Raw genomic sequence first — 57,671 nt, forward strand, 5'->3', positions numbered from 1 at the left:
GGGTTCGAGCGGCTCGCGCCAGATCGCGCCGAGGAGCTCCTTGTACTGGTACGGCACCTCGGGAAGGTGGTCGTACAGCGGGTGCTCGACGGTGACCGACGCGACCTCCCCGAGAAGGATCACGCGGCACTCATCGCGCAGAAACGGGTCGGAGTCTCGCAGTCCCTGGACCCAGGAGGTGACGGCGGGGGCGGCGAGGGTGCGTTCGGTGGGCAGGCCGCGCCAGACGAGGGTGTTGAGGATGGACAGCGGCAGTTTGACGGTGTGGCGGTCTGCTCGGTCCAGGTTCACGAAGGTGCGGATGGACTGCTGAGGCAGGCGGAGGTCACCGTCGGTGGGGAGCGGGACGATGTCCCCCCGTGCGACAGCGGGGGCGTAGAGGGGAAGAAGTACTTCGTCCCACTGCCACGGGTGCACCGGGAGAAAGAGAAAGGTGGCCGGGTCGAGGCCTCTGGCGCGCAGCGTGTCCGCGAACGTTGCGCGCACGGATGCGTCCAGCTCACGGCTGTATAGATCATCCGGGCCCGCGAGGTGTGCGACTCCTCGGTAGGCGGCAAGGGTGGAGCTGACAGCGATCCACGGGAGCCGAGTCGGCCTGCGCGCTTCGGGCGACCATCGGGCGGTGTCCGTGACGGAGAAGCCGATGCGGCCTTTGTTGAGAACGATCCAGGGGTGGCCGGTCTGGTGGCCTTCGAGTTCGGCATAGCCCAGGTCGGCGAGCTCGGGCGCGGTCAGCGCGTCGTGCACGAAGCCGGTGTCGGAGACGAGGGTGGTGGTCAGTTCGCGGAGGAGGTGGCCAAGGGTGGCGCCGTCGACGGCGAGCCGGCGGCGGGCACGCACGAGGAAGGCGAGCGGGTCGGCGAGCCGGTGGCCGTCCTCTTCCTCGACTGAGTCCGGATCGACGAACCAGCTTCCGTACGCCCCGCGCCGGGCTTGGAAGGACAGGGTGCGACCGTCGTCGAGGGTGAGGGTGTAGTGCCCGCTGTTCCTGGTCCGAGGGGCATCGCCCGCCTGGCTGGGGGCGGGGGCAGGGGCGAGGACCGGCTCGATGATCCCTTCGTAGGCGAACTCGCCGATCATCTTGGCGAGGAGGCGGCCCGCCGCCCGGTTCCAGGACTGTGGGTTCAGCCCCGGCGGGGTGAATGGGACCGCGTGCGGCTGTTCGGAGTCGTGAGCGGCAGGGGACTTCGGCACGGGGACTCCTCGGGTGGAACCGATGCGGCTCAAGCGGTGTATGTCAGGCGGCGGGTTGTTCACAGCAGGTTGCGAAGCGCGCGATCGCGGACCATGAGGGCAGCTCGCTTGTCGGGGAGGTCGACTTCGGCGGAGAAGCGGAAGCCGGCACTCAGAAAGGCGGACACGGAGGGGGTGTTGCGCAGGTCGGGTTCCGCGATGACGCGGGCGCACCGGGGGCGGTTGCCGAGCACGAGGTCGGCGACGGCTCGCAGGAGGGCCGAGCCGACACCGCGGCCGCGGTCGGCGACGCCGCCGATGAGGAGGTGAATTCCGATGTCATGAGGACGGGCCGGATAGTGCCGGGCGAGCGGGTCGAGGTCGGCGCGGTAGAGCTCGAAGTAGCTCATGGGGATGCCGTCGAGGACACCGAGGCAGGGCACGCTGCGGCCGTCTCCGTCGAGTTGGGCGCGCAGATGGGCGGCGGTGACAAGGTCGGGGCCCGCCAGCTTCCAGAAGGCGGCCACGGCAGGGTCGTTCATCCAGCGGCTGATGAGCGCCAGGTCGCGCTCGATACGTACGGGGACAAGGTGGAGTGCGCCGGCAGGGCTGGTGGCGGGCCCCCAGTCGGCGGGAGCACCCAGCAGATCACCGACGGCTGTGTCCGCGTCCGCGGGGCCGTCCGAGGGCTCGTCCTCGCGGAAGAGGGCGAGGAGTTCTTCGGGGAGCCGCAGATCCAGGGTGTCCTCGACGCTTCCGGCGAGCTGGTGTGTGGGACCGGCTCCGGTGTCGGTACTCGCGTCGGTGGGAGGCACAGTGGCGTTCTCCTCTCACAGGTCGGTCGTGTGTGCCGTCTCTCGGGAGTGGCGTCTCAGGGACGAAGGGGGTTGGTGATGGTGACGTAGACGGACTGGGTGTCGACCGGGCCGACGAGCTCGTCGAGGCCGCGCAGCCGGGTGAGGAGATTTGCCTTGGAGCGCAGTGTGGGAGCGTCGAGGAGTTGCGCGGGCAGGGGCGAGCCGAGGTCTGCGGTTGCGGAGAGGAACTGCCGGAAGGCGGCGATGAGTACGCGTTCGTCGGCGAGGCGTTGTGCGCCGAAGGCTCCGATCAGCCCGAAGACGTTGTTGATGGCGAGGTAGTAGGCGAAGCGCTCGTCGGTGACGTCGTCGGAGACGAAGGTGTCGCTGGCGGAGCCGATGCCGGGCAGGCGGCGCTCCAACTCGGCGCGACGGGACTCGCGGAAGTAGTAGCCCTGGTTGTCGCGGTATCGGCCGCCGACGGGCCAGCCCTGGGGATCGAGGATCACCAGAGTGTTCTGCTGGTGGGCTTCGAGTGCGATACCTGCCGTGGCGTCCAGCCAGAGCACCGGTCGTACGACGTGGTCGAGGTAGCGCAGGAACCACTCGGCCGCGACCGCGCCGGTCGGACGGCCGGTGCGCGCCGAGAGCCGGGCCACGATGTCGGCAAGGCGCGAGTGCATGCCGGTGCGACGCGGCCAGGGGCGGGGAGCAGTCAGTCCCGCGATGCAGACGGCGTCGTCCCCGAGGCCGAAGGGGTTGTGCCGGAGCATGACGTCGAGTCCCGGCAGGGGTTCGCCGTCAGCGGCGTCGACAGCGAGCCAGGCGGGGTCGCGCACGATGTCGAATCCAGGGTGTGCGGACTGCCACTGCTCGGCGAGTCCGGTGCGGAGGAGCCTGTGCACCTCCACGCCGCGGTGGAGTTCCTTGCGGAGGTTTTCGCGACGCGAGTTGGTGATGCGTACGCCGAGCGAGAGCTTGAGCATGGCCGGGGCGCCGGGCCGGTGCACGGTACGGACCGAGGAGGTGGGGTACCAGAGGTCGCCGTAGGGACCGAGGTCATGGAGAAGGCCTGCGTCGAGGAGTGCGGCCACGACCGGACGGTGACCCAGATCGCGTGCCTGCCACGGGTGCAGCGGCAGCGGGACGGTGTGCTCGGGAAGGCGGAGGCCGTCGCAGAGGCGGGCGGTGAGCTTCTCGGCCGGCACGGTGCGCCCTTGCTCGGTCCAGGCCGAATCGGTGGCGAGCACGGACCGGTCGACGGCCATCCAGTGGAGAGGGAAGGCTCCGTACAACTCCGGTGAATAGAGTTGGACTTCGGCGTCGGAGAGCCCTTCGCGACTCTTGGGTGTGGGATGCAGCGGGTGGCCGAGCAGAAGCGACTGCTCGGCGGTGAGGAAGAGGTCGGCCTCGGGATCGGGCTCGGGGCGTGCGCGGCGTTCGCTGATGAATTCGGCGGTGCGGCGTACGGAGTCGGCGATCCGGCCGACCAGATCTGCGCCCTCCCTCTGGCCCGCCTCCCGGACGAGGAGGGCCCCGACGGTGACCGCGTCGGCCGCGGGAGCGTCGGGCAGCCCTCCCTCCAGCGCGGGCGGGCCGAAGCGGTGCCAGCCGCAGGCCGACCAGTAGCGGACGGGGACGAGCAGGGCTGTGCCGCTGGCGTGCAGCGGGATCCGCAGGACGGGGTGGTCGGGCTGGGCGAGATTGTTCTCCCGTACCCAGCAGCGGAGCAGGCTCTCGACGGCTGCGGCGGCCGCGGCGCGCTGCGGATCCGGGTGGTCGAGGAGTTCGGCCGCGCCGATTGCCACGGACGGGATCGCGGCGGGGATGTGCTGTTCGCCCTGGCCCCCGGTCTGTTGGCGCGGCACCGTCGTCGCCCCGCCCGCGAGGGGGCCGCGCAGACCGCCCTGTCCTCGGTGGTCAGCGGTGGAACGGCCGTCGGCCTCGGGCGCATCGGGTGCGGGAGTGGAGTTCACGGGGACTTCCTTGTGATGTGTCCGGGTCAGTGGGACTGCCCGCTGTCGGTGCGGCGGTGCATGGAGAGTTCGGCGGCGGCGAGCGCGTCGGCGAAGCGGTCGAGGACGGCCACGGCCTGTTCGTCGGTGAGGGTGAGGGGAGGAAGCAGTCGTACGACACCGGAGTGCCGGCCACCGAGCTCGACGATGAGCCCGCGGGCGAGGCACTCCTGCTGGACGGCGGCGGCGAGAGCGGCGGCCGGAGGCGGGACGAGGGCGTCCGGCGACGCGGCGTCGAGGTCGACCAGTTCGACGCCGATCATGAGGCCGCGCCCACGTACGTCCCCGATGCTGGAGTGGGCCGCGGCCAGCCCCTGGAGGTGTCCCAGCATGCGTGCGCCAAGTGTCGCGGCGCGGTCGGCGAGCCGGTTCTCCCGTACGAAGGCAAGGGTGGCCGCGCCGGCCGCCATCGCGAGCTGGTTGCCGCGGAAGGTCCCGGCATGGGCACCCGGCTGCCAGAGGTCGAGCCCCGACCGGTAGACGATCACCGCCAGGGGAAGGGAACCGCCGATCGCCTTGGAAAGGACCATCACATCGGGCACGACTCCGCTGTGCTCGACCGCCCAGAAGGTGCCGGTCCGTCCGACGCCCGTCTGGACCTCGTCGGCGATCAGAGGAATGGAGCGGGCAGCGGTGATCTCGCGCATCCGGCGCATCCAGAGGTCGGGGGCCGGGATCACTCCGCCCTCTCCCTGCACCGGTTCAATGATCATGCCGCCCGGTGTGGGTACGCCGCTCTTGACGTCGTCGAGCAGACTCTCGGTCCAGCGGGCGCCGAGTTCTGCTCCCCGGTCGCCGCCGATCCCGAAGGGGCAGCGGTAGTCGTGCGGATAGGGCAGCCGGGTCACTCGGACGTCGGTGGCGCCGCCGGACGCGGCGAGCGCTCCGGCCGTCATGCCATGGTACGCGCCGGTGAAGGCGAGGAGGCCGGTGCGACCGGTCGCCGCGCGGACGAGTTTGAGGGCGGCTTCGACGGCATCGGTACCGGCCGGCCCGCAGAACTGGATCCGGGCGTCGTCGGCCAACTGCCGTGGCAGTGTGGCGAACAGCTCCGTGGTGAACGCGTCCTTGACGGGTGTGGCGAGGTCGAGGACATGCAGCGGCGCGCCTGAGTCGATCACCTTCCTGATCGCTTCGAGCACCACGGGATGGTTGTGCCCGAGGGCCAGAGTCCCGGCTCCCGAAAGGCAGTCGAGGTAGCGACGGCCGTCCGCTCCCTCGATCGTGAGCCCGCGCGCGCGTACGGGAACGATGGGCAGCGAGCGCGCGTAGGTACGGGCCGCGGACTCGCGCAGTGACTGCCGACGCAGGATCCCTTCGTACGCGGACGGCGGAGCCACCGGCGCAGGTTCGGTCACGGCCACGGCTGTTGGTCCTCCCGCTGTAACAGTTGCGTTGCACATCGGTACAGCATCGGCAGGCCGTCCGGCCGGGCTGAACACTGACCTTGCGTATCCCGTACGTACCAACGACGCCGGGCGCCGGGGATCACGGGCAATCGGAGGATCCTTGCGCCGGGCGAACCGCGGATCTGGTGCGAGCCGTCCCCATCGGCACCGGCATGGTGGGGCCGCGCTCCGGCTCGAACTCCACCGCCGGGCGAGCAACGTCTTTGTAGGTTTCCTGCAGTTCTTGCAGTTTTGACGGATCAGAAGGACAGAAGTTCCAGGGGGATCACGACATGCGACTTATTCGCCCGAGGCTGGCAGCGGCTTCCATAGCCGCCGCGCTGGCGCTGGCTGCCACCGCCTGCGGTCTGAGCAAAGACAACACGGGCGACAAACCGAGCGCTGCTGCCAGCGAGTCCGCCGATCAGAAGATCACTATCCCGGACGATCTCAAGGAACGGCTCAAAGAGCACGGGATCGACATGGACAAGTGGAAGAACGGCGAGTGGAAGAACTGGGACAAGGACAAGTGGCTGCGGGAGGCCCGGGACTTCGTCAACCCGATCATCGAGGGCCTGTGGAACCCGGACCGGATGCGCGACGCCAAGAAGCCTCCGAAGAAGCCTGTCGACCATGACATATCGGGCGACAAGGGTAGGACGGACCCGACGCCCGCACCGGTCAACGCCCAGGCCGTGAACGCTCCGTACCACTCGAACGCTGCCGAGGCCGGGAGGCTCCTCTTCGACGGCCCCTCGGGCACGATGACTTGCTCGGCCACGGTCGTGAAGGACCCGGCCCACCCCGGCAAGTCCAACCTCGTGTGGACCGCCGGCCACTGCGTTCACGCGGGCAAGAAGGGCGGCTGGTACCGCAACATCGTCTTCGTGCCCTCGTACAACGACGGTGCCAGGTCCAAATCCGAGCTGAATAACGCGCCCAGGGAAGAGGTGATGCCCTACGGCGTGTGGTGGGGCGACTGGGCCAGGACCTCGGAGCAGTGGATCTCCCAGGGCTTGGCGACCGGTGGCCAGGGCAGCCCGTACGACTTCGCGGTGGTCCATGTCACCCCCGAGAAGGGCGGCACTGGCAAGTCCCTTGAGGAGACAGTCGGTTCGGCGCTACCGGTCGACTTCAACGCCCCGGCCGTGCCGCAGATCGCCAGGATGACCGCCACCGGCTATCCGGCGGCGGCGCCGTACGCCGGCGAGAAGCTGTTCCAGTGCGCCGACAAGCCGGGCCGTCTGTCCATCGAGACCAACCAGCCGACCATGTACCGCATCGGCTGCACCATGACCGCCGGTTCCTCCGGCGGCGGCTGGGTGGCCAAGGGCCAGGACGGCAAGCCGGCTCTGGTCTCCAACACCTCCATCGGCCCCTCCACGGCCGGCTGGCTGGCCGGACCCCGCCTCGGCGAAGAGGCCAAGGGTGTCTACGACGCGGTCAGCAAGAGGTTCGCCAACCAGTGATCCGGTCGTGGTATTCCGGCAGGGCGCTCACGGCCCGCTGGGAACCCACTCGGTCGAGGGTGAAGGACACAGGGGCTCACGGCTGCGGACCCGTGTATTTCTTCCTCGTGATGGACGGTGGCATCAGTGACAAGTTCGCGGGCCGGTAAGCCGCCCGTACGACGCCGGCGGCCCGCCCCCTCACGAGGAGGGGCCGGGCCGTTGCCCTTGCGGTACGTGCGCGATCAGCGAGTCACCGGAACATAGGGCGCAAGCGCCGCGGCCAGTTCCTCGTGCACCCGGGCTTTGAGCAGCGTGCCCTCGGTGGTGTGCTCCTCGGAGAGAACCTCACCCTCGGCATGCACCCGCGAGACCAGCCCGCCCTGGGTGTACGGCACGAGGACCTCGATCTCGACCTCGGGCCTCGGCAGTTCGACATCGATCAGGGTGAGCAGCTCGTCGATGCCCTGGCCTGTCCGCGCCGATACCGCGATCGCGTGGCGCTCGATCCGCAGCAGCCGCTGCAGGACGAGCGGATCGGCCGCGTCCGCCTTGTTGATCACGACGATCTCGGGGACGTTCGTCGCGCCGACGTCACGGATCACCTCGCGCACGGCGGCCAGCTGCTCCTCCGGCGCGGGGTGCGCCCCGTCCACGACATGCAGGATCAGGTCGGAGTGCCCGACCTCCTCCATGGTGGAACGGAACGCCTCGACGAGGTGGTGCGGCAGATGCCGTACGAATCCGACGGTGTCGGCGAGGGTGTAGAGCCGGCCGCTGGGCGTCTCGGCCCGGCGGACGGTGGGGTCCAGGGTGGCGAACAGTGCGTTCTCCACCAGAACACCGGCGCCGGTGAGGCGGTTGAGCAACGAGGACTTGCCCGCGTTGGTGTAGCCGGCGATGGCGACCGAGGGCACCTTGTTGCGCCGGCGCTCCTGGCGCTTGATCTCGCGGCCCGTCTTCATCTCCGCGATCTCCCGGCGCATCTTCGCCATCTTCTCGCGGATCCTGCGACGGTCCGTCTCGATCTTGGTCTCACCGGGACCACGGGTGGCCATGCCGCCACCGCCGCCGCCACCCATCTGCCGGGACAGGGACTGACCCCAGCCACGGAGCCTGGGCAGCATGTACTGCATCTGCGCCAGCGCGACCTGCGCCTTGCCCTCTCGGGACTTGGCGTGCTGGGCGAAGATGTCGAGAATCAGGGCGGTCCGGTCGACCACCTTGACCTTGACGACGTCTTCGAGGTGGATGAGCTGGCCGGGGCTGAGCTCACCGTCGCAGACGACGGTGTCGGCTCCGGTCTCGAGGACGATGTCCCGCAGCTCCTGAGCCTTGCCCGAGCCGATGTACGTGGCCGGGTCGGGCTTGTCGCGGCGCTGAATCACGCCGTCGAGCACCAGCGCGCCCGCCGTCTCGGCGAGGGCGGCCAGCTCCGCGAGGGAGTTCTCCGAGTCCTGCACCGTCCCCGAGGTCCATACGCCCACCAGCACCACACGCTCCAGGCGCAGCTGCCGGTACTCGACCTCGGTGACGTCCTCGAGCTCGGTGGAGAGGCCCGCCACGCGTCGCAGCGCGGCACGCTCGGAGCGGTCGAACTGATCGCCGTCCCGCTCTCCGTCGATCTCGTGGCTCCAGGCGACGTCCTCTTCCATCAGGGCATCGGCCCGAAGGCTCTCGGTGCGCGTCTCCGCGAAGCTCTGCTCGTCCTGGGAAGGGGATGAAGAGGAGGTCATTGGATCCTTACGTAGATCGGAAGTGGGAAAACGAGTGCCGGCGGAAATCCGGCGACACCAGTCACAACGTGTAACAGCCCCGGATGATTCCCGTTCGGGTCCGGTCCCGGCCACGTCGCCGACCTGTTGATGGTCGCATGCTCCCGCCAGGGCCGTCATCCGGGTTTCAGCGGGCCGCGGGGGCCTTGGCTGCGGTGCTGCGCCAGTCCGGGTGGCCCGGCATCGGCGGTGTCTTGGCCGCGTACAGCCACTCCTGGAAGAACTCCGACAGATTGTGCCCCGAGATCCGCGAGGCGAGCGCCGCGAAGTCATCGGTGCCGGCCGTGGAGTCCCGGTACTCCCGCACCCAGGCCCGCTCCAGCTGCCCGAAGGCGTCCGCCCCGATCGTCTGCCGCAGTGCGTAGAGCACCAGGGCGCTGCCGTCGTACACGACCGGCCTGAAGAGGCTGATCTTCTTCCCCGGTGCCGGCGGCTGCGGGGCTGCGGGCGGACCGCCGGCCGCGCGCCACTGGTCGGAGCGCTTATAGGCCTCGCGCATCCGCGTCTCGAGCGGCTGCTTGGCCATCTCCTCGGCGTACATTGCTTCGTACCAGGTGGCATGCCCTTCGTTCAGCCACAGATCGGACCAGGTGCGGGGCGTGACGCTGTCGCCGAACCACTGGTGGGACAGCTCGTGCACCATGACCGAGTCGATGTACCACTCGGGGAAGACCGCACTGGTGAAGATGTGCTTCTCGAAGAGGGACAGCGTCTGGGTCTCCAGCTCGTAGCCTGTGCTGGCGTCGGCGATCAGCACCCCGTACGTCTCGAAGGGGAAGCGGCCGACCTTCTGCTCCATCCACTCCAGGTGCGCAGGCGTCTTCTTCAGCCAGGGCTCCAGTTTCTTCCGGTCCGCCGTCGGCACCACATCGCGCACGGGCAGTCCGCCCGGCCCCTCGCGCCGGAGGACGGACGAGCGGCCGATCGAGACCTGGGCGAGCTCGGTGGCCATGGGGTGCTTGGTCCGGTACACCCAGGTGGAGGTCGCGCCGACCGTGGCCCTGGCCGTCCGCACACCGTTGGCGACCGCCGTGTACTGCTTCGGCGCTGTGATCCGGAAGGTGAAGTACGCCTTGTCGGCGGGGTGGTCGTTGGACGGGAAGACCCGGTGTGCGGCGTCGGCCTGGTTCGCCATGGCGAGCCCGTCCCGGGTGCGCACCCAGCCCCCGGCGTCGGCGGGGCCGTTCGGGTCGCTGGTGTGGGTGACCGTGATCCTCATCCCCGTCCCCGGTGCGACGACGGTCTCCGGATCCACCACCAGATCCTCGCCTACGGTCGTGAACTGGGCGGGCCGGCCGTTGACCACCACCGTACGGACGGTGCCGTGCGTGAAATCGAGGTTGATCCGGTCCAGTGCTTCCGTCGCCACGGCGTCGATTTTGGTGACGGAGTCGAGGGGTTTGGTGTTGGTGCCGCCGTAGGTGAGGGCGATGTCGTAGCCCTGGACGTCGTAGCCGGGGTTGCCCAGGTGGGGGAAGAGGGAGTCACCGATGCCGAGTGCGGTGGGCGGGGGCAGGGCCGCGGCGACGAGTGAGGCCGAGGCGGCGGCCAACAGGGCGGCACGCAGGCGCCGAGAGGTGAGCAGCATGCCTTACCGCTACCAGCGCGCCCGGCGAGGACCGTGACGGCGCGCGTCACGCCCACTCGAACGGGTTCAGGCAGTGGCCGCCGGATGCTGCGTGCGGCTCACGTCGTACACCCCCGGCACATCGCGCATGGCACGCATCAGTGCGGGAAGCCCTGCGGAGTCCGGGAGTTGAAGGGTGTACGTATGCCGTACGCGCTGCTGGGTCGGCGGCTCGACGGTCGCCGATACGATGGCGGCGCCCTCGGCGGCGATGGCCTCCGTGAGATCGGCGAGCAGCCGGGGGCGTCCGAAGGATTCGGCGATCAGGGTGACGCGGCATTCGGCGGCGTCACCCCAGGTCACCGGGATGGGCTCACGGTCGAGCGCCTTCATTCGGGCCACGGCGGGGCACTCTTCTCGGTGGACCGTCACGGTGCCGCCCCGGACCGCGAAGCCGGTGACGGCGTCGGGCGGCACGGGCGTACAGCAGCCGGCGAGGCGCACCGTGACGTCCGGCAGGTCGACGACGGCATTGGCGGCGGCCGGCCGGTCGGCGGTGACGGGCACGGGTCTGCGGGGGGCGACCGCGGGAGCTTTCACACCTTCGGGATGCGCGGCGAGCCAGGAGGTGATGGCGATGCGGGCGGCGGGGGTGCGGGCGCGGTCGAGCCAATCGGGCGACGGACCCGACGTGGCGTCCTGGGCCAGCAGCAGGTGCACGGTGTCGCCGTCGCTCAGGACCGTACTCAGCGTCGCCAGGCGGCCGTTGACGCGGGCGCCGATGCAGGAGTGCGCTTCTTCGCCGTACTGAGCGTAGGCGGCGTCCACACAGCTCGCCCCGGCCGGAAGGCCGAGCGTGCCGCCGTCGGCGCGGAAGACGGTGATCTCCCGGTCCTGGGCCAGGTCGGCGCGCAGGGACGTCCAGAACGTGTCGGGGTCGGGCGTGGACTGCTGCCACTCCAGAAGGCGGGAGAGCCAGCCGGGCCGGGTGGGGTCCTCACGCTCGCCGTCGGGCGACTCGGTCCCCTCGACCGGTACGTACGGGTTGCCCAGGGCGATCACTCCGGCCTCGGCGACCTTGTGCATCTGGTGGGTGCGGATGAGCACTTCGGCGACCGCGCCGTCCGGGCCCGCCACGGCGGTGTGCAGCGACTGGTAAAGGTTGAACTTGGGCGCGGCGATGAAGTCCTTGAACTCGGAGATCACCGGGGTGAAGCAGGTGTGCAGCTCGCCCAGCACGCCATAGCAGTCGGCGTCCTCGCCGACGAGTACGAGCAGCCGCCCGAAGTCGGTGCCGCGCATCTCGCCCCGCTTGACGCGGACCCGGTGGACCGAGACGAAGTGCCGTGGCCTGATAAGGACTTCGGCGGTGATGTCCGCGTCCTTCAGCACCGCTCTGAAGTGCTCGGCGATGGTGTCGAGGGTGTCCCAGGCGGTCGGGTTGTCCGCGATGACGGAGCGGGTGCGTTCGTACTCCTCCGGGTGGAGGATCGCGAAGACGAGGTCTTCCAGTTCGGTCTTGAGGGCCTGTACGCCGAGGCGTTCGGCCAGGGGGATGAGCACGTCTCGGGTGACCTTGGCGATGCGGGCCTGTTTCTCGGGCCGCATCACCCCCAGCGTGCGCATGTTGTGCAGCCGGTCGGCGAGTTTGATCGACATCACCCGGACGTCGTTGCCGGTGGCCACGAGCATCTTGCGGAAGGTCTCGGGCTCGGCCGCGGCGCCGTAGTCGACTTTCTCCAGTTTGGTCACACCGTCGACCAGATAGGCGACTTCGGCGCCGAATTCCGCCTTCACCTGATCCAGCGTCACCTCGGTGTCCTCGACGGTGTCGTGGAGGAGGGAGGCGGTCAAGGTCGTGGTCTCCGCGCCCAGTTCGGCGAGGATCAGTGTGACGGCGAGCGGGTGCGTGATGTACGGCTCGCCGCTCTTGCGGAACTGCCCGCGGTGGGAGGACTCGGCCAGGACGTACGCCTTGTGCAGGATGGCGAGCTCGGCGTCCGGGTGGTGTGCGCGGTGCGCTTCGGCGACATGACCGATGGCGTCGGGCAGCCGGTCTCGGGCCGGGGGCCCAAGGAGCACGGTGCGCCCCAGCCTGCGGAGGTCGATCCTGGGGCGGCCGCGTCTGCGGCTTTGGGCACCAGGGTTGGCGGCCTCTGCGCTCATGGGGCACCTCCGGCGGTTTCGACCGGCGGTGGAAAGGGCAGGTGTGCCCTCCGGGCCGGTGCTTGATGCTACCGAGCCCACCACGTGGCGCAGTCCGTCTCTCGCTCAGCGTGAAACGGATCACCCATTCGAGCGAAGCTCTATACGAGCACGGTTTCGGTCCCTGCGAGTTCGCTACGCGAAAAAGGCCGGGTCGATGTGACCCTCGGCGACAATCACGGCAGGGCCCGTCATCTCGATCTCGCCGTCCGGGCGCTCGGTGATCACCAGCCGCCCGCCGGGCAGGTCCACGGTGTACGTGACGGGTACGCCGGTGACCGCGGGGTCGGCACCGTCCCTGCGGGCCGCCGCGACCGCGACCGCGCACGCGCCCGTGCCGCAGGAGCGGGTCTCGCCGGAGCCGCGTTCGTGGACGCGCATGGCGACATGGCGCTCTCCGCGGTCGACCACGAATTCGATGTTCACCCCGTCGGGATAGACGGACGCCGGGCTGAAGGGCGGCACCGTGAGCAGATCCCCCGCCTGGTCGAGGTCCTCGACGAAGGCGACCGCGTGGGGGTTGCCCATGCTCACATTCAGCGCGGGCCAGCTTCGGGCGCCCACGGAGACCGTGACACCGTCCTCGGGGAGCACCGCCCGGCCCATGGAGACCGTGATGTCACCTGCGGACGAGCCGCTGTCGGGCGCGGCCTTGGCGAGGTGCGCCTTCTTGACGCCGCCGCGGGTGGCAACCGCCAGGTCGCCCGCTTCGACGAGGCCCGCGCGCTCCAGATAGCGGGCGAAGACCCGTACGCCGTTGCCGCACATCTCGGCGATGGAGCCGTCTGCGTTGCGGTAGTCCATGAACCACTCGGCCTCGGCGGCCATCGCGCGCGCTTCGGGATGGGCCGCGGACCGCACCACATGCAGCAGCCCGTCGCCTCCGATACCGGCGCGGCGGTCGCACAGCCTGGCGACGAAGGAGGCGGGCAGGTCGATGGCGTTGTCCGGGTCGGGGACGATCACGAAGTCGTTCTCGGTCCCGTGGCCCTTGAGGAAGAGGATCGGCGAGGTCTGGGAGGTGCTCACGCGGTCCATCGTACGAGGAGCCTCGGACATGTGCTCCGTGGGCCCGGCCCGCAGGGGCTGTGCGGCGGAAGGGCCTACGAGCAGGTCCCGCGGGCGTCAGCGCAGGCGCGCCACGCGCCACACGGCGAGTGCGACGATCATCGCGCCCACACCGACGTACAGGGCGATGACCCGCCAGTCGGGGCGCTCGCCTGAGCCGCGGGACGGAAGTCCGGGCCAGATGTGACCGACCCGGCGGGCCGCCATCACGCCCCAGCCCGCTGCACAGCAACTGATCAGCAGTCCGAGCATGGCGACGACCGCTCCGCCGTCACCGGTGCCGAAGGCGAGAGGGAAGGCGAACATCAGGGAGCCGACCGCGGCAAGCATCACGATGGGCGCGAGCTGCCAGATCCGCAGTCTGCGCGGCGGTCGCAGTTCGACCTCGACCTCGTCCGCGATCACGTCCTGCTCATCGGGCCCGTCAGGACTGAGACGGGACCCACTGTCCGCTGCGTCCCGTGCGTCCTGTTCTCTGTCGCGAGGGCCGGCCTCCATCGCCACGCGCCCTCCCAACTCGGACTTCACGTCGATCGATGCTCGATGATGGCACGCTCCGGCGTGCCGAAATGACGGGCGGAGCGTCCCGATGCCATCACGTGATCAGGCTGTGACCGCTCGTTCGACCAACGTCAGCGCGAGGTGCGGAAGTTCCTGCCGGTCGGCAGCCGCGCCGCTCAGCCAGTGCACGCGCGGGTCCCGGCGGAACCACGAGTCCTGACGGCGGGCGAAGCGTTTTGTTGCGCGCACGGTCTCCTCGCGCGCCTGAAGTTCCGTGCACTCCCCCGCGAGCGCCGTGAGCACCTGCTGATAGCCGAGCGCGCGCGAGGCCGTGCGCCCCTCGCGCAACCCCTGCGCCTCCAATGCCCGTACCTCGTCGACGAGACCCGCCTGCCACATCCGGTCCACACGCTGCGCGATGCGCTCGTCGAGCTCGGGCCTCGCGACATCGACGCCGATCTGGACCGTGTCGTACACGGCGTCGTGGCCGGGGAGGTTGGCGGTGAAGGGCTTGCCGGTGATCTCGATGACTTCGAGTGCCCGCACGATGCGACGGCCGTTGCTGGGCAGGATCGCCCTTCCGGCCCCCGGGTCGGCAGCGGCCAGGCGGGCATGGAGAGGCCCGGGGCCGTGCGCCGCCAGCTCCTCCTCCAGCCGGGCCCGCACCACGGGATCGGTACCGGGGAACTCAAGTGCGTCGATGGCGCCCCGGACGTACAGACCCGAGCCGCCGACGAGGACGGGCGTACGGCCTTCGGAGAGCAACCGGTCTATCTGCGCGCGGGCCAGCCTCTGGTACTCGGCCACGCTCGCCGTCTCCGTGACGTGCCAGATGTCGAGGAGCTGGTGTGGGATGCCACCGCGCTCCTCGGCCGTCAGCTTGGCGGTACCGATGTCCATCCCGCGGTAGAGCTGCATGGAATCGGCGTTGACGACTTCGCCGCCCAGGCGCTGGGCAAGGAAAACGCCTAGATCGGACTTTCCGGCCGCAGTGGGACCGACGACGGCGATGACCCGCGGTGCGGGAGCTGCACTTCTCACTGCCCCAGTCTCGCAAACGCACGGGCCTGTCCCCGAACGAGCTAGGTGACGGCACAGGGACGGGTTCGTTGCCTGTTGCGAGGTTCCGAACGCCGGTTTCCCGACCGGCGCCCCCGGGGCGGCGCAAAGGGGCGCTCCGGACAGGGACGGAACTTCGCCCGCACGAGTAGGGTATGGAGCAGATATGGGTGTTTTTTCGCTGTTTCGCCGTAAGTCTGAATCAACTGCCGGGGCGTCGGCCGAGGAGGCTGTCGCGGGCGCTGTGACGACCGAGCCCGACGGCGCTTGCGATTCCGATTCCGATTCCGCATCCGACCCTGGGACCGGATCCGTCGCCGAGGCCGGATCAGGTCCCGAGGCGGGAGCCGTCGCCGAGTCGGCGGGCGATTCCGTTATGGAGTCCGAGGCGGCGGCGGACGAGGCGGCGGAGGTCACCGAAGCCGAAGAAGAGGCGGTCGCGGAGCCCGCGGCCACCGAAGGTGTCGAGATCCCCAAGCAGCAGTCGGCGGACGAGGCGGCGGACAACGAAGCCGGCGAGGGCGCCCGCAAGTAGTCCCCGCGCGACTCCCGGCACATCCCACGGGGGAAGGTGACCCATGGGCTTCATGGACACGTGGAAGGCCAAGAACGCCCTGGGCCGCATCGCGCACAAGGACGACGGCACGATGCCGCCGCCATCCTGACAGGCATCGCATTCACCGGCGGACGGCCGTGGAACTCTGTTCCGCGGCCGTCCGCCGGTGCGCCTGCGGCCCCTTGGCCGCGGATGCGCGAGCAGCCCGTCCGCCGGTGCGAGTGCTGGCGAGCCCGACCCCCATGAGCCTTCGCCGGCCCGCGAGAGTGCCCCGCCTGTAGGTGTGCCGCCCGTACCGGTCGGCTACGACCAGGCGGCCACGAAATATCCGACCCCGTAGGGAGCGTCCTCGTACAGCAGTTGCCCGCCCAGACCCGCCCCCTCGGCTGCTCCCGCGAGCACCTGCCACGGCGCCCTGCCCGCCACCTTGAGTTCGTACGCCAACGACTCGTCCAGCGCCTTGAGCCCCTCAACATCGGCTGCGCCCAGGGCGCGGGCCGCCTGCCGGTCGAACGCGGCGGCCCGCTCGTCCAGATAGCCGGGAGCCTTCAGGCTGCGGCAGGCGCTGCCGTCACCCATCACCAGCAGTGCTACCCGCTCGGCCCGCGCGCCGAGCCCCCGCCCGGCCGTCACACAGCGCTCGCCCTCAAGCGGCTCACCGACACCGAGGCCCTCCACCGCGTCGTCCCACCCGGTGCGGCCCAGCAGCCAGGCGCCGACGGCCAGGGAGGGCGGCAGCGGACGCTCCTGGGGGCCACCCGCTCCCAGGCGTACGTCGAGGTCCACCCCGAAGCCGTGGAAGGACCCCCTCGCTCCCGCGGGATGCGGGCCCCGGCCTTCCTCGTCGGCGGGCCCGATCACGATCAGGAGATTCGGCCGTGCGGCGGCGAGAACGCCGAGGGCGTCGGCGCACGCGGTGCGCGCCGCGTCCAGTTCGGGCGCGGCGCCGGCGGCCACCTCGGGCACGAGCAGCGGCGGGCAGGGGCACACGGCGGCGGCGACAAGCATGATCGGCAGCCTAGCCCGTGCCGGCCGTACGCCGGGGCATGTGCCGATGCCGACCGACGCCGCACGGGGGCAGACGGCGCGCGAGCCGCGGCGCAGGATGCGGTACGTCACCCAGCCCGAGGCCGGGCAGTCAGCCCCAGCCGGACGCCGAGGCAGCTCTCAGCATCAGCCGCAGCCGAGGCCGCGCGTCAGTCGAGGCCGCAGCCAGGCGCCGAGGCGACCGGCAGCGGCTCCGGTACGCCGATCTTCGGCAGCCCCAGCATCACTCCGGCCGGCTTCGCCGCCTCTGCGGCGTTGCGCTTCTCCCAGGCGTCGCCCGCGCGCGTCCGGCGTACGGCCTTGGCCATGCCTTCTGCCAGCAGATGGTGCGGTGCCGCGTAACTGATCTCGACGGTCACCACGTCGCCGGGACGCACCCGCTGCTCCGGCTTGGTGAAGTGCACCAGGCGGTTGTCGGGCGCACGGCCCGAGAGCCGGTGGGTGGCACCGTCCTTGCGGCCCTCCCCCTCGGCGACCATGACCTCCAGCGTCCGGCCGACCTGCTTCTTGTTCTCCTCCCAGGAGATCTCCTCCTGAAGGGCGACGAGGCGCAGATAGCGCTCCTGGACAACCTCCTTGGGGATCTGGCCGTCCATGGTCGCCGCCGGGGTGCCGGGGCGCTTGGAGTACTGGAAGGTGAAGGCGTTGGCGAAGCGGGCCTCTCGGACCGCGTGCATGGTCTGCTCGAAGTCCTCCTCGGTCTCGCCGGGGAAGCCGACGATGATGTCGGTCGAGATGGCGGCGTGCGGAATCGCGGCACGCACCTTGTCGATGATCCCGAGAAAACGCTCCTGCCGGTACGACCGGCGCATCGCCTTGAGCACCGTGTCGGAGCCGGACTGCAGCGGCATGTGCAGCTGCGGCATCACGTTCGGCGTCTGGGCCATGGCGGCGATGACGTCGTCCGTGAAGTCGCGCGGGTGCGGAGAGGTGAAGCGGACCCGCTCCAGGCCCTCGATCTTCCCGCAGGCCCGCAGCAGCTTGCTGAAGGCCTCGCGGTCGCCGATGTCGGAGCCGTACGCGTTGACGTTCTGGCCGAGCAGGGTGATCTCGGAGACGCCCTCGGCGACGAGTGCCTCGACCTCGGCCAGGATGTCCCCGGGCCGTCGGTCCTTCTCCTTGCCCCGCAGCGCCGGGACGATGCAGAAGGTGCAGGTGTTGTTGCAGCCGACCGAGATGGAGACCCAGGCGGCGTACGCGGACTCGCGGCGGGTCGGCAGCGTCGAGGGGAACGCCTCCAGGGACTCCGCGATCTCGACCTGCGCCTCTTCCTGGATGCGGGCGCGCTCCAGCAGCACCGGCAGCTTGCCGATGTTGTGTGTGCCGAAGACGACGTCGACCCAGGGAGCCTTGGTCACGATGGTGTCGCGGTCCTTCTGGGCCAGGCAGCCACCGACGGCGATCTGCATGCCGGGCCGCTTGGTCTTCATCGGAGCCAGCCGGCCGAGATTGCCGTACAGCTTGTTGTCGGCGTTCTCACGCACCGCGCAGGTGTTGAAGACGACGACATCGGCATCGCCGTCGGCGCCCTCCGGCGCGCGGACATAGCCGGCGTCCTCCAGCAGACCTGACAGTCGCTCGGAGTCGTGGACGTTCATCTGGCACCCGTAGGTGCGCACCTCGTAAGTTTTCGCACTCATCGCGCCAACCAGGGTACGGGGTCGTACCGACGCTCCGCCTCTCCCTTCCCGAGGCGGGGCCTGGCCATCACCGGGAGTGAGCTGGCAGGATCGCGGCCATGCTCCAGGCCCTGTCCCGCATCATCCGCCGCCGCGCCGTTCAGGCGTCGGCGGCCCTTCTCGTGGTGCTGGGCCTGCTGACCTGGTGGCTGCTGCCGATCGGGGAGGCGTCGCCGAGCGGGGACCTGACCTTCAGCACGGGGTCGCAGAACGGCGTCTACCAGCGCTACGGCGCCCTGCTGAAGGGTGCGCTCGCCCGCGATCTGCCGGACGTGTCCATAGATCTGCGCAGCAGCGAGGGCTCGCAGCAGAATCTCGCGCGGGTCGCCACCGGCGAGGCCGACTTCACGATCGCCACGGCCGACGCCGTCGCCAAGTACAAGCGTGACCACAAGCCGGGGGCCGACCGGCTGCGCGGCTGTGCGCGCCTGTACGACGACTATGTGCAGCTGATCGTCCCCCGGGACTCCAAGGTGAGGTCGGTGCTCGATCTGCGGCACAAGCGGGTGGGAATCGGGCAGGAGGGTTCCGGTGTCCGGCTGATCGCCGAGCGGGTCCTCAAGGCCGCGGGGCTCGACCCGACGCGTGAGATCGCGCCGTTCCCGTCCGGGATCGACACGGTGCCGGGGCAGCTGCAGTCGGGCGAGCTGGATGCCTTCTTCTGGTCGGGCGGGCTGCCCACGGCAGCCATCGAGGAGTTGTCCGAGCGCTTCCGGATCCGGCTGATTCCGCTGGAGCCCGAACTCGTGGAGAAGCTCCACAGCACCGGCGACCCGACCAGCTACTACCGCGCCGCCGTAGTGCCCGCGGACGCCTACCTCCGCGCGCAGAACGGCGTACCCGTGCCGACCGTGGCGGTGGCGAATCTGCTGGTCACGACCGACCGGATGGATTCCGCGATGACCGAGGGCTTCACCCGTACGGTGATCAAGAGCCGGGACCGGATCGGCAACACCGTGCACCCGGCGCAGCTCGTGGATCTGCGGACCGCGGTCTACACCGACCCCCTGCCGCTGCACGACGGCGCCCGGCGCTACTACCGCTCGGTGAAGCCGTAGGGCGAGGCGGGCAGGCATACGGGCCGCGGGCCCGGGTCAGCGGCCCGAGTCCGCTCTGAGTCCGCGTCCGAGTCCGTGTCCGCGTCCGCGTCCCGTGAGCAGGCGGCGAGGATCGGGCCCGGGGCCGTGGAACCGCACATGGCGCGCCGCGAGCGACGGGCCGAGCTACTCGGGCCGCGAGGGACGGGCCGAGGCGATCACACCGTGGGGGATGTACGCGGCACCGTCACGGTCACCCGCAGACCCCGCGGTTCGTGATGGGCGTACGCGATCGAGCCACCGCCCGCGGTCAGCAGCGCCCGCGAGATGGACAGGCCCAGACCGGAGCCCTTGATGTTCTGGTGCCGGCCGCTGCGCCAGAAGCGGTCGCCGATGCGGGCCAGTTCCTCGTCCGTCAGCCCCGGTCCGCGGTCGGTGATCACGATCGACGAGCTCTCGCCGTTGGACGCGGCGGAGACGGTGACCTCTTCGCCCTCCGGTGTGAACTTCAGAGCGTTGTCGATGACCGCGTCGAGGGCGCTGGAGAGCGCGATCGGGTCCGCCCAGGCGGTGACGGCAGCACCGTGGTCGGTGAGCCGTACGCCCTTCTCCTCGGCGAGAGGACGCCAGGCGGCGACCCGCTCCGCGGCGAGCGCGCCGATGTCGGTGAGCTGGAGATCCGCCGAGGCATGCTCGGCCAGCGCCAGGTCCAGCAGGTCGTCGAGAACCTCCGCGAGACGCTTGCCCTCGGTGCGGACGGAGGCGATCTCCTCATTGCCCTCGGGCAGTTCGAGCGCGAGGAGCTCGATCCGGAGCAGCAGCGCGGCAAGGGGGTTGCGCAGTTGGTGGGAGGCGTCGGCGACAAACGCCCGCTGCTGTTCCAGCACCTCTTCGACGTTGTCGGCCATCTCGTTGAACGAGCGGGCCAGCCGCCGGAGTTCCGGCGGGCCGACGGACGCGGCGACCCGGGAGTTGAGCAGCCCGGTCGCGATGTCATGGGTGGCCGCGTCCAGGATCCGCACCGGGCGCAGTACCCAGCCCGTGAGCCGGAAGGCGGCGCCGACGGCGAGCAGCATCGCGGCGGACTCACCCGCCGCGATGAGCAGCCAGCCCTTCAGGACCCGTGAACGCAGCTGGCTGGTGGGCGAGTCGGTGACCACGACGGCGACCACGTCCCCGTCCCGTACGACCGGAGACGCGACGACCAGCCGCCCACCCGTCTGCCACGGCCAGACCTGCGGCGGGTCCTGGCTGCGGCGTCCGGACAGCGCCTCCCGGAAGGCTTCGCGCCCCTGGCCAACCGACGGAACGGCCCAGTTCTCGGGCGCGAGCGCCATCGCGGCTCCGTCGCGGTAGAAGACGCCCACCTTGATGCTGTACGTGTCGTGGTAGCGGTTCAGTTGCTCCTGGAGGGTGGAGCGCCGCTCGTCCGGTTCCGAGGCCTCGGTGACGAACTGCGCCAGCGCCGCGAAGCGCACCGTGTCGTCGATCCGGTCGACGACGACCCTCTGCTGCTGCGCGGCGGCGACGCTCACGGCGAGCGGGAAGCCGAGCGCCAGCAGCACGCCCGCCATGAGGACGATGAGCAGGGGAAGAAGTCGGGTACGCACGGGGGTGGTCGGTCCGCCTTACGGGGCCGAGGGTGCGACGAGCCGGTAGCCGACGCCGCGCACGGTCTCGATCAGGGCGGGGCTCCGCAACTTGGAGCGCAGGGACGCCACATGCACCTCGAGCGTACGTCCGGTCCCTTCCCAGCTGGTGCGCCACACTTCGCTGATGATCTGCTCCCGGCGGAAGACGACGCCGGGCCGCTGCGCGAGCAGCGCCAGCAGGTCGAACTCCTTGCGGGTCAGCTGGACCGTCTCACCGTCGACACTCACGCGCCGGGTGAGCAGCTCGATGCTGACCGGACCGAGCCGCAGCGCATGCTCGGTGTCGGCGCCGGCCTCCTCGTCCCCGCTCACGGTGCGGCGGCTGACGGCGTGGATACGCGCCAGGAGCTCCCCGGTGTCGTACGGCTTGACGACATAGTCGTCGGCCCCGAGGTTGAGCCCGTGAATGCGGGAGCGGACGTCGGACCGCGCGGTCACCATGATCACGGGGGTGGAGGTGAGCTTACGGATCTTGCCGCACACCTGGTAGCCGTCCTGGTCGGGCAGCCCCAGGTCGAGCAGCACGCACCCGAAGCGCGGCTTGTCGGGATGCGTCGTGGGCAGCACGGCCTGCAGCGCCTCCTCGCCGTTGCGGGCGTGCACCACCTGAAAGCCGTGCTTCGCGAGCACCGCGGACAACGCGGCGGCGACATGGTCGTCGTCCTCGACGAGCAGCAGCCTCATGGCCCCCCTACAGTCGTGCGGTCATGTGATGTACCAGGGCATCAAGGCCGATACCCGCCCGGGCAGTCAAGAGGCTTCCCGATGCATGCGAGTTCCGTTACCCACCCGGTACGCCGATCACCACCGCGTTCACGCATAGTGTCCGGTTGCGGCCGGATCGTTATGCTCAATTTCCGCTCAGATGTACTGACACTGGTTGCATCGCGTCATTAACGTCCTCACAACCGAGCAGGACGGAGCAAGAAGCCGATGAGCGGAGTGTCAGTGACCAAGGGACCCGAGGACGCCGTGCCCGCGGCGGGCGACCTGGTCGTGCTGAGCAACGTCAACAAGCACTTCGGCGCGCTGCACGTGCTCCAGGACATCGACCTGACCATCGCCCGTGGCGAGGTCGTGGTCGTCATCGGACCTTCCGGGTCCGGGAAGTCCACGCTGTGCCGCACGATCAACCGCCTCGAGACGATCGATTCCGGCGCCATCTCGATCGACGGGAAGCCGCTGCCCCAGGAGGGCAAGGAACTGGCCCGGCTGCGCGCCGACGTCGGCATGGTCTTCCAGTCCTTCAATCTCTTCGCACACAAGACCGTGCTGGAGAACGTGATGCTGGGCCAGCTCAAGGTCCGCAAGACCGAGAAGAAGGCCGCCGAGGACAAGGCGCGCTCGCTGCTCGACCGCGTGGGCGTCGGCTCGCAGGCCGACAAGTACCCGGCGCAGCTCTCCGGCGGCCAGCAGCAGCGTGTCGCGATCGCCCGGGCACTGGCGATGGGGCCGAAGGTCATGCTCTTCGACGAGCCCACCTCTGCGCTCGACCCCGAGATGATCAACGAGGTTCTCGAGGTCATGCAGCAGCTGGCGCGCGACGGGATGACGATGGTCGTGGTCACCCATGAGATGGGTTTCGCGCGCTCCGCCGCCAACCGCGTGGTGTTCATGGCCGACGGCAAGATCGTCGAAGAGGCAACGCCCGACGAGTTCTTCAGCAATCCGCGCAGCGATCGTGCTAAGGACTTTCTGTCGAAGATCCTTCACCACTGACGACCGGCGATCCCGCACCACTGACGACCGGCGATCCCGCACCACCGACGACCGGCTATCCCGCACCACTGACGACCGGCGATCCCGCACCACCGACGACCCGGCGAGTTACGACACAAGGGATGTTCATCATGAAGCTCCACAAGGCCAGCGCCGCGGCCGCCGCGGCCCTCGTCCTCTCCCTGACCGCGACCGCCTGCGGTGGCGACAGCGACTCGGGCAGCAGCGGCGGTGGCAAGAAGATCACCGTCGGTATCAAGTACGACCAGCCCGGCCTGGGCCTGAAGACCCCGGACGGCAAGTTCACGGGCTTCGACGTCGACGTCGCCACGTACGTGGCGAAGGAACTCGGCTACGACGCCAAGGACATCACCTTCAAGCAGGCGCCCAGCGCCGAGCGCGAGAACCTGATCAAGAACGGTGACGTCAAGTTCGTCGTCGCCAGCTACTCGATCAACGACAAGCGCAAGGCCGAGGTCGACTTCGCCGGTCCGTACTTCCTGGCCCACCAGGACCTGCTGGTCCGGGCGGACGACAACTCCATCACCAAGGCCACCGACCTCAACTCCAAGAAGCTCTGCTCGGTGACCGGCTCCACGTCGGCGCAGAACGTCAAGGACAAGCTGGCGCCCAAGGCGGACCTGCTCCAGCAGGGCGGCTACTCCGAGTGCGTGACCGGTCTGGAGAACAAGTCGGTCGACGCGCTCACCACCGACAACTCCATTCTGGCCGGTTACGCCGCGCAGAAGGAGCACGCGGGCAAGTTCAAGCTGGTGGGTCTCAACCTGAGCAACGAGAACTACGGCATCGGCCTGAAGAAGGGCGACAAGGATCTTCAGACGAAGATCAACGCCGCTCTCAAGAAGATGGTCGACGACGGCTCCTGGGACAAGTACGTCAAGGCCAACTTCGGCCCGGCGAACTACAAGAACGAGCCTGCGCCGAAGGTCACTGAAGGCAGCTGAGTCAGCAGTGGCGGGCCGTCGGTCGAGACCGGCGGCCCGCACCCACCAGCCAACCGGGGAGAGCGCGGGGCAACGTGTTCGATTTTCTTGATTCCGGGCAGTACGACGTGCTCGGGGCCTTCTGGGTGACGGTGCAGCTCACCTTCTACTCCGCGATCGGATCCCTGATCTGGGGCACGATCCTCGCGGGCATGCGGGTCAGCCCCGTTCCACTGATGCGGACGTTCGGCACCCTGTACATCAACCTCGTCCGCAACACCCCGCTGACGGTGATCATCGTCGCCTGCTCGCTGGTCCTGAACCAGACGCTGGGCTTCGCACTCGGCGGCGACGACTTCAAGACGATCGGCTTCCGGCTGGCCGTCCTCGGATTCGTCGCCTACACCGGCTGCTTCGTCTGCGAGGCCATCCGGTCCGGTATCAACACCGTGCCGGTCGGTCAGGCGGAGGCAGCCCGTGCGATGGGTCTCAGCTTCCTCCAGGTGCTGACGCTGATCGTGCTCCCCCAGGCATTCCGCGCGGTCGTCGCGCCGCTCGCCAACGTACTCATCGCGCTGACGAAGAACACCACGGTGGCCGCGGCGATCAGTGTCGCCGAGGCCGCGGCACTGATGAAGGCAATGATTGAGAACGAGGCCCATGCGCTCTTCGCGGTCTTCGCGATCTTCGCTCTCGGGTTCATCGTTCTGACCCTCCCGACCGGCCTGATCCTGGGCTGGGTGGCCAAGCGCGTGGCGGTGAAGCGATGACCTCCGTTCTGTTTGACGCCCCCGGGCCCCGGGCCAAGCGGCGGAATATCCTCTACACGATCGTGTTCGTTGTCGTGCTCGGGCTGGCCATCTGGTGGGCACTGTCCGTCATGGCCGACAAGAACCAGCTGGCCTCGGCCAAGTGGAAGCCGTTCGTCTCGGACTCCCAGGTCTGGACGACGTATCTGCTGCCCGGTCTCTGGCTGACCGTCAAGGCAGCGGCCTTCGCCATCGTGATCGCCCTTCCGCTCGGTGCGCTGCTCGGCATCGGCCGGCTCTCCGACCACCGCTGGGTCAGCGTGCCGGTGGGCGTCGTGGTCGAGTTCTTCCGCGCCATCCCGGTGCTGATCCTGATGGTCTTCGCCAGCGCCCTGTTCGTGCAGTTCACGGACCTCGAGTCGGAAGTCCGGCCGATCTACGCCGTCGTGACCGGCCTGGTGCTCTACAACGCCTCGGTCATCGCCGAGATCGTCAGGGCGGGCGTCCTCTCGCTGCCTCGGGGCCAGACCGACGCGGCGAAGGCGATCGGCATGCGCAAGGGCCAGACTCTGGCATTCGTCCTGCTTCCGCAGGCGGTCACGGCAATGCTTCCGGCCCTGGTCAGCCAGCTCGTGGTGATCGTCAAGGACACCGCCCTCGGTGGTGCCCTGCTCGGTTTCGCGGAGCTCATGTCGCAGGCCCGTACGATCCCGGCGAACTACGGCGCGAACACCATCGCCACGCTCACGGTCATCGCACTGATCTTCATCGTCCTCAACTTCGCGCTCACCTCTCTGGCGAGCTGGCTGGAGGGCAGGGCGCGCCGGACGAAGAAGAGCACCGGTGCCGTCGTGGACGCGGGGGACATCGAGGCCGGACTCGGCGGCGGAGCACCCATCTAGCACCTGCACGACACGACGAGGGGCGGCCGCGGCGACGCGGCCGCCCCTCGTCGTGTCCGCCGGTCCCCGCTCAGATGCGCCGGTACTGCGTCAGTGCGTCCGTCAGTGCCCACGTGCGTCACTTGACGCGAGCACTCGCAGTGGGTTGCATACGTTCTGTGATCGCGCACCGGGCTCCTACCGCACCTTCCCGTCCAACCCTTCGGGCCCCAGGAGTCACGCCGTGGACCCGGTGATCATCGTCGGCGCCGGCCCCGTCGGGCTCGCGCTGTCACTGGCCCTAGCCCACCAGGGCGTACCTTCCGTCGTCCTGGACGAGGGCGGTGGCAAGGACGAGCCGCGTCCCGCCCGTACGGTCGTACTGCGCTCCGACACGGCCGCCTTGGTGGAACGTCTCGGCTGCGCCACTGTCCGTGACGAAGGCTCCCGCTGGACCGGCTGGCGCTCCATGCGGCGCCGACAGGACGTCCGGCAGCTCGCCCTCGGCGACGAGACCGCACCCGCGCCGCTGCACATGCCCCAGCACGCCCTCACACGCGGCCTGCGCGGCGCGGTCGCCGGTCAGCCGCTGATCCAGCTCGTCACCGACAGTCGTGTGGACGCGATGGAGCAGGACGTGGACGGCGTCAGCGTCCACACGCGGGGGCCTGCGTCGACGTGGTGGCGCGGAAGTTATCTGGTCGGGTGCGACGGGGCCAGGTCCACGGTCCGCAAGCTCCTCGGGGTCCGCTTCCCCGGCCGTACGGCTGTGGAACGTCACGCCGTCGCCGCCCTGCGTACCGAACTCCCCTGGCCCGACGAGGCGTTGCTGCACCGGCAGCCGCCGTGGCGCTCGGGCGGCGAGGAGGTCACCGCCCGGCCTCTGCCGGACGGCATCTGGCGGCTGGACTGGCTGCTGCCGGCCCGTGGCGAGCTGGTCACGCCCGACGCCCTGGTCACCCGGCTGCGCGACACCCTCGCCGGCTGGTGCGGCCGGACACCTCCGTACGAGCTTCTCGACACCGGCGTCTACACCCTGCACCACCGCCTCGCGCGACGCTGGCGGGTGGACCGGTCCTTCCTCGCGGGCGATGCCGCCCATCTGCTGGGGGCGCTCGGCACCCAGGCGCTCGACGAGGGGCTGCGGGACGCGGACAACCTGGCCTGGAAGCTGGCGCACAGCTGGCACCACGGGGCCTCCGAGCCGCTTCTGGACAGCTATCAGGCGGAGCGCAGGGCGGCCGTCGCGTCACGGCTGCGTGCGGCCGACCAGTCGCTGCCGATACTGCGCGGCGGCAACGCGCTGCGTACGTATCTCCCAGGTGCGGCGCGCGGTCACGACATCCTGCTCACGGACGGCCATCTGGGGCAGGGGCCGCTGGGCGCGCCCCCCGTCTACACCCACTCCCCCCTCGCACCCGAGTACGCCCCTTCCCAGACCATGGTCGGTACAGAGGCAGGCGCGCCGGTCGCGGACGTGCGGGTGACCGCGCCCGACGGGACGAGCGCACGGCTGCGGGACCGGCTGGGGCGGGGGCAGCTGCTGGTGATTCTGGTCGCACCCGGCACCGGAGTCTGGGACCGGCGGCACTGGGTGAGCGCCGGCGTGATGCCCCGGCTGGCGGCGGCGGTAACGGCGTTGCCGGTACGGGCGGAGCTGCTGGTCACGGAGGGCTACCCAGGCGCTTCGGCGCATACGGTGCTACTCGTGCGGCCCGACGGGCACCTCGTCGCGTCGTTCGCGGGGGTGCGCCCCGCGGAGCTGTACTCCGCGGCTGACGCGGCGCGCGGGGGCGCCCCGGCAGGAGTACGCAGTGACCGTACTGCGGACATCAATTGACCCTCGATGACCCTCATGGTGTACTCCGGAGCGTGACTGACACCGATGTGCGCCTGTGGCGGAGGGTCCATATGGACCTCGTCCGCTATGCGGGCTGCGTGTGTCGTCCGTCCTTCTGACTTCGCCTTTCCCGCGCGCTGTGGCCTGCTGCGGCTGCGCGCTCTCCCGCGAACTCCGAGGACGGTTTCCGTGTCCCAGCCTGTCTCTTCCCCTGTCGCCAGCCGTGCCCCGAGCGCCCCGACCGCTGCCGAGCTGCTCGACTTCGTGCGGCGCTCCATGGCCGACAAGGACCTCATCGCCTCACTCCCGCTGGACCCCGAGGGCCGTACCTGGGTACGGCTCGAAGGTCCCGGCGGCAGCGAGGCATGGCTGATCGGCTGGCCGCCGGGTACGGGCACCGGCTGGCACGACCACGACGAATCCTTCGGCGCGTTCGCCACGGCGGCGGGCGAGCTGAAGGAGAACTCCCTTACTGTGCGGCTGCCTGCGAGCGGCTGGAAGACCCTGGAGCTGTCCGAAGGGGTGGACCGCGAGCGGCGGTTGGGGGCGGGCCGGGGAAGGGCCTTCGGGAAGCACCATGTGCACGAGGTGCTGAACGATTCGGCCACGGACCACGCCGTCTCGGTCCACGCGTACTACCCACCGCTCCCGCTGATGCGGCGTTTCAGCAGGTCCGGCGCGGTGCTCCGGCTTGAGCAGGTCGAGCGTCCGGAGGACTGGCAGTGACCGACCGGATCGGGATCGACGAACTTCTGGAGCGGGTCCGCGACGGCCTGGACCGTGTCGAGCCGAAGGATGCCTTCGACGCGGCGGCCGAGGGCGCGCTGTTGGTGGACATCCGGTACGCGGCGCTTCGCGAGCGGGACGGTCTGATCCCAGGTGCGCTGATCGTGGAACGCAATGAGCTGGAGTGGCGGCTGGACCCCCAGGGCAGCCACCGCGCGCCGGAAGCGGTGAGTCACGATATTCGGGTCGTAGTGATCTGCAACGAGGGCTACGCCTCCTCGCTGGCCGCGGTGTCCCTCCGCCAACTGGGCCTGCACCGCGCGACGGACCTGATCGGCGGCTTCCAGGCCTGGAAGTCGGCGGGTCTTCCGGTCGTCCGTTAGAGCCTGTCTTCCGTCAGGGCACGTCTTGGGGAATCGGGCCGGATCGGTGAGCGGGGAGCTGGTGCTGCCCCGACCGGCGACCGCGCCGCGCAAGCCGCGCAGCCGGCGTGCCGGCAGGCTCTCTGTCCGGGCCCTGCCCCTTCGCGCGGCGGCAGTGACGGATCCTGGTGCTGTGAGTCCCGCGCCCCGTACAGCCACCGCACCGTCGTCTGCCTGCCCGCTGTGGCGCCCGACCGCCGGGTCGGCCCCAGACCCCCGTGCCCGGCCCGCACTCCGCCCGCACTCTTACCCGCCCCCTTTACCTGTCCTGCCCGCACCTGCCCGGCCCCTAGAAGCCGCCGTCCTCCGGCAAGTCCTCTGTGGACTCGCCCTCTTCCTCCAGCGCCCGTCTGACCACCCTGAGCGCCATGCTCTCCGGATAGCCCTTGCGTGCCAGCATGCCCGCAAGGCGGCGCAGGCGGCGGTCCCGGTCGAGGCCGCGCGTGGAACGGAGCTTGCGGGCGACCAGCTCCCGCGCCGTCTCCTCCTCCTGCTCGGGGTCGAGCTGCCCCACCGCTTCCTCGATCAGCGTGGAGTCCACACCCTTGGTGCGCAGCTCCCGGGCAAGGGCGCGCCGGGCCAGGCCACGGCCATGGTGCCGTGACTCCACCCATGCGTCCGCGAAGGCCGCGTCATTGATCAGTCCCACGTCCTCGAAGCGCGAGAGAACCTCCTCGGCCACCTCCGAGGGGATCTCGCGCTTGTGCAGAGCATCCGCGAGCTGCTTGCGGGTGCGCGGGGTCCCGGTGAGCAGGCGCAGACAGATCGCCCGCGCCCGCTCAGCAGGATCCTGCGGCGGCTCCCCCTTCTCGGCCCTCGACGAGGAAGGGGGGCCGCTGTCCTGGTCAGGCCAGTCCGTACGCCGTGCCACGGACTAGCCCTTGGCCGCCGCCGTCTTGGCCGACTTGGCCTTGGAGGCGGGCGCGGGCACCGACTTCGCCGCATCCTCCGCCGGGGCCGCCGCAGCGGCGGCAGCGTCCGCGCCGGGCTCGGCCGCGGGAGCCTCCGGCCTGACGCCGACGCCGAGCTTCTCCTTGATCTTCTTCTCGATCTCATTGGCGAGATCGGGGTTGTCCTTCAGGAAGTTGCGGGCGTTCTCCTTGCCCTGGCCCAGCTGGTCGCCCTCGTACGTGTACCAGGCGCCCGCCTTGCGGACGAATCCGTGCTCCACGCCCATGTCGATCAGACCGCCCTCGCGGCTGATGCCCTGGCCGTAGAGGATGTCGAACTCGGCCTGCTTGAAAGGCGGCGCGACCTTGTTCTTGACGACCTTGACGCGGGTGCGGTTGCCGACCGCGTCGGTGCCGTCCTTGAGGGTCTCGATGCGGCGGATGTCGAGGCGCACCGAGGCGTAGAACTTCAGCGCGCGGCCACCGGTGGTCGTCTCCGGCGAGCCGAACATCACGCCGATCTTCTCGCGCAGCTGGTTGATGAAGATCGCGGTGGTCTTCGACTGGTTCAGCGCGCTGGTGATCTTCCGGAGCGCCTGGCTCATCAGCCGCGCCTGCAGACCGACGTGCGAGTCGCCCATCTCGCCCTCGATCTCCGCGCGCGGCACCAGAGCCGCGACGGAGTCGATGACGATCAGGTCGAGCGCGCCGGAGCGGACCAGCATGTCCACGATCTCCAGCGCCTGCTCGCCGTTGTCCGGCTGGGACAGGATCAGGTTGTCGATGTCGACGCCGAGCTTCTTCGCGTACTCAGGGTCGAGGGCGTGCTCCGCGTCCACGAAGGCCACCGCTCCGCCCGCCTTCTGGGCGTTGGCCACGGCGTGCAGCGTCAGGGTCGTCTTACCGGAGGACTCCGGGCCGTACACCTCCACCACACGGCCGCGCGGCAGGCCGCCGACGCCGAGCGCCACGTCGAGCGCGGTCGACCCGGTAGGGATGACCTCGATGGGCTCGTTCGGCCGCTCGCCCAGGCGCATCACCGCGCCCTTGCCGAATTGCCGTTCAATCTGTGCGAGCGCGGCGTCGAGCGCCTTCTCGCGGTCGGTTCCTGCCATGGGTTCCACCCGATTTGCTTGAGTCGATCGCTTCACGTCAAAGACGCTAACCCCTGCCACTGACAATGGGCCCCGACGTCCGTCCAGCCTGTGGATAACTCCCGGAAAACCGGGGGCCGGAATCCCATAAGAATGGATGTTCGATTTTGGTGTCAAGCGCACCACTCCCACCTGAGCAGGCCGACGGGGCGGGCATGGGTGGACAGGCGGGGACCTGGAGGTGGGGCGGGCGCCGGACCTCCAGGGCGCCCAACCTCCAGGGCGGGCGCCGGACCTCAGGGGCGGTCGTCCGACCCCGGTCCGCCGTCCTGGCTGTCGTCCTGGCCGCCGTCCGCCCCCGGCTCGGCGCCCTCCGCAGGCCTGCGCTTGCGCAGTACGCCGCGCAGCCGGGTGAGCGCCTGTCCCCCACCACGCCACCGGTGGCCATGGACGCGCGGGTCGTCGGTCACGGCGTACCGCTTCACATAGGCGCCCAGGAACGCCTGGAGTGTGGCGACGGCCGGAATCGCGATCAGCGCACCGACCGCCCCCAGCAGAGCCGTACCGGCGACGACCGATCCGAAGGCCACCGCGGGGTGGATGTCCACCGTTTTGGAGGTGAGCTTGGGCTGCAGCATGTAGTTCTCGAACTGCTGGTAGATCACGACGAATCCGAGCACCCACAGCGCGTACCAGGGGTTGACGGTGAACGCGATCAGCATCGGCAGCGCGCCCGCCAGATAGGTGCCGATGGTGGGGATGAACTGGGAGACCAGACCGACCCAGACGGCGAGCGCCGGCGCGTACGGCACGCCGAGGATCTCCAGCAGGATGTAGTGCGCGATGCCGGAGACCAGCGCCATCAGGCCGCGCGAGTAGAGATAGCCGCCGGTCTTGTCGACAGCGATCTCCCAGGCCCGCAGCACCTCGGTCTGCTTCGTCGGCGGCAGTACGGAGCAGAGCGCGCGGCGCAGCCGGGGACCGTCGGCCGCGAAGTAGAACGAGAAAAGGAAGATCGTCAGCAGTTTGAACAGGCCGCCGAGCACGGTGGCGGAGATGTCCAGCACGCCGCTCGCGCTGTTCTGGACGTACTTCCGCAGCCAGTCGGAGCGGAGCAGACTGTCCTGGACCTCCACCCGCGAGAGCTCCGTGTGGAAGGTGCTGTTGATCCAGCGGATCACCGAGTCGAGGTACTGGGGGAAGTCCTCGACCATGTCGACGATCTGGCCGGCCAGCATGGAGCCGAGCAGGACGACGAATCCTGCGCCGGCGACGAAGACGACGAAGAAGACCAGGAACGTGGCGAGACCACGGCGCATACCCCGTGCCGCCATCCTGCCGACCGCGGGCTCGATCGCCAGGGCAAGGAAGAAGGCGATCAGGATGTTGATCAGCAGCCCGACGAGCTGGTGGAAGACCCAGCTGCCGAGCTGGAAGCAGGCGTAGAGCGCCAGACCGAGCACCATGGCGCGGGGAAGCCAGCGGGGCATGCGGACCGGCCCGACAGATCCGGCCACGGGTCCGGAAGGCGGCGTGGTCGGCGGGGGCGCGTCGTGAGCAGTCGGTTCCTGAGCGGACGCGTCCGGTTCAGTCATGGCCTGCTCGGTCTTGTCGTTCTTGGCCACCTCGCCAGTGTCGCCCACCTGGCCAGCGCTTGATCGACCGCCCCCGGCACGGTTTGCCTCACCGCCCGCCTCACCGCTCATCCCACCCCTTGTGTCACCGCTCGTGCCAGTGTGCGGTTGCCCGCTCGCAGCACTGCCTGGGGGCCGCCATGACCGTGCGGCCGTCACTCCCGCGGGGCCGTCACCGGCAGGAGGCCGTCACCGCTTGTCCGCCGGGACTCCGACGGCGGCGCAGACCCCGCGCCACACGTCCTTCGCCTCCCAGCCGTCGGCCAGTGCCTGATGCACCGTACGGCCTCCGAGCTCGGCCATCACATGGTCGCGCGCGAAGGAGTCCGCATAGGCATGACCGAAGTGGTCCGCCATCCGCTCCCAGAAAATCGTCAACCGCATGCCGCCAGTATCCCGCCCCTGGGGGTGCAGCCTTCTCGCTCCGGCATGCCGAAAGCCCTTTCCACCTTACGGTCTGAACATGGCTGGAACCGGAGCAACCCCCGCGCCCCCGCACGCGTCTCAGCTCGCCCGCGCCGAGCAATTCATCTGGCTGACAGCCCGGGTGCTGGAGCAGCGGCGGTTCGCGTACCACTTCCTCAACGGCGACTCGGACACCGTCGAGACCGCCCTGGCCGCGTATTTGAACGAGGACGGCGGCTACGGCCACGCCCTCGAACCGGACCTGCGCGGCCCGGTCAGCCAGCCGCTGCACACCGCGCACGCACTGCGCGTCCTCGACTCGATCGGCCGCTGCGGCGGGCTGCGTGTGGAACGGATCTGCCGCTACCTCACCGAGGTGTCGACACACGACGGAGCGCTGCCCGCGATCCACCCCTCCCAGCGCGGGTACCCGGCAGCCCCCTTCATTCCGATCGTGGACGACCCGCCGAGCGAGCTCCTCACGACCGGGCCCGTCGTCGGGCTGTTGCACCGCAATCAGGTGTGGCATGCGTGGCTGTTCCGGGCCACGGACTTCTGCTGGGTGGCCGTCGAGGGTCTGGAGAAGTCCCACCCCTACGAGGTCGAGGCCGCTGTCGCCTTCCTGGACGGCGTCCCGGACCGCTCGCGCGCGGAAGCGGCGGCGGACCGGCTCGGCCGGCTCGTGCGGGAGCAGCAGCTGGCGGCCCTCGACCCGGAACGGCTGGAGGAGTACCCGGTGTCGCCCGGCTATGCCAAGGGCGAGCACCACTTCCCGTACCACTACGCCCGGACCCCGCAGTCGCTCGCCCGAAGCTGGTTCACGGACGAGGAGATGACCCGTTCGCTGGAACATCTCGCGAGTCAGCAGTGTGAGGACGGCGGGTGGCCGATCAACTGGCGCCGGTGGGCGCCGGGCACTGACCTGGAGGCGCGGCCGATCGTGACGATCGAGGCGCTGCGGACGCTACGGGCGCACGGTCACGCGATCGGGTGACGGCGGGCGTCGGTCCGGCGTTCGGCCTTGAGGGCGTACGCACCGGTCGGTCAGCCGCCGAGCGCGCGTACGCCCGCCGTGACCACGACGGCTGCCCCGACGACCACCAGGAAGGGGGCGCGCAGGACCAACGCGAGCGCCGCCGCTCCGAGCCCCGCCGCTCGCGCGTCGATCACCAGGTCGCTGTTGGCGCTGAACGTCTGCTGGGCGGTGAGCGCGGCCAGCAGGGCGACAGGCAGGAGTGCGGCCAGCCGCTGGACCAGAGGGCGCTCAAGGGTGTTGGCCGGCACCAGCAGCCCCACGAGTTTGACGAGGTAGCAGCCGACGGCGGTCGCCGCGATCGCGATCCAGATGCTCAACGGTCCTCACCCTTGGTCTCGTGCTTCGCGCCGGTCTCCTGGTTCGCCCCGGGCCCGCTCCCCGTACCGGTCCCTCTCCCCGTACCGGTCCCGGTCTTCGTCCCGGTCCCGGCCTTCGTGCGCCCGGCGAAGGTGCGGCCCTTGAACCAGAGCACCGCGGGCGCGGCAAGCGCCGCCACCAGCACCGGCACCCCCGCAGGCAATATCGGCAGGAACCCGAGCCCCAGCACGACGGCGATCCCGGCGACCGCCCTCTCGGTCGTCGTGCGGAGCATCGGTGCCAGGAGCGCGAGGAAGACCGCCGGTCCGGCGGCGTCCAGCCCCCACGCCTCGGTTTCCCCGATGGCTTCGGCGCCCAGCGCTCCGAGGAACGTGGTCAGGTTCCACAGCACATACAGCGTGAGCCCGGTGACAGTGAATCCGAGGCGCACGGCCCGCCTCGTGGGCTGGCTGAGGGAGACGGCCGTGGTCTCGTCGATGACCCAGTGCGCGGCGAACGGCCGCACGAATCGGGGCAGGGCGAGCAGCTGCGACAGCCGCAGGCCGTAGAAGGCGTTCCGCACGCCGAGAAAGAAGGCCCCGGCCGCAGCCGTGAGCGGGTTGCCGCCGGCCGCGATCGCGCCGACCAGCGCGAACTGCGAGGCGCCGGTGAAGACGAGCAGGCTCAGCGCACAGGTCTGAAGGAGGCTGAGGCCGGATCCCGCGGAGGTCACGCCGAAGGCGAAGCCGGACAGGCCGACCGCGACACCGACGCCGAGGGCGTCGCGTATCACGGCCGAGTCCGGCATGGTCTCGGGTTCGGTGCGTATGTCCGGGGGTGCTGTCTGTTCTGCCACGTCAGGGACGCTACGTGGGGAGGTCGTCCACGGTCTTGTACGTTTTTGCACGCTCTCGCTGATACGCGCCCGGCGGGACGCCCACGATCCGGACGAAGTGCCGGTTGAGGTGAGGCTGGTCGGTGAATCCGACGGTGGCCGCGGCCTCGGCCGGTGTGATGCCCGAGTCCAGCAGACGGCGGGCCCGGCGCACACGCGCGTCGGTGAGCCAGGTGTGCGGGGGCATGCCGAACTCCTCCTTGAAGGCGCGCAGCAGGGAGAACGGGCTGGTGCCGAGGTCGGCGGCGAGCTTCTCCAAGGTGGGCGGCTCGGCCATCAGCTCCTCAAGGACGGCACGCGCGCGTACGGCGTTGCGGGCACCGGCCGAGCGCGGGACGCGCACCGGGAGCCCGCCGCCATGGCTGCGCAGCATCCGTGCCGTGACCAGGCGCAGCAGACTGTCGGCGGCCAGGGCGTTGCCCTCTTCGGCGGCCCGGTGGACTCCGACAACCAGCCTCGCGGCGTACGGATCGTCGACGACAGGACTGGTGAAACCTGCGGAGCCGCGCAGACCGATGGTGTCTGCCGCGATCGAGTCGATCAGCTCAGCGGCGGGGTAGAGCGTGCGGTACGTCCATCCCTCCGGCACACCCGCATGCCCGGTGTGCGACGTGTCGGGGTTCACCAGGGCGATCTGGCCCGGTCCTGCCTGTACCAGGTCGTTGCGGTAGTGGGAACGCCTCGACACCCTCGGTGATCGCGGCGAAGACGAATGTCTCGTGGGTGTGCCGCGCGAAGGCCTTCCGGATGTAGTGGGCGTGCAGCAGGTCGACACCTGGCAGCTCGGGAAACTGCCAGTACCGTGCCTGTTCCTTCCTGGCCATGCCTCCATTCTGCATTCCGCGGGACCGGCCCGGAGAACTGATTTCCCCAGGTCCGGGCGACTGTCAGTGGTCGGGTGCACGATGGGTGGCATGGCCAGGACTGCACTCGACTCCTTCTCCCCCGCGACCCGTAGCTGGTTCACGGGGGCCTTCAGCGCGCCCACCGCCGCGCAGGTGGGGGCCTGGCAGGCCATCGAGGAAGGCTCGGACGTGCTGGTCGTGGCGCCGACCGGGTCCGGCAAGACGCTGGCGGCCTTTCTCGCCGCCCTGGACGAGCTGGCGGCCACGCCCCCGCCCGCCGACCCGAAGATGCGCTGCCGCGTGCTGTACGTGTCTCCGCTCAAGGCGCTGGCGGTCGATGTGGAGCGCAATCTCCGCAGCCCGCTCACCGGTATCCGCCAGGAGTCGGTGCGGCTGGGGCTGCCCGAGCCGGAGGTCCGCGTCGGCATCCGGTCGGGCGACACCCCGGCCGCCGAGCGCCGGACTCTGGCCACCAAGCCCCCGGACATCCTGATCACGACTCCTGAGTCGCTGTTCCTGATGCTCACCTCGTCGGCGCGGGACGCGCTGACGGGCATCGAAACCGTGATCCTGGACGAGGTCCACGCCGTTGCGGGGACCAAGCGGGGCGCGCATCTCGCCGTGTCCCTGGAGCGGCTCGACGAGCTGCTGCCGAGGCCGGCCCGGCGGATCGGCCTGTCGGCGACGGTGCGGCCGGTGGACGAGGTGGCGCGCTACCTCTCGCCGCAGCGCAAGGTGGAGATCGTCCAGCCGCCCTCGGGCAAGGAGTTCGATCTGTCGGTGGTCGTTCCGGTGGAGGATCTGGGCGAGCTGGGCGGCTCTCCCGCATCGGAGTCGGACAGCGCGGAGAAGCCCTCGATCTGGCCGCATGTCGAGGAGAAGATCGCCGACCTCGTCCAGGCACATCGCTCGACGATCGTCTTCGCCAACTCCCGCCGCCTCGCGGAGCGGCTGTGCAATCGCCTGAACGAAATCGCCTACGAACGGGCCACGGGCCAGGCGATGCCCGACGAGGCTCCACCGGCCGAGATCATGGCCCAGTCCGGGGCCGCGCGGGGGGCGCCACCGCTCCTCGCCCGCGCCCACCACGGCTCGGTCTCCAAGGAACAGCGTGCGCTGGTCGAGGAGGATCTCAAGGCGGGCCGACTGCCCGCCGTCGTCGCCACCTCCAGCCTGGAGCTCGGCATCGACATGGGCGCGGTGGACCTGGTGGTCCAGGTCGAGTCGCCGCCGTCCGTCGCGTCCGGGCTCCAGCGGGTCGGCCGCGCGGGGCACCAGGTGGGCGCCATTTCGACGGGAGTCGTCTTCCCCAAGTACCGCGGTGATCTGGTGCAGTCGGCCGTGGTCACCGAGCGGATGCGCAGCGGCTCCATCGAGGCACTGCGCATCCCGTCCAATCCGCTGGACGTCCTGGCCCAGCAGCTCGTCGCCATGGTCGCCCTCGACACCTGGCAGGTCGACGATCTGCTGACGCTGGCGCGCCGGGCCGCGCCGTTCGCCTCGCTGCCCGAGTCGGCGTTCACCGCGGTCCTCGACATGCTCGCCGGGCGCTATCCCTCCGACGCGTTCGCCGAACTGCGTCCGCGCGTGGTCTGGGACCGCGTCGCCGGTACGGTCACGGGCCGGCCCGGTGCTCAGCGCCTGGCGGTGACATCCGGTGGCACCATCCCGGACCGGGGCCTGTTCGGCGTCTTCCTCGCGGGTGCGGACCCCAAGAAGGGCGGGGGCCGCGTCGGCGAGCTCGATGAGGAGATGGTGTACGAGTCCCGGGTGGGAGATGTCTTCACCCTGGGCACCACCTCGTGGCGGATCGAGGACATCACCCGTGACCGGGTGCTGGTCTCCCCCGCTCCCGGGGTGCCGGGCCGTCTTCCGTTCTGGAAGGGCGACCAGCTCGGCCGTCCGCTCGAACTGGGCCGTGCGGTGGGCGCGTTCCTGCGCGAGGTCGGCGGGCTGTCCCCCGAGGACGCCCGGCTCCGGCTGCTGGCGGCCGGCCTGGACGCCTGGGCTTCCGACAATCTCCTCGCCTATCTGGACGAGCAGCGCCGTGCCTGCGGTCATGTTCCCGACGACCGCACGATCCTGGTCGAGCGGTTCCGCGACGAGCTGGGCGACTGGCGGGTCGTGATCCACTCCCCCTTCGGTGCCCAGGTCCACGCTCCCTGGGCGCTGGCGCTCGGCGCCCGGCTCTCCGAGCGGTACGGCATGGACGCGCAGGTCATGCACGCTGACGACGGGATCGTGCTGCGGCTGCCCGACGCGGATCTGATGGGGCTGGATCTGCTGGACCAGGATCCCGTCCATCTCGACTCGACGTACGACAGTGAGCAGGCCCCGGTCGGTGCTGCGGACGCGGTCTTCGACAAGGGCGAGATCAATCAGATCGTCACCGACCAGGTGGGCGGTTCCGCGCTCTTCGCCTCCCGGTTCCGCGAGTGCGCCGCGCGTGCGCTGCTGCTGCCCCGGCGCAGTCCGGGCAAGCGCACCCCGCTGTGGCAGCAGCGCCAGCGCGCGGCCCAGCTGCTTCAGGTGGCCAGCGAGTTCGGATCCTTCCCGATCGTCCTCGAAGCGGTCCGCGAGTGCCTCCAGGACGTCTTCGACGTGCCGGGGCTGACGGAGCTGATGGGGGACCTCGAGTCCCGCCGGGTCCGCCTGGTCGAGGTCACCACACCCGAGCCGTCCCCCTTCGCCCGTTCCCTGCTGTTCGGTTACGTCGCCCAGTTCCTGTACGAGGGCGACTCGCCTCTCGCCGAGCGGCGCGCCGCGGCCCTGTCCCTGGACTCGCGGCTGCTGGCGGAGCTTCTGGGCCAGGCCGAGCTGCGCGAGCTGCTCGACGCGGAGGTGCTGACCGAGCTGGAGCGGGAGCTCCAGTGGCTCACCGAGGACCGTCGGATCAAGGACAAGGAGGGCGTCGCCGATCTGCTGCGGATCCTGGGCCCGCTGACCGACGCCGAGTTGGCGGACCGCGGGGGCGAGGCGCGGTGGCCACAGGATCTGGCGGATTCGCGGCGCGCCATCCGGGTACGGATCGCGGGCACGGACCACTGGGCGGCGGTCGAGGACGCGGGCCGGCTGCGGGACGCGTTGGGCACGGCGCTTCCTGTGGGTGTTCCCGAGGCGTTCACGGAGCCGGTCAAGGATCCGCTCGGCGACCTCCTGGCCCGGTTCGCGCGGACGCACGGTCCGTTCACCTCGCCCCAGGCTGCGGCCCGCTTCGGCCTCGGCGTCGCCGTGACAGAAGGGGCCCTCCAGCGGCTCGCGGCGAGCGGACGGGTCGTCCAGGGGGAGTTCCATCCCTCCGGGATCGGCCAGGAGTGGTGCGACGCGGCCGTGCTGCGCAGGCTGCGGCGCCGCTCGCTCGCAGCGCTGCGCCAGGAGCTGGAGCCCGTCCCGCCGGCCGCCCTCGCGACCTTCCTCCCCAAGTGGCAGCACCTCGGCAGCAACAGCTTGCGCGGCATCGACGGGCTGGCCCGCGCGATCGAGCAGCTCCAGGGCGCGGCGGTCCCGGCCTCCGCTCTGGAGAAGCTGATCCTCCCGTCCCGGGTCGCGGGCTACACTCCGGCGCTGCTGGACGAGCTGACCACGACCGGTGAGGTCGTCTGGGCGGGAGCGGGTTCGCTGCCGGGCAAGGACGGCTGGGCCTCTCTGTATCTCGCCGATGCCGCTCCGCTGCTTCTGCCCCAGCCCCATCCCCTGGAGCTCACCGCGCTCCATGAGTCGGTTCTCAGCGCCCTGTCCCCCGGGTACGGCCTGTTCTTCCGCCAGATCGCCGACCAGGTCCGGGCGACCACCCACCCCGACGCCACCGATCCCCAAATGGCCGACGCCGTCTGGGACCTGGCCTGGTCGGGCCGCCTCACCAACGACACCCTGGCACCGCTGCGCTCCCTGCTCGGCTCCGGCCGCACCGCGGGGTCCACGGCCCACCGCGCCAGAAGGACCGTGCCCCGCGGGCGGTACGGCAGCCTCACGGCAGCGGCCCGCCCCACGTCCCGTACGGGCCCGCCGACGGTGAGCGGCCGCTGGTCGCTCCTCCCGGCCGCCGAGCCCGATCCGACCCACCGCGCGCACGCCATCGCCCGGACTCTGCTCGACCGCCACGGCGTGGTGACCAGGGGCGCCGTCGCGGCTGAAGGTGTGGAGGGCGGCTTCTCCGCGACGTACCGCATCCTGTCCGCCTTCGAGGACAGCGGTCAGGCGCGCCGCGGCTATGTGGTCGAGGGGCTCGGCGCCGCCCAGTTCGCGATGGACGGGGCGGTCGACCGGCTGAGGGCGGCGGCCACGGCGAGGGACCGGGCCGAGGGGCAGTCGGCTCCCGAGGCCGTGGTGCTGGCCGCCGCCGATCCCGCCAATGCGTACGGCGCTGCGCTGCCCTGGCCCGAGCCGCCGACCGGCGCCGGCCACAAGCCCGGCCGGAAGGCGGGTTCCCTGGTCGTCCTGGTCGACGGCGAGCTCGTCCTGTACATGGAGCGCGGCGGCAAGACCCTGCTGGCCTGGGCGACCGACCCGGATTCCGCCGCCCTGCACGCGGCGGCCGAGGTCCTGGCTCAGGCGGCCCGCGCAGGGGCGCTCGGCACGGTCACCGTGGAGCGGACGAACGGCATACCGGCCCTGACCTCGCCGCTGGGCCGAGCCCTGGAGACGGCGGGCTTCCACGCGACCCCGAGGGGCCTACGGCTGCGGCCATGAGCCGTCCGGGCGCGCCCCGGCCTACCTGTGGGTGACCGGCCCCGCCCCACGCCGAACCGGGGGTGCGGACCTGCGGGTGTTCCCCACCCGCCCGTCACGACGGGGGGACAGGCCCCCAGCCCCCGGACGGCGCCTTTTGCACGGCGCCTCTGGGGGCAGAAGCCCAGACTGGGCCGCACCGCCGCCGTCATTGCCGCTGTCGGCTGTCGCCGGCCGCTGCCACTGCCACTGCCACTGCCGCATCATGGATCCCATGCCCGAAGGAGACACCGTCTGGCACACCGCCCAGCGTCTGCACACCGCCCTGGCCGGCCAGTACCTCACCCGGTCCGATCTCCGCGTCCCCCGCTTCGCCACCGCCGACCTCACCGGACGGACGGTCCTCGACGTCACCCCTCGTGGCAAACACCTGCTCACCCGCTTCGAGGGCGGCCTCACCCTCCACTCACATCTGCGGATGGACGGCTCCTGGCAGGTCTACGGTCCCGGTGAGCGCTGGCGGGGCGGTCCGGCCCATCAGATCCGCGCGATCCTCGGCAATGAGGCCCGTACCGCGGTCGGCTACCGACTGCCCGTCCTGGAGCTGATCCATACCGCCGACGAGGCCAAGGTCGTCGGCCATCTCGGCCCCGACCTGCTGGGCCCGGACTGGGACGCGGACATCGCCCTGGCCAATCTGCTGGCCGACCGCGCCCGCCCACTCGGCGAGGCCCTGCTCGACCAGCGCAATCTCGCCGGGATCGGCAATGTCTACAAGTCGGAGCTTGCCTTTCTGGCCCGTGTGACGCCCTGGCTGCCCGTCGGCGAACTCCCCGCCGACACCGGCGAGCGGCTCGTCGTCACCGCGCACCGGCTCCTCGAAGCGAACAAGGACCGCTTCGACCGGCACACGACGGCGACCGCCCCCGGCGCCACCGGCGCCGGCCGCCGGCCCGGCCCGCGCCTGCATGTCTACGGCCGCGAGGGGCAGCCCTGTCTGCGCTGCGGCACCCCGATCCGCAAGGCCGACCAGGGCGACGGCAGCCGCGAACGCCCCACCTACTGGTGCCCACGCTGCCAGTCCGGGCCCGCTGGTTGACGACCAGCCGGTGACGGCCGACAGTCGACGACCAACATTTGACGATCCGTCAGATCCGGTCGTACGGTCCCCGCATGGCCCTCACGGCGTACGACCTCACCGGCCGCACCGCGTTCGTCACCGGCGCGGCCAGCGGCATCGGCCGCGCCTCCTCCGCCCTCCTCGCCGAGGCGGGTGCGACCGTGCACTGCGCCGACATGGACGAGAAGGGCCTCGACGGGACGCGTTCCCTGATCGCTGACGCGGGCGGCACCGCACACACCCACCCGCTCGACGTCAGCGACCGCACCCAGGTGGCCCGCGCGATCGAACACATCACCGGCGCCGGCCGACTGGACATCGTGGCTGCCATCGCCGGAATCATGCACAGCAGCCCGGTCCTGGACACTCGGGACGAGGACCTGGACCGGGTGCTCGCGGTCAATCTCAAGGGGACCCTGTACACCTGCCAGGAGGGCGCCCGCGCCATGATCGCCGTCGGCGCCCCCGGCTCGATCGTCACCATGGCCTCCGGCGCCGTGGACGCGGCGACCGCCGGTCTGCTGTGCTACAGCGTGTCCAAGGCAGCGGTGGTCCAGCTCACCAAGACCCTTGCGACGGAGCTCGGGCCGCACTCCATACGGGTCAATGCCGTCGCTCCGGGCTGGGTCCGCACCCCCATGACCGAACGCCATGACGAGGAACTCCAGCACCGGGCCGAGAGTGCGATGGCAAGGCGCTCACCGCTCCGCCGCGTCGGAGAGCCCGGGGACGTCGCCCATGCCGTGCTTCATCTGGCCTCGGACGCGTCGGCCTTCACAACGGGCCAGATCCTGCGTCCGAACGGCGGCGTCGCGATGCCCTGGTGACCCCATCGGACGCCGTGACATGCACGGGCAGCAGGCTCAGGCCCCATCCGCCCACGGCCACCGCACCCTCCACGAGGCCCGACTGTTCGGGCACGAGCACGAGCCGCAGCACGGCCCACCACCACATCCCACCGACGATCAGCCCGAGGGCCACCACCGGCGCGAGGGCGAACCCGCGTCCTGCCATGGCTGCCTCCTCCGGTCCACGCTAGACCGGCGCGATCGCCCCACGGGAGGGCGCACCGGGGGCCGACCCGGCGCACACGGCACCGATCGCCCCCTCCAGGGTGCGCCGAACGTCCGCAACCCGCTGAGCGGCTCGATCCGAGGGAAAGGTCCTGAAGGCTGTCCCGAAGGCTGTCCTGGAGACAGAGCCTGAGGGCAGGTCTTGAGGACGGATTTCGGCGACAGACCGGGGGAGACCGGACCGGGCCGGCCACACGACAGACCGGACAGTTCCCAGGCGAGGGCTAGGCGCTCTCCGCCTGGAACATCCAGGCATGCTTCTCCAGGTCCGCCGTCAGCCCGATCAGCACATCCTGGCTCACCGGATCCGGATCACCGGTCGCCTCGATCCGCTCCCGCATCCGCCCGATGACCGCGCCCAGCGCGTCCACCAGCGTCCGGACCGCATCCGTGTCCTTGATCCACCCTTCGGGCACCGCTCCGATGACGCTCTGGGCGGCCACGGTCGCGGCCCGCCCGTCCGGCGTCACCCCGAGCGCCGACGCGCGCTCCGCCACCGTGTCGGAGTGCTGCCGGGCGGTGTCCACCACCTCGTCCAGCTGGAGATGCACGGACCTGAAGCGGGGGCCGACGACGTTCCAGTGGACTTGCTTCGCCACCAGCGAGAGATCCACGAGGTCCACGAGTGCGCCCTTCAGCGCATCACCGACGGTCTTCAGATCCGCCTCGGACAGAGAGCTCTTCACGACAGTCATCCATGTCCTCCACTCGGTTTCGCACCTGGCCTCGCGTCCGTTCCCGAACTCGTCGTCCACGATGACACGACGGCCCCGAAGGGGCATTCGGGGGAAAGCGAAAGCCCCGACCGGTACTCGTGTACCTGCCGGGGCCAGCTGCAAACCAAGCCGTACGGTGCCGTACGGATCAGGCGGCGACGACGTCGACCGCCTCCGCAGGCGCCTTGATGGTCACCCGCTCCGTCGGCACACCCGCCACCGATGTCACGGAGACGGAATTGAGCATCGGGCGTACTGGCGCAGGCACCGGCTCACTGGCCGCTGCCGACTCGGCCAGCTCGGCCAGCGACAGCTCGTCGCTCACTTCACGCATGAGCTCGGACATCCGTACGTCAAGCGCGTCGCAGATCGCGGAGAGCAGCTCGGAGGAAGCCTCCTTCTGCCCCCGCTCCACCTCGGAGAGATAGCCGAGCGATACTCGGGCGGACGAGGAGACTTCGCGCAGAGTACGGCCCTGGCGCTGGCGCTGCCGACGCAGCACGTCACCCAACAGGCGACGGAGCAGAATCATCGGTGGCTCCCTCCTCGGACCGCGTAGCCGCATCCTTCACGCCCCACCGTACCGCCTCGTGCCGCGGCCGTGCGGGGAGCGATGTCGTGTTCACTCAGGGCTGCAAACATCAAGTCCCCCCGTTCTGTTCCGTATCCTGTGTCCGCGCATTTTCGTGCAGTTCGCCGGAGAGCAGCTTGAGCACGCTCCGTACACTCTCTCTACGGATTTCCACCCGGCCACCGTTCAACCCCAGAGCGGCCACCTTCCCTGAGCCGTCCGGCCCGGCGACTGCCACAAAAACCGTCCCGACGGGCTGCCCGTCCTGCGGTTCGGGGCCGGCCACTCCCGTCGTCGCGATGCCCCAGGACGCACCGAGAACCTCGCGCACGCCCGCCGCCATCTGCTGCGCGACCTCGGGGTCCACCGCACCACGCTCCTCCAGAAGGGTCGCGTCGACGCCGAGGACATCCCTCTTGAGAGTGGTTGCGTACGCCGTCACGGAGCCGCGGAAGCTCTTCGAGGCTCCCGGTACCGCGGTCAGCTCGGCGGCCACCAGGCCGCCGGTCAGCGACTCGGCGACGGCAAGCGTCTCACCACGCTCCGCAAGCAGAGCGAGCACCCGAGCCGCAGTCGTCAACGCTCTTCCCCCGCGGCGGCCCGCTCGGCGGCCAGTCCCTTGCGCCTCAGCACAATCGCCTGCCGCACGTAGTCGAGGCCGGTGAGAACCGTCAGCACGACGGCGAGCGCCATCACCCAGAAGCGCAGGGTGGCCAGCGCGCCAGTCAGTGCCAGGACGTACATTCCGACCGCCGTGCCCTGCGCGAGCGTCTTCATCTTGCCGCCGCGACTGGCCGGAATCACTCCGTGCCGGATCACCCAGAACCGCATCAGCGTGATGCCGAGCTCACGGAAGAGAATCACCGCGGTCACCCACCACGGCAGATCCCCGAGAGCCGACAGACAGATCAGCCCGGCTGCCATGATCGCCTTGTCCGCGATCGGGTCGGCGATCTTCCCGAAGTCGGTGACCAGGTTGTACGTCCGCGCCAGGTGACCGTCGAAGATATCGGTGATCATGGCGACGGCGAAGGCCGCCCACGCCCAGGCGCGCCAGGCAGGGTCGTACCCGCCGTCCTGGAGCATCAGCACGACGAAGCCGGGCACGAGCACCAGCCGCACCATGGTCAGGATGTTGGCGATGTTCCAGAGGCTGGCCTCATTGACAGCCGCAGCGCCCAGCTTGCCGCCGGGAGCGGGCCTACCGGTGCCGCCCCCCGCGGATGCCGACACTCCGGTCATCTGGCTGCCTCCTCAAGACACTCCGCCACCAGGTCGACGCCTTCCGTACCCACGACCTTGGCCACGACCATACGACCGGGCTCGAGTCTGCCCCGCCCGGTGAAGACGACCTGCCCGTCGGTCTCGGGGGCCTGGTGCGCCGCCCGGCCCACCGCGCCGTCCTCGTCGTCCACCGACTCGACGAGTACCTCCAGGGTCTCCCCCAGCCGCTCCTCGGCGCGCTGCGCGGTCAGCTCGTCGGCGAGACGGGACAGGTGCTCCAGCCGCTCGGCGATCACATCGGCGTCTAGCTTGTTGTCGTACGAGACCGCCTCGGTGCCGTCCTCGTCGGAGTAGCCGAAGACGCCGATGGCGTCGAGGCGCGCACCCGTGAGGAAGCGTTCCAGCTCGGCGAAGTCCGCCTCGCTCTCGCCGGGGAAGCCGACGATGAAGTTGGAGCGCACACCGGCCTGCGGGGCCTTGCCGCGAATGGTCTGCAGCAGTTCGAGGAACCGCTCGGTGTCGCCGAAGCGCCGCATCGCGCGCAGCACACCCGGCGCGGAGTGCTGGAACGAGAGGTCGAAGTACGGAGCGATCTTCGGCGTCGAGGTGAGGACGTCGATCAGCCCCGGACGCATCTCGGCGGGCTGGAGGTAGCTGACCCGCACCCGCTCGATGCCGTCGACCTCGGCGAGCTCCGGAAGCAGCGTCTCCAGCAGGCGGATGTCGCCGAGATCCTTGCCGTACGAGGTGTTGTTCTCGGAGACCAGCATGACCTCCTTGACGCCCTGCTCGGCCAGCCAGCGCGTCTCGCCGAGCACATCGGTCGGGCGGCGCGAGATGAAGGAGCCCCGGAAGGACGGGATGGCGCAGAAGGAGCAGCGCCGGTCGCAGCCGGAGGCAAGCTTCACGGAGGCGACGGGGCTGGTGCCGAGGCGGCGGCGCAGCGGCGCACGCGGCCCGGACACGGGAGCGACCCCCTCGGGAAGATCCTCGGGGGCCAGCGCGACATCGCCGTGGCCGGGAAGCGCCACATCGGAACCCTGGCGCTCGACCGGGCTCAGCGGCAGCAGCTTGCGGCGGTCGCGCGGAGTGTGCGAGGCGTGGACACCGCCGTTGAGGATCGTCTGCAGGCGGTCGGAGATGTCGGCGTAGTCGTCGAAGCCGAGAACGCCGTCGGCCTCGGGGAGTGCTTCGGCCAGTTCCTTGCCGTACCGCTCGGCCATGCAGCCGACAGCGACCACGGCCTGGGTCCTGCCGTGGTCCTTCAGATCATTGGCTTCGAGGAGGGCGTCGACGGAGTCCTTCTTGGCGGCCTCGACGAATCCACAGGTGTTGACGACCGCGACATCCGCATCGGCGGCTTCCTCGACGAGCTCCCAGCCGTCCGCTGCCAAGCGGCCTGCGAGTTCCTCCGAGTCCACCTCGTTACGGGCGCAGCCAAGAGTGACAAGGGCGACGGTACGGCGTTCGGGCATGGGCTCAAGACTACGTTGTCCTGACCCACGCCCCAGCCGCGAGGGTTACGGGCCCTTGCCGCCGCCTGCGGACCAGGGTCTTGCGTTTGGATCGGGCCTGATCCAAACGAGAGGTGCTAGCCGACCTCGGGGTCGCCCTTGGTGTAAGACAGCCTCTCGACCTGGCCCGTCTCGAACACGTCCTCGACCTTCTTGCCGTTGACGTAGAGCTCGATCGCCCCGGCGTTGCCGAGGATCAGATCGACGCGCTCGTCGTCCTGGAAGGTCTTGGACTCGCCTTTGAGGAGCGTGCCGTCGAAGAGCAGTTTGCCGTTGTGCGACTTGGCCGAGATCCAGCTCTTGTCGTCGAGGACGGAGAGCTTCACGGTCACCTTGTCCTTGGGCACCGCCGCGATGGCACTGTCCGAGGGGTCGGGCTTGGGCTCGGCCGGCCTGGTCGTCGTCGTGGGGCTCGGCTTCCTGTCGGGCGCCGGGCCCTCCGCGACGCGGTTGTCCTTGCTGCCCTCGTCCCCGCCGTTGAAGAGCGTGAAGCCGACGAAGCCGATCACGGCGACGATCGCCGCGACCATGGCGGCGGTCCAGTTGGGACGGCCGCGTTCGGGCCGGATGCGCTCGGCTTCGAAGAGGGGCGCGGCAGGTGTGGGGGCGGGGCGTCCGCCGTGGTCCGCGTCGTACTGCGCGACGAGCGGATCGGGATCGAGCGAGACGGCACGCGCGATGGTGCGGATGTGGCCGCGGGCATAGACGTCCCCGCCGCATCGGGAGAAGTCGTCCTGTTCGATCGATTCCACGATCGGGACGCGCACCCGGGTGGAAGCACTGACCTTGTCGAGGGTCAGACCTGCGGCGATACGGGCTTCCTGGAGCACACGACCGATCGAAGGCCGGTCGTCTTCGATGGAAGGCCGGTCGTCTTCGGGGGAGTTGCCGATGGACACGGGGGTGCCTTTCGAGCGTGTAGCCACCTGCTGGAGGTTCAGTCTATGGGTGGTACGAAAGGGTGGGGCAACTGGGCGGAGGGACTTTGTACGCCATCGGAATGGCTCGCATCCAGAGGGTGGGACATCTGAATGTCCCTCCCTCCAACTTGACGTACGACCAAGGGAAACGGTTGCTCTCAGAACCGTTACGACTCAGACTCCCCGCGGATTACGGCGAGCACTCCATCCAGCTCATCCGGCTTCACGAGAACATCCCTGGCCTTGGAGCCCTCGCTGGGCCCCACGATGTTCCGTGACTCCATCAGGTCCATCAGTCTTCCCGCCTTGGCGAATCCGACACGCAACTTTCGCTGAAGCATCGAGGTCGACCCGAACTGAGTGGAAACCACCAGTTCAGCGGCCTGGCAGAGCAGATCGAGGTCATCGCCGATGTCCTCGTCGATCTCCTTCTTCTGCTTCGTGCCGACCACGACGTCCTCGCGGAAGACGGGCGCCATCTGATCCTTGCAGTGCTGGACGACCACCGCGACTTCGTCCTCGGTGACGAAGGCGCCCTGCATACGGGTGGGCTTGTTCGCGCCCATCGGCAGGAAGAGTCCGTCGCCCTTGCCGATCAGCTTCTCCGCACCCGGCTGGTCGAGGATGACCCGGCTGTCGGCGAGAGAAGAGGTGGCGAAGGCGAGCCGCGAGGGCACGTTCGCCTTGATCAGTCCGGTGACGACGTCGACGGACGGCCGCTGGGTGGCCAGTACCAGATGAATGCCGGCGGCGCGGGCCAGCTGGGTGATGCGGACGATGGCGTCCTCGACGTCCCGCGGCGCGACCATCATCAGGTCGGCCAGCTCGTCGACGATGACGAGCAGATACGGGTACGGCGTGAGCTCGCGTTCGCTGCCCTCCGGCGGCTTGACCTTGCCGTTCCTTATGGCCTGGTTGAAGTCGTCGATATGGCGGTAGCCGTAGGCCGCGAGGTCGTCGTAACGCAGGTCCATCTCGCGCACGACCCACTGCAGCGCTTCGGCTGCCCGCTTGGGGTTGGTGATGATCGGCGTGATCAGGTGCGGGATGCCTTCATAGGCGGTGAGCTCCACGCGCTTGGGGTCGACGAGCACCATCCTCACGTCCTCCGGTGTCGCCCGCACCATCACGGAGGTGATGAGGCAGTTGATGCAGGAGGACTTTCCGGAGCCGGTCGCGCCCGCGACGAGGACGTGCGGCATCTTGGCGAGGTTGGCCATCACATAGCCGCCCTCGACGTCCTTGCCGAGTGCGACCAGCATCGGGTGCTCGTCGCCGGCGGCGTCCGCGAGACGCAGGACGTCGCCGAGGTTGACCATCTCCCGGTCGGAGTTCGGGATCTCGATGCCGACGGCGGACTTGCCGGGGATCGGGGAGATGATCCGCACGTCGGGGCTGGCGACGGCGTACGCGATGTTCTTGGTGAGGGCGGTGATCCGCTCGACCTTCACGGCCGGGCCCAGCTCCACCTCGTACCGCGTGACCGTCGGGCCACGGGTGAAACCGGTGACGGCCGCGTCGACCTTGAACTCCATGAAGACATTGCTGAGCGAGGCCACGACGGCGTCGTTGGCGGCGCTGCGAGTCTTGCCGGGGCCGCCGCGCTCCAGCAGATCCAGTGACGGAAGGGAGTAGGTGATGTCGCCGGAGAGCTGCAGCTGCTCGGCGCGCGGGGGCAGGGGCTGGGACTCGTCGGGGGCGGGCTTGGTCAGATCCGGTACGGATGCCTTCGGGCCGCTCTCGCCGGGCGTCCTCTTCCTGGGCGCGGACTTCTCGGGCTCGCGCGCGGTCGGCACGGGGGTGGCGGCCCGCTGCCGTTCGGCGGTGACGTCCCGGGTGAGGTCGGCGACCAGCGGGGAGGGCGGCATGCCGTTCAACACGGCGCCGTCGAGCGCGGCGGCGGCTGCCGCGGCCACGTCCACAGCGTCCATCGGACGGTCCATGGCAGGTTGCACGGAGGGTCGGCGCGGGCGTCGGCGCCGGGAGAGTGCCTCCTGCTCGGCGGCGTCGGGGTCGTGGTCCCGCGCCTCGCCGCGGCGCGCGGAAGAACGGCGGGAACGGCCGGGCACAGCGTCGCGCCACTGGTCCTCGTAGCGCTCGTCGTCCTCAAAGGTCTCGCCGTCCGCCGCGGGCTCGGGGTCGACGATGCCCAGCTTCGATCCAAGCAGCCGCAGCCGCTGCGGGATGGCGTTGACGGGCGTCGCGGTGACGACGAGCAGCCCGAAAAGGGTGAGCAGCACGAGCAGCGGTACGGCGAGAACCTCGCCCATGGTGAAGATCAGCGGCTTGGACGCGGCCCAGCCGATCAGCCCGCCCGCGTCCTGCATCGCCTCGGTGCCGTCGCCGCGCCCCGGGGAGCCGCAGGCGATGTGCACCTGCCCGAGGACGCCGACGACCAGCGCCGACAGGCCGATGACGATACGGCCGTTGGCCTCGGGCTTCTCGGGATAGAGGATCAGGCGCACGGCGATCGCGCACAGCAGTATCGGCACGAGCAGATCGAGCCGGCCGAAGGATCCGGTCACCAGCATCTCGACGAGGTCGCCCACGGGACCGCGCAAGTTGGACCAGGTGCCCGCGGCGACGACCAGTCCCAGGCCGAGCAGGAGCAGAGCGAGCCCGTCCTTGCGGTGCGCCGGGTCGAGTCCCTTGGCGCCCCGCCCTATGCCGCGGAACATCGCTCCGACGGCGTGGGCGAGACCGAGCCAGAGGGCGCGCACGAGCCGGTACACACCACCTGTGGGGGACGGTGCGGGCTTGGGCACGGCCTTCTTGGCCGCCGGCTTCTTGGCGGGTGCTCTCTTCGCGGGCGCGGTCTTCTTCACGGCGGCTTTCTTGGCGGGCGCCGCCTTCTTCGCGGCGCCGGTCGTACGGTCGGCGCGCGGCTTCGCGGTGCCCGCCGTGCCCTGGGAACCCTTGCCGGACGTACGTGAGGCCATGGTGGTGAGGTTACCGGTGTTGACCGCAGTCGACACGTGTGCCTACTGCTTCACCCGTTCGTGTCGTCACCGAGGGGGCAGGAAATTGACGCCCCCTCAAGCCCTGCATGTCCGTTCAGTTCTGCGAGGGGAGGGATGCGGCCCCTCCGCCGGTGCCCGGTTCGAGGGCGTCGAGCGCCCGGCGCAAACCGGTGAGTTTGCGCTCGAGATGGGCCGCGGTCGCGACGGCGGCGGCATCCGCCGAGTCGTCGTCGAGCTGTTTGGAGAGCGCTTCGGCCTGCTCCTCAACGGCCGCGAGCCGCGCGGAAAGCTCGGCGAGCAGCCCCGCCGGCTCCCTGCTGTCGCCCGCGCCGGTGTGTCCGCCACCCTCCAGCTGGAGGCGCAGCAGCGCGGCCTGCTCACGCAGTTGGCAGTTCTTCATGTACAGCTCGACGAAGACGGAGACCTTGGCGCGCAGCACCCATGGGTCGAAGGGCTTGGAGATGTAGTCGACCGCACCCGCGGCGTATCCCCGGAAGGTGTGGTGCGGGCCGTGGTTGATCGCGGTGAGGAAGATGATCGGGATGTCCCGGGTCCGCTCCCGGCGCTTGATGTGGGCGGCCGTCTCGAATCCGTCCATGCCTGGCATCTGGACGTCCAGCAGGATGACCGCGAAGTCGTCCGTCAGCAGCGCTTTGAGCGCTTCCTCCCCTGACGATGCCCGCACCAGTGTCTGATCGAGCGCAGAGAGGATCGCCTCCAGCGCGAGCAGATTCTCCGGCCGGTCATCGACCAGGAGGATCTTGGCCTTCTGCACCATGGCCCGTCCTCCTCGCCCCGGAAGTGCACCGGGCGCCGCCCCAGGGGACGACTCCCTTGCGCCGCCCGTCCTTGTGCCGGTCATGGTAGCCGCACCCCGCCTATCGCCACACCCTGTCACCGCGATGTCACTGTGCACGTAGCAGAAACGTAGCGGGAGACCAGAAGGTTCCCCGAATACCGCCGCCTCACACGCCTTCAGCCACAGTCAGTCAGCAACTCGTTGGAGATCGGGGCAGGCGTCGCTCACTCCCCCCGCATCCACCGCTCCATCACGGAGAGCAAATGGTCGGGATCGACCGGCTTGGTGACATAGTCGGAAGCACCGGACTCGATGGCCTTCTCGCGGTCGCCCTTCATGGCCTTCGCGGTGAGCGCGATGATCGGCAGACCGGCGAACTGCGGCATCCGACGGATCGCGCTCGTCGTCGCGTATCCGTCCATTTCCGGCATCATGATGTCCATCAGTACGACCGTCACATCGTCGTGCTGCTCCAGGACTTCGATGCCCTCACGGCCGTTCTCCGCGTACAGCACCGACAGACCGTGCTGCTCCAGCACACTGGTGAGCGCAAAGACATTGCGGATGTCGTCGTCGACGATCAGCACCTTCTCGCTGTCGAAGACGAAGGAGCCCCGGGAGTCCGCCGGCTCACGGCTGCCGTTCGCCCCGACCCACGGCTCCGGGGCCGCAACAGTGCCCTGCGTGCCGGACAGTGCCCGCCGCTGCTCCATGGAGCCGATGGCCTTGCGCCGCCGCCGGAACAGCGCCGCCGGACCGGCATGCGCGTCCGCGGACGGTTCCTGCTGCCCCTGCGGCATCAGATCGTCCATGCCGTCGTCGCCCGCAACGGCCTGCGGATCGGCCGCGCCGGGGGCGAGGTGGGGGTAGCCCTGCGGCGGGAGTTCGCTCGGGTGAAGGGGCAGATAGAGCGTGAATGTCGAGCCGCGGCCGGGCTCGCTCGCCGCATGGATCTCGCCGCCGAGCAACCGTGCGATCTCCCGGCTGATCGACAGGCCGAGCCCCGTGCCGCCGTACTTGCGGCTGGTCGTCCCGTCCGCCTGCTTGAACGCCTCGAAGATCACCCGCATCTTGCCGGCCGCGATCCCGATCCCGGTGTCGGTGACCGAGAAGGCGATCAGATCGGCGTCCGCGTCCCTGAGCGAGCCCGCCTCCAGCAGCTGCTCGCGGATCGACTGCGGCACGTCCGCGCTCGCCGGCCGGATCACCAGTTCCACCGCGCCGCTGTCGGTGAACTTCACCGCGTTGGACAGAAGGTTGCGCAGCACCTGAAGCAGTCGCTGCTCGTCGGTGTGCAACGTCGCGGGCAGCTCCGGCGAGACCCGTACGGAGAAGTCGAGCCCCTTCTCCGCGGTGAGCGGCCGGAAGGTCGCCTCCACGTAGTCGACGAGCTGCACGAGTGCGATACGGGTCGGGCTGACGTCCATCTTGCCCGCCTCGACCTTCGACAGATCGAGGATGTCGTTGATCAGCTGGAGCAGATCGGAACCGGCGCCATGGATCGTCTCGGCGAACTCCACCTGCTTCGGCGAGAGATTGCCCTCAGCGTTGTCCGCCAGCAACTTGGCGAGGATCAGCAGGGAGTTGAGCGGCGTACGCAGCTCGTGCGACATGTTCGCCAGGAACTCGCTCTTGTAGCGCATGGAGACCGCGAGCTGCTCGGCACGCTCCTCGAGCACCTGCCTGGCCTCTTCGATCTCGGTGTTCTTCACCTCGATGTCGCGGTTCTGCTGCGCCAGCAGCTCCGCCTTCTCCTCCAGCTCGGCGTTGGAGGCCTGCAGCGCCTTCTGCCGGTTCTCCAGCTCCGCAGAACGCTCGCGCAACTGCTCGGTCAGCTCCTGCGACTGCTTGAGCAGCACCTCGGTCTTCGTGTTGACGCTGATGGTGTTGACGCTGGTGGCGATCATCTCCGCGATCTGGTTCAGGAAGTCCCGCTGGATCTGCGTGAAGGGCTGGAACGATGCCAGCTCGATCACACCGAGAACCTTCCCCTCGAACAGGACCGGCAGAACGATCACATACGCGGGCGAGGCCTCGCCGAGACCCGAGGAGATCCGCAGATAGCCCGGCGGCACATTGACCTGGATGGTTCGTTTCTCGTCGGCCGCCGTACCGATCAGCGTCTCGCCCGGACGGAAGGACGTCGGCATCAGACCGGCCGAATAGCCGTAACTGCCGCGCATGCACAGTTCGTACGACAGCTCCCCGCTCCCTCGCACCTCCGCGCCGGTGCTAGTCGGCATCGCCAGGAAGAACGCGCCGTGCTGCGCCGAGACGACCGGCGTGAGCTCGCTCATGATCAGCGAGGCCACGTCGTCGAGGTCACGGCGGCCCTGCATCAGACCGGAGATACGCGCCAGGTTGCCCTTCAGCCAGTCCTGCTCCTCATTGGCGAGGGTCGTGTCGCGCAGGTTCGCGATCATCGTGTTGATGTTGTCCTGGAGGACCTGGATCTCGCCGGCCGCGTCCACATCGATCTTCAGGTTCAGGTCGCCGCGGGTCACGGCGGTCGCAACGGCCGCGATCGCCCGCACCTGCCGTGTGAGGTTCCCGGCCATCTCGTTCACCGACTCGGTGAGGTCGCGCCAGGTGCCGTCCACGTCCCGGACCCGGGCCTGACCGCCCAACTGCCCGTCCGTGCCCACCTCACGGGCCACTCGGGTGACCTCCCCGGCGAAGGAGGACAGCTGGTCGACCATGGTGTTGATGGTGGTCTTCAGCTCCAGGATCTCGCCCCGGGCATCGATGTCGATCTTCCGGGTCAGGTCGCCCTTGGCGATGGCGGTGGTGACCGTGGCGATCTGGCGCACCTGTCCGGTCAGATTGGACGCCATCGAGTTCACGGACTCGGTGAGGTCCTTCCACGTACCGGAGACGCCCGGCACATGGGCCTGACCGCCCAGTTCGCCCTCGGTGCCGACCTCGCGGGCCACCCGGGTCACCTCGTCGGCGAACGACGACAGTGTCGTCACCATGGTGTTGACGGTCTCGGCCAGCTCCGCGACCTCGCCGCGCGCCTCGACCGTCACCTTCTTCGTCAGATCGCCGTTGGCGACCGCCGCCGAGACCCGGGCGATGTTGCGCACCTGATTGGTCAGGTTGTTGGCCATCAGGTTGACGTTGTCGCTGAGGTCCTTCCAGATGCCCGTGACACCGCGCACCCGTGCCTGACCGCCCAGGACACCTTCCGTACCCACCTCGCGGGCCACCCGGGTCACCTCGTCGGCGAAGTCGAGCAGTTGGTCGACCATCGTGTTGACCGTCGTCACCAGTTCGAGGATCTCGCCCTTGGCATCGACGGTGATCTTCTTCGAGAGGTCGCCCTTGGCGACCGCGGTGGTGACCTCGGCGATGTTGCGCACCTGCGACGTCAGGTTGTTCGCCATGAAGTTGACGGACTGGGTCAGGTCCTTCCAGGTGCCCGAGACCCCCTGCACCTCGGCCTGGCCGCCGAGGATGCCCTCGGTGCCCACTTCGCGGGCCACCCGGGTGACCTGCTCCGCGAAGTTGGAGAGCTGGTCCACCATCGTGTTGAGGGTGTTCTTCAGCTCCAGGATCTCGCCCCGGGCATCCACGTCGATCTTCTGCGACAGGTCACCACGGGCCACCGCGGTCGCGACCTGGGCGATGTTGCGAACCTGTCCGGTGAGGTTCTCGGCCATGCCGTTCACCGAGTCCGTCAGGTCGCGCCACACACCGGCGACGCCCGGCACCTGCGCCTGCCCGCCGAGCCGGCCCTCCGTACCCACGTCCCGCGCCACCCGGGTCACCTGCTCGGCAAAGGCCGAGAGCTGGTCCACCATCGTGTTGATGGTGTTCTTCAGCTCCAGGATCTCGCCCCGGGCATCCACGTCGATCTTCTGCGACAGGTCGCCCCGGGCCACCGCCGTCGTCACCTGCGCGATCTGCCGCACCTGCGAGGTCAGGTTCCCCGCCATGAAGTTGACGGAGTCGGTCAGTTCCTTCCAGGTACCGCTGACGCCGTCGACGCGCGCCTGACCGCCGAGCCGGCCCTCCGTGCCCACGTCGCGCGCCATCCGCGTGACCTGGTCGGCGAACGAGGAGAGCTGCGCCACCATCGTGTTGACGGTGTTCTTCAACTCCAGCATCTCGCCCGCGACATCGACCGTGACCTTCTGCGACAGATCGCCGTTGGCGACCGCCGTCGTCACCTGGGCGATGTCCCGCACCTGTCCGGTGAGGTTACGGAACGCGGTGTTCACCGAGTCCGTGAGGTCCTTCCAGGTCCCCGCGGCACCCGGCACCTCCGCCTGACCGCCGAGGCGGCCCTCCACGCCGACCTCGCGGGCCACCCGCGTCACCCCGGAACCGAAGGACTGCAGCTGGTCCACCATCGTGTTGACGGTGTTCTTCAACTCCAGCATCTCGCCCGCGACATCGACCGTGACCTTCTGCGAGAGGTCACCGCTGGCCACCGCCGTCGTCACCTGGGCGATGTCCCGCACCTGGGTGGTCAGGTTGCGGAAGACGGTGTTCACCGAGTCGGTGAGGTCCTTCCAGGTACCGGCGGCACCCGGCACCTGAGCCTGGCCGCCGAGCAGTCCCTCGGCACCGACCTCGCTCGCCACCCGGGTGACCTCGTCCGCGAACGTACGGAGCGTCTCGGTCATCTGGTTGATGGTCTCGGCGAGCTGGGCCACCTCGCCGCGCGCGCTCACCGTGACCTTCTGCGAGAGATCGCCGTTGGCGACCGCCGTGGTCACCTCGGCGATGCCGCGCACCTGCGAGGTCAGGTTGCCGGCCATCGTGTTCACCGAATCGGTGAGGTCCTTCCACACGCCGGCCACACCGGGCACCGTCGCCTGGCCGCCGAGCTCGCCCTCGGTGCCCACCTCGCGGGCCACCCGGGTCACCTCGGAGGAGAAGGAGGACAGCTGGTCCACCATGGTGTTCACGGTGTTCTTGAGCTGGAGCATCTCGCCGGCCACATGGACGGTGACCTTGCGCGACAGATCGCCCTTGGCAACGGCCGTGGTGACGAGAGCAATATCACGTACCTGCGCGGTCAGCCGGTACGCCATGGTGTTCACCGAATCCGTGAGATCCTTCCACGAACCGGACATACCACGCACCTGTGCCTGGCCACCGAGCTTGCCCTCGGTACCGACCTCGAGTGCGACCCGCGTCACCTCGTCGGTGAACGCCGACAGCTGGTCGACCAGGTTGTTGACCGTACGCGCAACCTTCAGGAATTCGCCGCGCAGCGGCCGTACGGGCCCATCCCCGCCGTCCACGCCGTGCGAGCGCAGCTCCATGCGCTGCTCCAGATCGCCCTCGGCGACCGCGGAGAGCACCCTGCCCACTTCGGAGACCGGGCGGGCCAGATCGTCCACCAGAGCGTTGGAGGCGTCGATGGCGACCGCCCAGGAACCCTCGCAGGCGCCTGTCTCCAGCCGCTCGGTGAGCTTTCCCTCGCGCCCGACCATCCGACGTACGCGCGCCAGCTCACCCGTTAGGTGCAGATTTCGGTCAGCCACCTCGTTGAAAACGGCGGCGATCTCCGACATCACATCGTCGCCGGACACTGTCAGACGTCGACGGAAGTTACCGTCCCTCATTGAGGCCAAGGCGGCCAGCAGCCTGTTCAGAGCCGCTGTGTCCACCTCGGTTGTCCCATTGTTCCGGGACCGTCCGCCTTTCGCGCGCGTAGTGTTCCCACGCGCCGCCACGCCAGACTCCACCGTGTCCCTCCCGCAGGGGTTGACCGAACTGCCCGGGCTGTCTCTGAGAGCCTGCCCAGTGTTTCACCATGGCCGAACCAGGCCATAACAGTTCGGCAGCTTCGCATAGCGTCCCCACCCCCGGTAGGCGGAAACAGCCTCGACCGGCATCCACTCGGACAGCGAAGGTAAGTAACCTGGCATCCGGCTGTCCAACCGCCCCGGTCCGCCCGGCGGGGGCGGCGTGGAGCGAGTACTACCACCGGGCACCGGGAGGGGCAGGCCGAATCATGGCAGAGCCGGGCGAGACGCGTACGAGGAGTTCTGTGATCACCGCGCGGGCGGCTGCCAGCTTCGACCCTGTCGGGCGGTCCGTGGCGACCGCCCGCGCTTTCGTCCGCGACACCCTGCAGGGTTGGGGATACGCCGATGTCGTCGACGACGCCGTCGTCCTCACCAGCGAACTGGTCACCAACGCCGTCGTGCATGCGGGCACCGCCGCCGACGTCCTGTGCCTGCGCTCCGAGGATGGTGTACGGGTCGAGGTCGGCGACCGCTATCCCGAGCGGGAGATCCCGCTCCAGGGTACCGGCCGGATCATCGTCAGCCCCGACCGGGAAAACGGCCGCGGCCTGCTCCTCTGCGCGGCCCTCGCCTCCCGCTGGGGCGTCGAGTACACCCCCACCCACAAGCAGGTGTGGTTCCAACTCGACCTCCCCCAACGGCCGGTGGGCACACGCTCCGCCGGCCCGGTCCTGCCCACCCCCTTGCTTCCCGTCGCCGACGAGCGCGTACGCGTCGCCGTCACCCAGATCGACCGCTCCGGCTCGATCTCCGTCTGGAACGAGGACGCCGAGCACCTCTTCGGCTACCCGGCCGACCAGGTCGTCGGCAAGCCCCTCACCGACTTCGCGGCCTGGCCCCATACCCCGGGCATCGGTACCGGCATCGCCGAGGCGCTCCGACTCTCCCGCTGGGAAGGCAGCTACGGCATCCGCGGCACCGACGGCCGGGTCGTCCCCGTCTACGCCTCCCACCTCCGGGTCAGGGACAACAACGGCGAGCCCTCCACCGTCTGCCT

Annotated in this window: 46 protein-coding genes and 1 pseudogene (2 of these 47 only partly in view); 16 read left to right on the top strand and 31 right to left on the bottom strand. The window is 69.8% G+C overall.

Features of this window, described 5'->3' with window-relative positions:
• The 4 genes in view from OG293_RS08160 to OG293_RS08175 are tightly spaced (at most 59 nt apart) and all read right to left on the bottom strand, a layout consistent with a single transcriptional unit that may run on beyond the window.
• Positions 1-1,194 carry the 5' portion of an IucA/IucC family protein gene (locus OG293_RS08160; RefSeq protein ID WP_405998100.1) on the bottom strand. Its footprint begins 663 nt before the window's first position, so 1,194 of the gene's 1,857 nt are visible here — the first part of the coding sequence; its start codon is at positions 1,192-1,194; the stop codon falls past the left edge of the window.
• A gap of 59 nt (positions 1,195-1,253) precedes the next feature.
• Positions 1,254-1,988, bottom strand: a complete 735-nt coding sequence (locus tag OG293_RS08165; protein ID WP_405998101.1) for a GNAT family N-acetyltransferase — start codon at positions 1,986-1,988, stop codon at positions 1,254-1,256.
• A 56-nt stretch (positions 1,989-2,044) separates the two neighbouring features.
• Positions 2,045-3,946 carry an IucA/IucC family protein gene (locus OG293_RS08170; protein ID WP_405998102.1) on the bottom strand — a complete coding sequence of 634 codons (1,902 nt, stop codon included), beginning with the start codon at positions 3,944-3,946 and terminating at the stop codon, positions 2,045-2,047.
• Positions 3,947-3,972: 26 nt separating this feature from the next.
• Positions 3,973-5,349, bottom strand: coding sequence for a diaminobutyrate--2-oxoglutarate transaminase family protein (locus OG293_RS08175; RefSeq protein ID WP_405998103.1), 1,377 nt, complete (start codon positions 5,347-5,349; stop codon positions 3,973-3,975).
• A gap of 317 nt (positions 5,350-5,666) precedes the next feature.
• Here OG293_RS08175 and OG293_RS08180 point away from each other — a divergent pair, with 317 nt between their 5' ends.
• Positions 5,667-6,842: a trypsin-like serine peptidase gene (locus OG293_RS08180; RefSeq protein WP_405998104.1), complete on the top strand. Its 1,176-nt coding sequence runs from the start codon at positions 5,667-5,669 to the stop codon at positions 6,840-6,842.
• A 224-nt stretch (positions 6,843-7,066) separates the two neighbouring features.
• On the opposite strand, the gene hflX is transcribed toward OG293_RS08180, so the two are convergent.
• From hflX to miaA, 6 genes are all read right to left on the bottom strand, one after another.
• On the bottom strand, positions 7,067-8,557 hold the full coding sequence (gene hflX, locus OG293_RS08185; protein ID WP_405998105.1) for a GTPase HflX: 1,491 nt from the start codon (positions 8,555-8,557) through the stop codon (positions 7,067-7,069).
• Positions 8,558-8,723: 166 nt separating this feature from the next.
• Positions 8,724-10,184, bottom strand: coding sequence for a M1 family metallopeptidase (locus OG293_RS08190; RefSeq protein ID WP_405998106.1), 1,461 nt, complete (start codon positions 10,182-10,184; stop codon positions 8,724-8,726).
• 66 nt (positions 10,185-10,250) lie between these two features.
• A complete protein-coding gene (locus tag OG293_RS08195) occupies positions 10,251-12,329 on the bottom strand; it encodes a RelA/SpoT family protein (protein ID WP_405998107.1) in 2,079 nt (692 codons plus the stop codon).
• 174 nt (positions 12,330-12,503) lie between these two features.
• Positions 12,504-13,406, bottom strand: a complete 903-nt coding sequence (gene dapF / locus OG293_RS08200; RefSeq protein ID WP_406003537.1) for a diaminopimelate epimerase — start codon at positions 13,404-13,406, stop codon at positions 12,504-12,506.
• 87 nt (positions 13,407-13,493) lie between these two features.
• Complete coding sequence (locus OG293_RS08205; RefSeq protein WP_405998108.1) at positions 13,494-13,841, bottom strand: hypothetical protein; 348 nt, start codon at positions 13,839-13,841, stop codon at positions 13,494-13,496.
• Between the two features lie 198 nt (positions 13,842-14,039).
• Positions 14,040-14,978, bottom strand: coding sequence for a tRNA (adenosine(37)-N6)-dimethylallyltransferase MiaA (miaA, locus tag OG293_RS08210; RefSeq protein WP_405998109.1), 939 nt, complete (start codon positions 14,976-14,978; stop codon positions 14,040-14,042).
• A 262-nt stretch (positions 14,979-15,240) separates the two neighbouring features.
• Here miaA and OG293_RS08215 point away from each other — a divergent pair, with 262 nt between their 5' ends.
• Positions 15,241-15,531 (top strand): hypothetical protein, encoded by a 291-nt coding sequence (locus tag OG293_RS08215; protein WP_405998110.1) that lies wholly within the window; start codon positions 15,241-15,243, stop codon positions 15,529-15,531.
• Between the two features lie 324 nt (positions 15,532-15,855).
• On the opposite strand, the gene OG293_RS08220 is transcribed toward OG293_RS08215, so the two are convergent.
• Positions 15,856-16,560: a class III extradiol dioxygenase subunit B-like domain-containing protein gene (locus OG293_RS08220; protein ID WP_405998111.1), complete on the bottom strand. Its 705-nt coding sequence runs from the start codon at positions 16,558-16,560 to the stop codon at positions 15,856-15,858.
• A gap of 188 nt (positions 16,561-16,748) precedes the next feature.
• Positions 16,749-18,239, bottom strand: coding sequence for a tRNA (N6-isopentenyl adenosine(37)-C2)-methylthiotransferase MiaB (miaB, locus tag OG293_RS08225; protein WP_405998112.1), 1,491 nt, complete (start codon positions 18,237-18,239; stop codon positions 16,749-16,751).
• 98 nt (positions 18,240-18,337) lie between these two features.
• On the opposite strand from miaB, the gene OG293_RS08230 reads away from it, so the two are divergent.
• Positions 18,338-19,336, top strand: a complete 999-nt coding sequence (locus OG293_RS08230) for a TAXI family TRAP transporter solute-binding subunit (protein ID WP_405998113.1) — start codon at positions 18,338-18,340, stop codon at positions 19,334-19,336.
• A 197-nt stretch (positions 19,337-19,533) separates the two neighbouring features.
• Here the strand turns inward: OG293_RS08230 and OG293_RS08235 are convergent, their stop codons facing one another.
• Both OG293_RS08235 and OG293_RS08240 read right to left on the bottom strand, forming a co-directional pair.
• A complete protein-coding gene (locus OG293_RS08235) occupies positions 19,534-20,925 on the bottom strand; it encodes a sensor histidine kinase (protein WP_405998114.1) in 1,392 nt (463 codons plus the stop codon).
• Positions 20,926-20,943: 18 nt separating this feature from the next.
• On the bottom strand, positions 20,944-21,651 hold the full coding sequence (locus OG293_RS08240; RefSeq protein WP_405998115.1) for a response regulator transcription factor: 708 nt from the start codon (positions 21,649-21,651) through the stop codon (positions 20,944-20,946).
• 249 nt (positions 21,652-21,900) lie between these two features.
• Here OG293_RS08240 and OG293_RS08245 point away from each other — a divergent pair, with 249 nt between their 5' ends.
• The 8 genes from OG293_RS08245 (at position 21,901) to OG293_RS08280 (ending at position 28,209) form a co-directional block, all read left to right on the top strand.
• Entirely contained in the window at positions 21,901-22,686 is a 786-nt protein-coding gene (locus tag OG293_RS08245; protein ID WP_405998116.1) for an amino acid ABC transporter ATP-binding protein, read from the top strand.
• Between the two features lie 131 nt (positions 22,687-22,817).
• Positions 22,818-23,651 carry a glutamate ABC transporter substrate-binding protein gene (locus OG293_RS08250; protein WP_405998117.1) on the top strand — a complete coding sequence of 278 codons (834 nt, stop codon included), beginning with the start codon at positions 22,818-22,820 and terminating at the stop codon, positions 23,649-23,651.
• Between the two features lie 74 nt (positions 23,652-23,725).
• Entirely contained in the window at positions 23,726-24,400 is a 675-nt protein-coding gene (locus tag OG293_RS08255) for an amino acid ABC transporter permease (RefSeq protein WP_405998118.1), read from the top strand.
• Positions 24,397-25,281, top strand: a complete 885-nt coding sequence (locus OG293_RS08260; RefSeq protein ID WP_405998119.1) for an amino acid ABC transporter permease — start codon at positions 24,397-24,399, stop codon at positions 25,279-25,281. The genes OG293_RS08255 and OG293_RS08260 overlap by 4 nt, the downstream gene beginning before the upstream one ends.
• Before the next feature lie 223 nt (positions 25,282-25,504).
• Positions 25,505-27,100 (top strand): FAD-dependent monooxygenase, encoded by a 1,596-nt coding sequence (locus tag OG293_RS08265; protein WP_405998120.1) that lies wholly within the window; start codon positions 25,505-25,507, stop codon positions 27,098-27,100.
• A 47-nt stretch (positions 27,101-27,147) separates the two neighbouring features.
• Positions 27,148-27,219, top strand: a complete 72-nt coding sequence (locus OG293_RS08270) for a putative leader peptide (RefSeq protein ID WP_318658241.1) — start codon at positions 27,148-27,150, stop codon at positions 27,217-27,219.
• A 70-nt stretch (positions 27,220-27,289) separates the two neighbouring features.
• Entirely contained in the window at positions 27,290-27,826 is a 537-nt protein-coding gene (locus OG293_RS08275; RefSeq protein ID WP_405998121.1) for a cysteine dioxygenase, read from the top strand.
• Positions 27,823-28,209 carry a rhodanese-like domain-containing protein gene (locus OG293_RS08280; RefSeq protein WP_405998122.1) on the top strand — a complete coding sequence of 129 codons (387 nt, stop codon included), beginning with the start codon at positions 27,823-27,825 and terminating at the stop codon, positions 28,207-28,209. The genes OG293_RS08275 and OG293_RS08280 overlap by 4 nt, the downstream gene beginning before the upstream one ends.
• Before the next feature lie 328 nt (positions 28,210-28,537).
• Here the strand turns inward: OG293_RS08280 and recX are convergent, their stop codons facing one another.
• The 4 genes from recX to OG293_RS08300 all read right to left on the bottom strand — a co-directional run bounded on the left by recX (position 28,538) and on the right by OG293_RS08300 (position 32,250).
• Positions 28,538-29,119 (bottom strand): recombination regulator RecX, encoded by a 582-nt coding sequence (gene recX / locus OG293_RS08285; protein ID WP_405998123.1) that lies wholly within the window; start codon positions 29,117-29,119, stop codon positions 28,538-28,540.
• Positions 29,120-29,122: 3 nt separating this feature from the next.
• Positions 29,123-30,253, bottom strand: coding sequence for a recombinase RecA (gene recA, locus OG293_RS08290; RefSeq protein ID WP_405998124.1), 1,131 nt, complete (start codon positions 30,251-30,253; stop codon positions 29,123-29,125).
• A gap of 275 nt (positions 30,254-30,528) precedes the next feature.
• Positions 30,529-31,722, bottom strand: coding sequence for an AI-2E family transporter (locus tag OG293_RS08295; protein WP_406003538.1), 1,194 nt, complete (start codon positions 31,720-31,722; stop codon positions 30,529-30,531).
• A 333-nt stretch (positions 31,723-32,055) separates the two neighbouring features.
• Positions 32,056-32,250: a DUF3046 domain-containing protein gene (locus OG293_RS08300; protein ID WP_405998125.1), complete on the bottom strand. Its 195-nt coding sequence runs from the start codon at positions 32,248-32,250 to the stop codon at positions 32,056-32,058.
• Between the two features lie 79 nt (positions 32,251-32,329).
• On the opposite strand from OG293_RS08300, the gene OG293_RS08305 reads away from it, so the two are divergent.
• A complete protein-coding gene (locus OG293_RS08305; protein WP_405998126.1) occupies positions 32,330-33,265 on the top strand; it encodes a hypothetical protein in 936 nt (311 codons plus the stop codon).
• 50 nt (positions 33,266-33,315) lie between these two features.
• On the opposite strand, the gene OG293_RS08310 is transcribed toward OG293_RS08305, so the two are convergent.
• From OG293_RS08310 to OG293_RS08320, 3 genes and pseudogenes are all read right to left on the bottom strand, one after another.
• Entirely contained in the window at positions 33,316-33,624 is a 309-nt protein-coding gene (locus OG293_RS08310; protein WP_405998127.1) for an AzlD domain-containing protein, read from the bottom strand.
• Complete coding sequence (locus tag OG293_RS08315) at positions 33,621-34,460, bottom strand: AzlC family ABC transporter permease (protein WP_405998128.1); 840 nt, start codon at positions 34,458-34,460, stop codon at positions 33,621-33,623. Before OG293_RS08315 ends, OG293_RS08310 begins: the two co-directional genes overlap by 4 nt.
• Before the next feature lie 10 nt (positions 34,461-34,470).
• Positions 34,471-35,323, bottom strand: a pseudogene (locus tag OG293_RS08320) (AraC family ligand binding domain-containing protein).
• A gap of 90 nt (positions 35,324-35,413) precedes the next feature.
• On the opposite strand from OG293_RS08320, the gene OG293_RS08325 reads away from it, so the two are divergent.
• The 3 genes from OG293_RS08325 (at position 35,414) to OG293_RS08335 (ending at position 41,959) form a co-directional block, all read left to right on the top strand.
• Positions 35,414-40,033: an ATP-dependent helicase gene (locus tag OG293_RS08325; RefSeq protein WP_405998129.1), complete on the top strand. Its 4,620-nt coding sequence runs from the start codon at positions 35,414-35,416 to the stop codon at positions 40,031-40,033.
• A gap of 253 nt (positions 40,034-40,286) precedes the next feature.
• Positions 40,287-41,111, top strand: a complete 825-nt coding sequence (locus tag OG293_RS08330) for an Fpg/Nei family DNA glycosylase (protein ID WP_405998130.1) — start codon at positions 40,287-40,289, stop codon at positions 41,109-41,111.
• Between the two features lie 74 nt (positions 41,112-41,185).
• Positions 41,186-41,959, top strand: a complete 774-nt coding sequence (locus OG293_RS08335; RefSeq protein ID WP_405998131.1) for an SDR family NAD(P)-dependent oxidoreductase — start codon at positions 41,186-41,188, stop codon at positions 41,957-41,959.
• On the opposite strand, the gene OG293_RS08340 is transcribed toward OG293_RS08335, so the two are convergent.
• The 10 genes from OG293_RS08340 to OG293_RS08385 all read right to left on the bottom strand — a co-directional run bounded on the left by OG293_RS08340 (position 41,907) and on the right by OG293_RS08385 (position 56,611).
• Positions 41,907-42,146: a hypothetical protein gene (locus OG293_RS08340; protein ID WP_405998132.1), complete on the bottom strand. Its 240-nt coding sequence runs from the start codon at positions 42,144-42,146 to the stop codon at positions 41,907-41,909. The two genes, OG293_RS08335 and OG293_RS08340, sit on opposite strands and share 53 nt — an antisense overlap.
• A gap of 283 nt (positions 42,147-42,429) precedes the next feature.
• On the bottom strand, positions 42,430-42,900 hold the full coding sequence (locus OG293_RS08345) for a Dps family protein (RefSeq protein WP_405998133.1): 471 nt from the start codon (positions 42,898-42,900) through the stop codon (positions 42,430-42,432).
• 169 nt (positions 42,901-43,069) lie between these two features.
• Positions 43,070-43,453 carry a helix-turn-helix domain-containing protein gene (locus OG293_RS08350; protein ID WP_019889909.1) on the bottom strand — a complete coding sequence of 128 codons (384 nt, stop codon included), beginning with the start codon at positions 43,451-43,453 and terminating at the stop codon, positions 43,070-43,072.
• Between the two features lie 109 nt (positions 43,454-43,562).
• Positions 43,563-44,072 (bottom strand): CinA family protein, encoded by a 510-nt coding sequence (locus OG293_RS08355; RefSeq protein WP_405998134.1) that lies wholly within the window; start codon positions 44,070-44,072, stop codon positions 43,563-43,565.
• Positions 44,069-44,734, bottom strand: a complete 666-nt coding sequence (gene pgsA / locus OG293_RS08360) for a CDP-diacylglycerol--glycerol-3-phosphate 3-phosphatidyltransferase (RefSeq protein ID WP_405998135.1) — start codon at positions 44,732-44,734, stop codon at positions 44,069-44,071. The genes OG293_RS08355 and pgsA overlap by 4 nt, the downstream gene beginning before the upstream one ends.
• Positions 44,731-46,191 carry a 30S ribosomal protein S12 methylthiotransferase RimO gene (gene rimO / locus OG293_RS08365; RefSeq protein ID WP_405998136.1) on the bottom strand — a complete coding sequence of 487 codons (1,461 nt, stop codon included), beginning with the start codon at positions 46,189-46,191 and terminating at the stop codon, positions 44,731-44,733. The genes pgsA and rimO overlap by 4 nt, the downstream gene beginning before the upstream one ends.
• 116 nt (positions 46,192-46,307) lie before the next feature.
• Positions 46,308-47,129, bottom strand: a complete 822-nt coding sequence (locus OG293_RS08370; RefSeq protein ID WP_406003539.1) for a helix-turn-helix domain-containing protein — start codon at positions 47,127-47,129, stop codon at positions 46,308-46,310.
• Between the two features lie 188 nt (positions 47,130-47,317).
• A complete protein-coding gene (locus tag OG293_RS08375) occupies positions 47,318-50,089 on the bottom strand; it encodes a DNA translocase FtsK (RefSeq protein WP_405998137.1) in 2,772 nt (923 codons plus the stop codon).
• Between the two features lie 115 nt (positions 50,090-50,204).
• Entirely contained in the window at positions 50,205-50,888 is a 684-nt protein-coding gene (locus OG293_RS08380; RefSeq protein ID WP_405998138.1) for a two-component system response regulator, read from the bottom strand.
• 245 nt (positions 50,889-51,133) lie between these two features.
• A complete protein-coding gene (locus tag OG293_RS08385; protein ID WP_405998139.1) occupies positions 51,134-56,611 on the bottom strand; it encodes a HAMP domain-containing protein in 5,478 nt (1,825 codons plus the stop codon).
• 269 nt (positions 56,612-56,880) lie between these two features.
• Between OG293_RS08385 and OG293_RS08390 the strand changes: the two genes are divergently transcribed.
• Positions 56,881-57,671: the beginning of a SpoIIE family protein phosphatase gene (locus OG293_RS08390; RefSeq protein ID WP_405998140.1), read on the top strand. Its footprint extends 1,867 nt past the window's final position; the window shows 791 of its 2,658 coding nt (coding positions 1-791); the start codon lies at positions 56,881-56,883; its stop codon lies beyond the right edge, outside the window.

Source organism: Streptomyces sp. NBC_00829 (assembly GCF_045161795.1).
GTDB lineage: Bacteria > Actinomycetota > Actinomycetes > Streptomycetales > Streptomycetaceae > Streptomyces.

What these genes read in the sequence shown, in the direction of transcription:
- OG293_RS08295 (WP_406003538.1), bottom strand. Translation starts at nt 31,722, where the DNA reads ATGCCCCGCTGGCTTCCCCGCGCCATGGTGCTCGGTCTGGCGCTCTAC.
- OG293_RS08335 (WP_405998131.1), top strand. Translation starts at nt 41,186, where the DNA reads ATGGCCCTCACGGCGTACGACCTCACCGGCCGCACCGCGTTCGTCACC.
- OG293_RS08300 (WP_405998125.1), bottom strand. Translation starts at nt 32,250, where the DNA reads ATGCGGTTGACGATTTTCTGGGAGCGGATGGCGGACCACTTCGGTCAT.
- OG293_RS08325 (WP_405998129.1), top strand. Translation starts at nt 35,414, where the DNA reads ATGGCCAGGACTGCACTCGACTCCTTCTCCCCCGCGACCCGTAGCTGG.
- OG293_RS08350 (WP_019889909.1), bottom strand. Translation starts at nt 43,453, where the DNA reads ATGATTCTGCTCCGTCGCCTGTTGGGTGACGTGCTGCGTCGGCAGCGC.
- recA (WP_405998124.1), bottom strand. Translation starts at nt 30,253, where the DNA reads ATGGCAGGAACCGACCGCGAGAAGGCGCTCGACGCCGCGCTCGCACAG.
- OG293_RS08195 (WP_405998107.1), bottom strand. Translation starts at nt 12,329, where the DNA reads ATGAGCGCAGAGGCCGCCAACCCTGGTGCCCAAAGCCGCAGACGCGGC.
- dapF (WP_406003537.1), bottom strand. Translation starts at nt 13,406, where the DNA reads ATGGACCGCGTGAGCACCTCCCAGACCTCGCCGATCCTCTTCCTCAAG.
- pgsA (WP_405998135.1), bottom strand. Translation starts at nt 44,734, where the DNA reads ATGACCGGAGTGTCGGCATCCGCGGGGGGCGGCACCGGTAGGCCCGCT.
- OG293_RS08345 (WP_405998133.1), bottom strand. Translation starts at nt 42,900, where the DNA reads ATGACTGTCGTGAAGAGCTCTCTGTCCGAGGCGGATCTGAAGACCGTC.
- OG293_RS08380 (WP_405998138.1), bottom strand. Translation starts at nt 50,888, where the DNA reads ATGGTGCAGAAGGCCAAGATCCTCCTGGTCGATGACCGGCCGGAGAAT.
- OG293_RS08180 (WP_405998104.1), top strand. Translation starts at nt 5,667, where the DNA reads ATGCGACTTATTCGCCCGAGGCTGGCAGCGGCTTCCATAGCCGCCGCG.
- hflX (WP_405998105.1), bottom strand. Translation starts at nt 8,557, where the DNA reads ATGACCTCCTCTTCATCCCCTTCCCAGGACGAGCAGAGCTTCGCGGAG.
- miaB (WP_405998112.1), bottom strand. Translation starts at nt 18,239, where the DNA reads ATGAGTGCGAAAACTTACGAGGTGCGCACCTACGGGTGCCAGATGAAC.
- OG293_RS08260 (WP_405998119.1), top strand. Translation starts at nt 24,397, where the DNA reads ATGACCTCCGTTCTGTTTGACGCCCCCGGGCCCCGGGCCAAGCGGCGG.
- rimO (WP_405998136.1), bottom strand. Translation starts at nt 46,191, where the DNA reads ATGCCCGAACGCCGTACCGTCGCCCTTGTCACTCTTGGCTGCGCCCGT.
- OG293_RS08230 (WP_405998113.1), top strand. Translation starts at nt 18,338, where the DNA reads ATGCTCCAGGCCCTGTCCCGCATCATCCGCCGCCGCGCCGTTCAGGCG.
- OG293_RS08250 (WP_405998117.1), top strand. Translation starts at nt 22,818, where the DNA reads ATGAAGCTCCACAAGGCCAGCGCCGCGGCCGCCGCGGCCCTCGTCCTC.
- OG293_RS08245 (WP_405998116.1), top strand. Translation starts at nt 21,901, where the DNA reads ATGAGCGGAGTGTCAGTGACCAAGGGACCCGAGGACGCCGTGCCCGCG.
- OG293_RS08375 (WP_405998137.1), bottom strand. Translation starts at nt 50,089, where the DNA reads ATGGCCTCACGTACGTCCGGCAAGGGTTCCCAGGGCACGGCGGGCACC.
- OG293_RS08305 (WP_405998126.1), top strand. Translation starts at nt 32,330, where the DNA reads ATGGCTGGAACCGGAGCAACCCCCGCGCCCCCGCACGCGTCTCAGCTC.
- OG293_RS08240 (WP_405998115.1), bottom strand. Translation starts at nt 21,651, where the DNA reads ATGAGGCTGCTGCTCGTCGAGGACGACGACCATGTCGCCGCCGCGTTG.
- OG293_RS08330 (WP_405998130.1), top strand. Translation starts at nt 40,287, where the DNA reads ATGCCCGAAGGAGACACCGTCTGGCACACCGCCCAGCGTCTGCACACC.
- OG293_RS08190 (WP_405998106.1), bottom strand. Translation starts at nt 10,184, where the DNA reads ATGCTGCTCACCTCTCGGCGCCTGCGTGCCGCCCTGTTGGCCGCCGCC.
- OG293_RS08220 (WP_405998111.1), bottom strand. Translation starts at nt 16,560, where the DNA reads ATGCTTGTCGCCGCCGCCGTGTGCCCCTGCCCGCCGCTGCTCGTGCCC.
- OG293_RS08340 (WP_405998132.1), bottom strand. Translation starts at nt 42,146, where the DNA reads ATGGCAGGACGCGGGTTCGCCCTCGCGCCGGTGGTGGCCCTCGGGCTG.